Source organism: Collinsella aerofaciens (genome assembly GCF_040926265.1).
In the GTDB taxonomy this organism is placed as follows: domain Bacteria; phylum Actinomycetota; class Coriobacteriia; order Coriobacteriales; family Coriobacteriaceae; genus Collinsella; species Collinsella aerofaciens_BB.
Genome location: NZ_JBCOIL010000003.1, coordinates 57,672 through 115,342, shown reverse-complemented (window position 1 = coordinate 115,342; position 57,671 = coordinate 57,672). Strand labels below are relative to the sequence as shown.

The following is a 57,671-nucleotide window of genomic DNA, read 5'->3' as shown; positions in this document are numbered from 1 at the left end:
ATCCACGCCATGTCCAATACGCATAATGGAAACGCCGGCAACCTCGTCACCAGCAAGAATGGCACGCTGAATGGGAGCAGCGCCACGCCAACGCGGCAGCAGCGAAGCATGAACATTCACAATACCAAGCGGCGCAATATGCAGCACCTCATCGGGCAAAATGCAGCCATAAGCAGCCACACAGAAAATATCGGCATCCGCAGCCTTGAGCTGATCAATAACATCCGGCGTCATACGATTTGCCTCAACAACAGGCAGACCAAGCTCAAGCGCCTTGGCCTTAACAGGAGACGGCACCAACTTTTTGCCACGCCCACGAACAGCATCGGGACGAGTAATGACAAGCGCAATCTCATTCCCAGCCTCGACAAGCGAAACCAGCGAAGGCACAGCAAAATCAGGCGTACCCATAAACACAATACGCATAAAGAACGTCTCCCCTCAACCAAAGCCGAGACAGCTACAAATAACGGCGGAAAGCCAAGTACACGGCCCATCCGCAATAACAATTCAACAAGAACAAATATACCCAAAACCAAAGAAAGAGCCGCAATAAAAGCAGCTCTTCCAACAAAGCAATTATCAGCGAAGACGCCCTTCCCTGGCCCGACGGCACCCGGGCGAGACAAGCAGCGTCAACGTAGTCCCCGGGGCGCCCGCCTATATCGTCCCGCGCGCAGTTTCGCAGCGCAGCGAGAATGTTTGAGCACGGGATGATATAGGCGGGCGCCCCGGGGACGGACGAACCTACTCCGTCTCGCCCGGTCGAGCGCCGCGGGCTAGGGCGTCCTGGTACTCCTTGACTGCCTTGATGCGCTGCATCGGCTTGAGCCGCTCGAACATGGTGTTGCCGTGCAGGTGATCGATCTCGTGCTGCAGGCACACGCAGAACAGGTCGCCCGTGGCCTCATAGCGGATCAGGTTGGCGTCCAGGTCATACGCCTCGACGACGACATGGTCGGGACGCTCGATCTCGCAGCTAATGCCGGGGATGGACAGACAGCCCTCGCTAAACGGCACCAGATGGTCGCTCTGCTCAACAATGACAGGATTGATGAGCACGTACGGATCATAATCGTTCTTGTCGCTGTAGTCACAGTCGATGGTGACGAGCTGGATGAGCTCACCAATCTGCGGGGCAGCCAAGCCGCAGCCGCCGTTCTCGAACATCATCTTCTTCATCTTCTCGGCAAGTGCCTCGATCGCCGGGGTGATCTCCTCGATGACGGCGCACTCCTGACGCAGACGAGGGTCGGGCGACAGTACGATTCCGTTGGCTTCCATGGCCATCCTTTCGGGTTGTTACATCAAATCATAGGCGTCGACGTCAACGCTCACGCTCACGCCGCGCACGGAGCCCACCTCTTTGAGGCAGGCGTCGATATCATCAGAGACATGGTACCCCACGGGCGACTTCACAAGCAGGTGGAAGCGATAACGGTCCTTAGCTCTCTCGATTACACATGAAGCCGGGCCCAGCACCTGCGGCACCGCGCTGCCCGCCCGCAAAAAGTCGGGAGCGGCGGCATGCCAACAACGCTTGAGCAGCCTTGCGATGCGCCCAATGTAATCCTGCGCATCATCCGCGTTCGCCGACCACACCAAGATGTTGACCAGGCGCACAAACGGCGGATACAGGGCGTCGCGGCGCTGGTTCAGGTCATAGTCGGTAAAGATCGAACGGTCGTGCTCGGCAACGGCGCGAATGACCGGGTCCTCGGGCAGATAGGTCTGGATGATAACCTCGCCAGGGCGATCGCCGCGTCCGGCACGGCCCGCGACCTGCTCAAGCAAATCGTAGGCGCGCTCACCCGCTCTAAAATCGGGCAGCTTGAGGGCAAAGTCGGCATTGACCACGCCCACGAGCGTGACCTCGGGAAAGTCGAGGCCCTTGGCAATCATCTGGGTGCCCAACAGCACCGCGCAATCGGCGGCATCGAACTGCTCGAGCAGTTTTTTGTGCGCGTCCTTGCCGCGCGTAGAATCGGCGTCCATGCGAATGATGGCGACATCATCGGGCAGCATCTGGTGCAGCGCGTCCTCGATCTGCTGCGTGCCCAGCCCCATTTTTGCCAGGTAGCGGCTGCCGCACTTGGGACAACGACTCGTGGGCGCCGGATAGGGCTGCACGCGCCAGGACGATCCGCAGGTGTGGCACTGCAGCATGTGCGTGCGCTCGTGGTACGTGAGCGCGGTGGAGCAATGGTTGCATGTGGGCACGCAGCCGCACTCGCGGCACATAAGAAACGGCGCAAAGCCGCGACGATTGTGCAGCAACACAGCCTTCTCGCGGCGCTCGACTACGCGTTCCAAGCCTTCCATCAGCGGTTTAGAGAACATGGAGCGACTGCCATGTGCGAACTCGCGGCGCAGGTCGGCAATGCGGACCATGGGTAGCACGGCGTGTCCCGGGCGCTCGGGCATCTCGACGCGCGTCCAGGTGACACCGTTGTACGTGCCGCGGCGGCAGCGGTCGAGGGCCTCGGCAGAAGGCGTAGCCGAGCCCAGCACGAGTGGGCAGCGATAGCGGCGCGCCATCTCGGCCGCCACCTCGCGCGCATGGTAACGCGGACTGGAGCCCTGCTTGTAGCTAGTCTCGTGCTCCTCGTCGATGATGATGAGGCCCAAGTCGCTAAGCGGGCAAAAGAGTGCCGAACGCGCGCCGACGACAACGCGAGCGGCACCGCTGGCGACCATGTCCCACTGGTCCAGGCGCTCGCCGGCCGAAAGACGCGAATGGAAGACCGCGACTGTCTCGCCAAAGCGCGAACGGAAGCGGCCGACGGTTTGAGCCGTCAGTGATATCTCAGGCACGAGAACGCAGGCCGAACGGCCGGCCGCGAGCACGCGCTCGATGGCGGAGAGGTAGACCTCGGTTTTGCCGGAGCCGGTGACGCCGTCGACAAGGACCACGTCGCCGTGGGCGTCAAGGCGGGCGCGCTCAATCTGCGCGAGCGCCTGCTGCTGGCCGTCTGTAAGCGCGACCGGTGCCTTGCCGCTCGCCGAGGACAGCGTGGTCTGATCGTTGCAGCCACGCCAAGCGCGGCGCTCCTCCACCACCACGACGCCACGTTTTTCGAGCGCCTTGATAGTCGCCGACATACTGTTGTAGAGCAGGTTGAGGTCGCGCGTCGTGACCGGTCCGCACTGGAGCGCTTCGATGAGCTGACGCTGGCGAACGGCGGTCTTGGGCGGCGTATAGTCAAAGCCCTCGGGCGTAAGCATCACCCAGCGGTTTTGGATAGGCTTGACGGCGGGACGCTCGACCGTCCACGCCCCGTCATCGCCCTTAACAACACGCGGGCTGCCGCCCGGAGGCAAGAACAGACGCAAGCATTCGGAAAGCGTCGCGACATACTCGCGGCTCATCCAACGCGCAATGCGGGCGGCCTCGACGCCAAAGAGCGGTTTGCTGAGGATGGTCTCGATGGGCTTGACGCGCGAGGGGTCGAGGGCGTTGTTGCCTTGCAACTCGCCCAGCCCAGACGCAATGTCGACGATATAGCCCGCGGCCGCACGGTTGCCAAAATGAACTAGGACGGTGGAGCCGATCTGGGCCTCATTGGCAAGAGACTGCGGAATGCCGTAGGCAAACGGCTCGGACAGCGCACGGGTGGGAATGTCGAGGACCACGCTCGCGTAGGCGGCGATGGGCTCGGGTGCAGGCTCGGGCTTGGCCTGCTCGGCCGTGCGGACAGGCTTTACGGGCGCCTGCTCAGGTTCAGGCGAACCAAACAGTGACAGTTGCTCGGCCATGGTCTCTGTACCTCCCATCCCATACGTCTACAGAAACAAGAGCCCCGCTCGTGGTGAACGGGGCTCGGATACATGCGTTTACGCGACTGTTACAGCGCCATCGTGCGGGCGCGGTCGATGCGCGCCATGCAGTCGTCGCGGCCGACAAGCGCCATGGTCTCGCCCAGCGGAGGGCTCACCATGTTGCCGCAGACGGCGACGCGCACGGCCTGGAACACCACACGCTTCTTGAGGTCCATCTGCTCGGGCAGCGGCTCAAGCGCGGCGTCGATGGCCTCGGCCGTCCACTCGGTAACACCCTCGAGCGCGGCCTTGGCGGCATCCAGAATGGCACCCATGCCTTCCTTGGCCAGGCCTTTGTTGACGGACTTCTCGTCATACTCGAGCGTCTCGGCCGTGGCAAAGATGGGGGCGGCGACGGTCACGGCGTCGGCCGGCATCTTGGTGCGCGGCTTGACGATGGCAGCGAGCGCGTCGATCCAATCCTCGCCGTACTCGACGTTACCCTCGATGAGGCCTGCCTCGTGCAGCTCGGGGACCATGATCTCGTCGGCAAACTGGGCGTCAGACATGCCGTTGATATACTCGGCATTGACCCAGTCGAGCTTTTTGGGGTCGAAGGTCGCCGGGTTCTTGGAAATGCGGTCGAGCGAGAACTTGCTGGCCAGGACGTCACGCGGGATGATCGTGGTCTCGCCGTCGAGCGACCAGCCGAGCAGCGCCAGGTAGTTGACGAAGGCGTCGGGCAGGTAACCGGCATCGCGGTACTCCTCCACCGAGGTGGCACCGTGGCGCTTGGAGAGCTTCTTGCCGTCGGCGCCCAGGATCATGGAGATGTGGGCGAACGTGGGCACGGGCGCGCCGAGAGCCTCGTAGACCATGACCTGGCGCGGGGTGTTGGAAAGGTGGTCATCGCCGCGAATGACGTGGGTGATCTTCATCATGGCGTCGTCGACGACGGTCGCAAAGTTATACGTGGGCGTGCCGTCAGAGCGGAAGATGACAAAGTCGTCGAGCTCCTTGGCGTCGAAGGTCACCTCGCCGTGGACGGCGTCGTGGATGACGACGTCGCCGCGGTCCTCGGGCACCTTGATGCGCAAGACATAGGGCTCGCCGGCCTCGATGCGGCGACGGGCCTCCTCGGGATCAAGATTGCGGCAGCGACGCTGATAGCCCTGGAAGGGGTCCTTGCGCTCCTGCGCGGCCTTACGGTCGGCGTCGAGCTGCTCCTTGGTGCAGAAGCAGGGATAGGCCTTGCCCTCGTCCCAAAGCTTCTGGGCGGCCTGTTTGTACAGGTCCAGGCGCTCGGTCTGAGCATAGGGGCCAAAGTCGCCGCCCACCTCGGGACCCTCGTCCCAGTCAAGACCCAGCCAACGCATGGCGCGCAGGATGATCTGCGTGTTCTCGTCGGTGGAACGGGTGGGGTCGGTGTCGTCGATGCGCAGGATGAACGTGCCGCCGTTTGCGCGGGCAAAAGCCCAGTTATAGATAGCGGTGCGGGCGCCGCCGATGTGCAGCTTGCCCGTCGGTGAGGGTGCAAAGCGGACGCGAACGTCTGATGCCATGGAAATCTCCTCGATTGCAGGATGGATGTCTAACCGCATCAGTATAAAGCAACAATGCCCACCTCCGCACAAAGGGCATCGACCCACTCATTGGGGACAGAGCTAAATGACCAGTCGTTGGGGACGTTCTTAGTTTAAGGCTGCTCATTTATGTCTGTCCCCAATGAGTAGGTGCGGAAAGGGTGTGAATGTTTGATTTACGCGCTATGATGTGCCCTTGCATAGAGAGCCCGGCGGAATGGTAACGGTCGCCGGGACACGTTTTTGAAAGGACAATCATGTCAGAAGAACTTCGTTCCATCCCGCCCCAACACGGGTCCTTTGTATTTACGTCGGAGTCGGTGACCGAAGGTCATCCCGATAAGATCGCTGACCAGATCAGCGACGCCGTCCTCGACGCAATCCTCGCCAAAGAAATAGAGCTCCAGGAGCAGGGCTACATCGCCCCCAACGGCGTGCCCGCCAACGTGGAGAACGTCCGCTGCGCCTGCGAGACCCTCGTGACCACCGGCACCGTCATCGTCGCCGGTGAGATCCGCACCCAGGCCTACGTCGATGTACAGGAAATCGCCCGCGGCGTTATCCGCCGCATTGGCTACAACCGCGCCAAATTCGGTTTTGACTGCGACACCTGCGGCGTTATGAGCCTCATCCACGAGCAGTCGCCCGATATCGCCCAGGGCGTCGACGAGTCCTTCGAGACCCAGACCGGCGCTACCACCGACCCGATCGACCTAATCGGTGCCGGCGACCAGGGCATGATGTTCGGTTATGCCTCCAACGAGACCAAGACCCTCATGCCCATGCCACACTACCTGGCAAGCCGCCTGGCCGAGCGCCTGGCCGCCGTGCGCCACGACGGTACCCTGCCCTATCTGCGTCCCGACGGCAAGACCCAGGTCACCGTGCGCTACGAAGATGGTAAACCTGTGGAGGTCACGACCATCGTCATCTCCACGCAGCACGCCGCCGAGATCGAGGACATGGGCAAGATCAAGGCCGACCTTATCGAGCACGTCATCTCCCCGGTCATGGCCGCTGAGAACATGCCGTGGGATAACGCAGACATCTACGTGAACCCCACCGGTCGTTTTGTCGTGGGCGGCCCCATGGGCGACACGGGCCTCACCGGCCGCAAGATCATCGTCGACACCTACGGCGGCTACGGCCGTCACGGCGGCGGTGCCTTTAGCGGCAAGGACTGCACCAAGGTTGACCGCTCCGCCGCGTATGCCGCGCGCTGGGTCGCCAAGAACGTGGTCGCCGCCGGCCTTGCCGACCGCTGCGAAGTCGAACTTGCCTACGCCATCGGCGTTTCCAAGCCCCTCTCAATCATGGTCGACACCTTCGGTACCGCACATGTTGCCGAGGACAAGATCGTCGAGGCCGTAGAGAAGACCTTCGACCTGCGCCCGGGCGCAATCATCCGCGACCTAGATCTGCGTCGCCCCATCTACGAAAAGACGGCAGCCTACGGTCACTTTGGCCGAGAAGACGCCGACTTCACCTGGGAGAAGACCGACCGAGTCGAAGAACTCAAAGCAGCCTGCGGCCTGTAATTAAGAGCCGCTAAGGTCACAACACGCATGCGCTTTCAAAAGAAGCACCGCCCCCAAGCGGTGCTTCTTTTTTATTAATCCGGTGGTGAAGATGCTTCGATATGAGCCTACGCTGCGTCACCAGCTAATGAATTTTGCAGCACACGCGCCTCTACCATGTATCCTTAGTTCCGAGGGCTTTGGTATTTGGTCGGTCGCGAGTTCCGCACGAGCCGGAGGCCACTTAATGTGGCCTCCGTGCGAGCCAGGACTGTAGAGCAGGCGACCAAATACCAAAGTCCTCGGAACGACGGGATAGAACAGGAGCACCCATGGCAGGCAAGCCGCAAACACTAGCTACGACCTCGGCATTCGAGATCTTGGGCCCCGTCATGGTCGGCCCCAGCTCATCGCACACCGCCGGCGCCCTGCGCTGCGCCCAAGTTGCCGCCAGCCTGCTGGAAGGCCGCATCACCAAAGTCACCTTTGGCCTGTGGAACTCCTTCGCCCACACCTACCGCGGCCACGGCACAGACCGTGCGCTCGTCGCGGGCATCCTAGGCCTTGACACCGATGACGAGAACATCAAGCAAGCATTCGACCTCGCGCACGAGCAGGGCCTCGAATATCACTTTGACATCAAGGGCGACGACGCCTCCATCCACCCCAACACCGTCGACATCGACATGGTCGACGACACGGGCGCCACGGCACAGGTCCGCGGCGAGAGCCTGGGCGGCGGCAAGATGCGTATCAGCCGCATTAACGGCGTCGGCGTCGACATCTCGGGCATGTACTCCACGCTCTTCGTGGCACACAAAGACGTCCCCGGTGTACTCGCCGCGCTCACCAACCTGCTCGCCTACGCCCACGTGAACATCGCCTTCTGCCGCACCTACCGAACCGAAGTGGGCGGCCAGGCCTACTCCGTCTTTGAGACCGACGGCGCGCCCGACGACACCGTCGTCCCCATGCTGCGCAAGCTCGACAATGTCGATTACGCAACGTTTATCGAGCTCCCCGGTTCTGCCTCGTCGCTCTCCCCCGGCGTCTCGGCCAAGGAAATCTTCGACGACGGCGAGCAGCTGCTCGATGCGTGCGAGGAACTGGGGCTCAGCATCGCCGCCGTCATGGCCGTTCGCGAGGCGCGTCTGACCGGCGAGGCCCACGCCGTCGCCGCCATGCGCCGCGTGCTCGACGTCATGCGCGAGGAGACTACGGCCCCCATCGCCAATCCGCAGCGTTCGCTCGGCGGTCTTATCGGCGGCGAGGCCAAACTCGTCGATGCCACCAGCCGCAACGATTTGAGTGCAAGCCTGATGGGCGCCGTCCAGACCGACGCCGTTGCCCGCGCCATGGCCGTGCTCGAGCGCTCCGCTACCATGGGCGTGATTGTCGCCGCCCCCACGGCAGGCTCCGCGGGTGTTGTGCCCGGCTGCGTGCTGGCGCTCGCCGATCGCCTGCAGCTCGACGACGAGCAGGTCATGGACGCGCTCTACTGCGCAGCCGCCATCGGCCTCAACCTCACCACAAGCGCCTGCGTTGCCGGCGCCGAGGGCGGCTGCCAAGCCGAGGTGGGAAGCGCCGCTGCCATGGCAGCCGCCGCGCTGGTGCAGATGCTCGGCGGCACGCCCGAGCAGGCGCTCGACGCCAGTTCCATCGCGCTGAGTAACCTGCTGGGCCTCGTTTGTGACCCCGTCGGTGGCCTCGTGGAGGTGCCCTGCCAAAACCGCAACGCCATTGGCGTGGCAGCGGCCTTTAGCTCGGCACAACTCGCCCTCGCAGGCATTAAGAGCTTGGTGCCGTTTGACCAGATGGCACATGTCATGCTCTCGGTGGGCCACGCGTTGCCAGCCACGCTGCGCGAGACGGCAAAGGGCGGCATCGCGCAGGCTCCGGCCGCACTTTCGGCCTGTGCAAAATGCGGCGTGTGCGGATAGCGACAAAGAACGACTCAAAGGTGGGACAAATGTCCCACCTCTTTTGAATGCCACCGTTTCCGTACCACAAACAGCAGGGCAATCGCTATAATGCAAGCCCAGTAAAAACACGATGAACCGCAAGGCGAAAATCGAAGGATATGCATACGATGTCGCAAAACGATCGAACTCAACTGATTCCCGATCCGCAGCAGCCGAGCAGGCACGCCGGCGGCGTTCAGTCGCCGCGTCCTATCGCGCCGAGCCACGGTCAGCAGCGTGGTGCGGCAAACGCTTCTCAACGCCCGAACCAACAGCGACAGCAGCGTCAACAACGTCAGCAGCACCAGGCAAACGGCAATGCGCCCAAGCAGCCCCCCACGCACGCTCGAGGCGATCGCGGCCCCGCGCGCAAGTCCGCCGGCAACAATAAGTCGGGCAAAAAGACGACGCTCTTTGTCGTCCTGGGTCTAATCGTCATTGTCTATATCGTAGGCGTCGTAGCATTTTCGCAGGTAGCCTACCCCAACACCACCATCGCCGGCGTCGACGTCTCGTTCTCCAACGCTTCGTCTGCCGCCACCAAGGTCAACTCGGCATGGAAGCACTATAAGCTCACCGTGACAGGCGATGACTTTAACTGGACCTATCAGCCCGAGTCCGATGAGCCCATCGTCGACGGTGAAGCTGCCGCAAAAGAGATTATCAGCCACAACGAAGCCTTTGTATGGCCGGTCCGCCTTGTGGAATCCTTAAGCGGCAAGACCAAAACAACCGCTACCTCCAACGAAGTCGATCTTGATCAAGACGTCGACCTGTCCATGCTCTCCGACACCTTTGACCAAAAGAAGTTTGAGAAGGATCTGGGCGCCGCCATCGACGAGTTTAACGAGGGCCGTTCGGGCACGTTCGAGGCAAATAGCTCCTATGACGAGCAGGCCGGCAAGTTTACCGTCGAGAAGGCGCGCTCCAACGAAAAACTCAACCGCGAGCATGTCATTAAATATGCCGAGCTCGAGCTTGCCTCGCTGGCCGAGACCGTAGATCTTTCCAAGCTCGGCAACGATGCCTATGAGCCGCTCAATGGAACGCTGACCGATGATCAGATTCAGGCCGCATGCGATGCCGCCAACAACTTCCTGGGCGTCAACGTGACCCTCAAGCTCAACGGCGAGGATGCTGGCAAGGTTGATGGCAGCTCCGTATTGCAGTGGATCAGCTTTGCCGATCCGGCCAACCCAACGCTCGATACGACGCAGATCAGCAGCTGGGCAGCCGAGCTCGCTAACGGCTTTAATACCGTGGGCTCCACTCGCTGGTGGACGCGCGCCGATAGCAAGCAGTGCGCCGTCGAAGGCGGTGACTTTGGTTGGTCCATCGACAGCAGCTCGCTCGCCAAGCAGGTCGAGGACGCCATTAACAACAAGCAGACTGGCGAAATCGAGATCAAGTACTCCCAGAAGGCCGACACCTTTACCGCAAAGGGAGAGCCCGACTGGAAGGCGTATATCGACGTCGACTTGTCCGAACAGCACGCGCGCTACTATGACGAGAGCGGAAATATCGTTTGGGAGGCCAACTTTATCTCGGGCAAGCCGGGCGAGGACGCCACGCCCGAGGGCGTCTGGCAGATCAACAGCAACGACGGCGGCAGCACCCTGATCGGAGCCAAGGACCCCGAGACCGGCAAGCCCAAATACGAGAGTCCGGTGAGCTACTGGATGCCGTTTGAGGGCAACATGATCGGCTTCCATGATGCCACCTGGCAAAACGACAAGAGCTTCGATAACGCCGAGTCGTACAAATGGTGCGGCAGCCACGGCTGCATCAACCTGCGCCTGGCAGACGCCAAGGCACTTCACGACTGCATCAAAGTCGGCCTGTGTGTGGTTGTCCACTCGTAGTGCAACGCGCACATTCATACAACGTGGAACCGCTGCGACCAATCTAACAGTTCCGAAAGAAACCGTCTTATGCGCCCGCCTCAACCGGTGGGCGCATATACTTATCGAGGTACTTTCTATAAAGGAGACGCTATGCCGAATGTCCCCACGACCACCCCGGGCCCGGATGATACCGAGCACACGCTCGAAGATGTCACCGAAACGATTCCTCTGATTACAAACGTACATGCCGATAAGCAGAGCGGACGCGCGAACGATGCGACCGAGATTTCCGATGAAGAGGCATATGCCAAGCTCAAGGCAAAACGTGCCGAACGTCGACGCAAAAAGCTCATCCGACGCGGCATTGCGGCCGGCGTCGTGGCCGCCATTGTGCTCATCGCCGTTGTCGTGACCCTGGTTATCAATGCGCAGCCACAGGGCACTAGCGGGCCTGTGACCGACATGGTGACCGAGGGCACGTTTACCACAACGGTCGAGGCGAAAGGCCAGCTCAAACCAATTTCGTCCTCAGTGGTCTCCCCTTCTGTCGACGGCACGGTCGATTCGATCAACGTGCAGGCGGGCCAATCCGTCAACGAGGGCGACGTGCTTATGACCATTAAAAACGACGAGCTCGATCGCAACGTTGCCGAGGCACAGCGTGCAGTTGCTGCCGCTCAAGAAGACCTCGCTAATGCGAAGAAAGCCGCAGCTGCCGCTCAGGCCACCCCAACGACGGACGTCGATGGAGCTTCCGCAGCGGCTGGCGTCTCCGACGCATCAGCGGACACGAACGCCGTATCGGCCGCGCAGCGCAGCCTCGCTTCGGCCCAGGCAAACCTCGATCAGGCGAACGCCAAGGCCGCCAGCCGTACGGTCACGGCCCCGAGCTCGGGCAGCATCGTGGAGCTCAACGCCAAGGTGGGCGCCACGGTAACAGGCGGCATGATTATGGGCGAAAGTGATACGAGCGGTGGCAAGCAGTGCATGCAGATCGCCGACCTATCCAAGATGAAGGTGACCGTACAGGTGGGAGAAAAGGACATCGCCAAGATCGCCGTTGGGCAGAGCGCCAACGTCACGTATCCCGCGTTTCCCGATATCGTGAGCCAGGGCACCGTCACGGCTATCGCGTCGGTGGCAAACTCCGACGCCGCTAACGGTGGCGGCGGCAGCGTAACCTTTAACGTCGACATCCTCATCGAGGCGCCCGACGCGCGCCTGAAGCCGGGCATGACGGCCGAGGTCTCGGTGGTGACCGAGCAGCTCGACGACGTGGTGATGGTGCCGACGATGGCGCTCATGACCGAAGACGGCGAACACTATTACGTCAACGTGGCAACCGATGACGAGGGCAAACAGACCCGCCGCGTGAAAGTGACCGTCGTGACGCAAAACGACAACGAAGCCGTAGTCGGCAAGACACAGGTCAAGCGCGACGACCAGGGCAACGAGATCAACCCTAACGTGCCGATTACCAAGCTGCGCGATGGCGACACCCTCGTCATGGACACCGGAGCGGACGCAACGGCTGACGGCGGCTACAGCACGGATTCGGGCAGTATGTCTGCCGACGAGGGCATGTAATGCGTCCCGTTATCGACATCCGCAACGTGCACCGCATCTTTGAGAGCGAGGCAGGTTGCGCCCACATCCTGCACAACGTGAGCCTGGCGGTAAATCCCGGCGAATTCGTCGCTATCACTGGCCCCTCGGGTTCGGGCAAATCAACGCTCATGAACATCCTAGGCTGCCTGGATAAGCCAACGGCAGGCGACTACTACCTGCAAGGGGTCAACGTGGCCGAGCTCGATGATGACGAGCTCACCGAAGTCCGCGCCCTGAGCATTGGCTTTGTCTTTCAGAGCTTCAACCTGCTGCCGCGCCTGTCGGTTATCGAAAACGTCATGCTGCCGCTGGCCTACACCAATGTGCTCCGTAGCCAGCGCGAGATGCGCGCCGTGCACGCGCTGCAGGCCGTCACACTACCGGTCGACCACTGGGACCACCGCATATCCGAGCTCTCGGGCGGCCAGATGCAGCGTGTCGCCATCGCACGCGCCCTCGTCAATGACCCGCCCATCATTCTGGCCGACGAGCCGACGGGAAACCTGGACTCCGCTACCGGAGCGCTTGTGATGGAGACCTTCCATAAGCTCCAGAAGCGCGGCAAAACCATCGTGCTTATCACACACGACCCCGGCATCGCCGCCGAGGCCGACCGTGCCGTGACCATCCGCGACGGTCGCATTCACGACGGCGCGTATATTCCACATGCACCGCGGACCCTGCGCAGCGCCGTAGATAGCCTGCCCATGATTTCCGCCTCCGCCAACCCGCCGAAAGGAGAGATGGCATGAGCGCCCGCGATCTCATCCAGGAAGCCCTTCGCTCACTCGAGGCCAACAAGGGGCGCAGCCTGCTCACCATCCTGGGCATTGTCATCGGCATCGCCTCGGTTATCGCCATGACTTCGCTCATCGGCGGCATCCAAAACAGCCTGGTCAACAGCCTGGGCCTCAATGCGGCACGCATGGTGCAAATCTATTCGTCGCAAGAACTCACCGAGTCGGACATCGAGAAGCTTCAAAAACTGGTGCCGCAGATAGAGCAGATCGGCATTGTCGACAGCGCGTATACCGAGTACAAGACCGGCGATAAAAGCTATACCGTCATGGCACAGGGTGTCGATAGCGATATGCTCGACGCCGTGGGGGCCAGCAAGCTCGTTGCGGGGCGCACATATTCCCAGGCCGAGTCCCAATCAGGCTCGCGCGTGGCGCTCATCAGCCGCAACGGCGCCGATCAGCTTTACGGCAACGAACAGGATGCGCTGGGAAAAACCATCAAGGTGTCCAACGGCGAGGTGCAGATTGTCGGCGTGATTGATGGCGGCAGCGACTCCATGGGCTCGTTCACGCTGTATATGCCACGCGAAACCATCTCCGGGCTGTTTGGCGACGAGAATCCTTCATTCCCCAGCGTGACGGCACTTGCCGCCGAGGGCACGGACATGGATGAGCTTTGTAAGACCATCGAGTCCAAGGTGCGCGCGATGAAGGGCATCGAGGAGGAGGATGAGTACGACAGTGTATCGGCGACATCCATGAAAAGCGCCATCGATGCACTCAACTCCTTTATGGGCGCGTTCTCACTCATCATGGGCGCTGTCGCCAGCATCTCGCTGCTTGTCGGCGGTATCGGCATTATGAATATGATGCTCACCAACGTGACTGAGCGCATCCGCGAGATCGGTATTCGCCGTGCCCTGGGCGCCAGTCGTCGCGATATCACCGCGCAGTTTTTGGCCGAGTCCTCGGCGCTGTGCGTCACCGGCGGACTGCTGGGTGTCCTGATTGGCTATCTACTGGCCTGGGCTCTTGCGATGTTTGCCGCAGGATCAGGGGTTCTCGACGAGCTCGGTGCCAGCGGGCAAATCACACCGAGCTTTTCAATCGCCACGGCATTGCTGGCCTTCGCCGTCTCCGTCGGCATCGGCGTAATCTTTGGCTTCTACCCCGCTCGCCGCGCGGCAAAGCTCGACCCGGTGGAGTGCCTACGCTACCAGTAAGCCACCGCCAACAAGTTGCGGTGAATTAGGGACTGAATATGCTATCTAGCAGCAAAAACAGACACTATTTCACCGCAACTTATTGAAGGGCTGTTTTCGCCAGTTCCGGGCTTCGTCCTCGAGCTATTGGCGGATGACGGGCTTGTACGGGTCGAGCTTGCTCAAGGCGCTTCTCCTCGCGGGCGGGAGGGCACGCAGGCGCGGCGAGCGCCTAGCGCGCGAACTCCCGTAAGAGCGCGTCTTCCACTTCCCGAAGCGAAAGGCCCCCGCCTCCCTCGGCGGGACGGGCGACCACGATACAGCGCGCTCCCACGTCGCGCGCGGAGGCGATCTTCTCGGCCGTGCCACCTACGGTTCCCGAGTCCTTGGTCACAAGCCACTGGGCGCCCACCTGCCGAAGCATCGCCTCGTTGAGCTCGCGGGTGAAGGGCCCCTGCATGCCGATGACGTGCGACGGCGAAAACCCCGCGTCGATGCACTTCGTTATAGCACCGGGCAGCGGGAGAACACGCACGAAGAAGCGCTCCGCGAAATCGGCGACGCGCGTGTAGGGAGCAAGCTCCTTGCTCCCCGTCGTGAGAAGCGCGCGACCCGGGTTCTCGGAGAGAAAGCGCGCCGCGCAGGCGATCGACGCGACCGACACGACGCCTTTGGGTAGCGCCTCGACCGGGCGCGCAAGGCGCAGGCATCGTGCACCCACGGCGAGCGAAGCGGCCCGGATGTTGCCGCTTGCGAGCGTAGCGAAGGGATGCGTGGCGTCGACGACGATGCGCGCGCCGAAAAGCTCGCGCTCCATGTCGGCCTCGTCGAGCCTGCCCGCATGCACCTCGATGCCCGGAAGCTCGCCCAAAAGCTCGCCTCCGTACTCGGTTGCCGCGTAGGCACGGGCGGGGATGCCCGCCCCGCTCGCCCATTCGCACAGAAGGCGGCCCTCGGTGGTGCCGGCGAAGATGCGCAGCGCCGGCGCGGATGCGGGCGCCGTCACTTCGGGCCGCCTGGGCGCGTGATCTCGTAGAGCAGCGCGTTCATAATGGCGGCCGCCACGGTCGAGCCGCCCTTGCGACCCCTCGCGACGATGGCCGGCACGCGTCGCGCGAGTAGCTCCTCTTTCGCCTCGACCACGTTCACAAACCCAACCGGCACCCCAACGACGAGCGCGGGCGAGATCTTCCCCGCGTCCATGAGCTCGGCGAGGCGCAGAAGTGCTGTGGGAGCGTTGCCGACGGCCACGATGAGCGGACCCTCGATGCCGCAAGCTTTGTCCATGCTCGCAACGGCGCGAGTCGTGCCCGCGGCGCGCGCCGTTGCGGCGACATCCGGGTCGGCCATGTAGCACAAGGTCTTGCAGCCGAGCTTCGCGAGCGCGGGCTTGCTTATGCCTGCGAGCGCCATGTTCGTGTCGGTGAGCACCGTGGCCCCTGCGTGCAGTGCGTCGAGCGCACAGTGCGCGGCGTCATGGGTGAACACGAGGGAATCAGCGTACGAGAAGTCAGCAGTGGTGTGGATGACGCGCTTCACGACGGGCTCTTCGAGCGGCGGGAACGTGCGGCCGCCGAGCTCTTCGGTGATGATTTCAAAGCTGCGCCGCTCGATGTCGCCGGGCGCCATCTCCTTGGAATCCATCTAGTACTCCACTCCTTCCCTTGCACATATCCCCTGCTCGTAGGGGTGTTTCTCGCACCGCATCTCGGTTATGTAGTCGGCCTTCTCCACGATCTTGCGGGAAGGCGCGCGCCCGGTGAGCGCTACTTCGACGCCGCGCGCGGACATATCGAGCGCGCGGTCCACGAGCGCCTCGTCGACAAGCCCCTTCGAAAGCGCGTCGAGCGCCTCGTCGAGCACGAGCAGCCCCTCCTGCGCGCCCTCGAGCTCGGCGAGCGCGGAAGCGAGGTTCCCATCGTGCAACTCGCGCGTCGCGGCAAGTTCTTCCGACGTCATGGACCAGGTAAACTTGTCCGACGCCTTCCCCGCGAACACGGGCACGCCGAAATGCTCGGCGAGCAGGCGCGCCTCCCCGCTTTCGCCGTCTTTCAGGAACTGCACAACGACGACGCGGCGGCCTGCGGCGAGCATGCGAAGGGCGAGCCCCATCGCCGCCGTGGTCTTGCCTTTGCCGTCGCCATGATACACGTGGATCATACGCCCTCCTCGATAATGCGGTAGACATACTCCATGTCGAGCGCCCCGCGCACGGAGTCGGCCAGGCGGTCGAACTCGCGCGCACGGTGATCGGCCGCGGACACCGCGCCCTCAGCACCCACGACGCTCTCGGGCAGGCCGCGCATGCGCGCGAGCGAGCGCGCGAGGGCGAGTGCCACCCCCGGTTCGTCGAACAGGCCGTGGAGATAGGTTCCGAACACGTTTCCGCAGGCCGCGCCTTCTGGTTTGCCGCCAATCGTGCCCGCAGGGGCGCAGGAGACGGTCGTTTCGCCGTCGTGAATCTCGTACCCGCGCGCCGTCATGCCGTTCCACACCGAGAACGCGCCTTGGGCGCCCGTGATGCGCAGCTCCGACTGGGCGAGGCGCTTTTCCTCCTTGAACACCGTACTTGCAGGGATGAGCCCGAGCCCGCGCGCGGTGCCAGCGCCTTCCCTGCCGTGCGGGTCGGAAAGCTCGTCTCCCAAAAGCTGGTAGCCTCCGCATATGCCGAGCACCGGCGTGCCCGCGCCCGAAAGCGCGCGTACACAGGCTCCGATGCCGCTAGCCGCAAGCCAGCGCGCGTCGTCGACCGTGGACTTCGAGCCGGGAAGCACCACCAGGTCGGGTCGGCCCAGATCGGTCGCCGAGGAAACGTAGCGCACGCCCACGCCGGGCACGCGCGAAAGCGGGTCGAAGTCGGTGAAGTTCGACAGATGCGGAAGGCGCACGACGGCGACGTCGATGACGCCGCACGCCTCGCGGGCAGATAGGCGCGGAGCGAGCGAGTCCTCGTCGTCCAGGTCGAGCGTAAGATACGGCACGACCCCCACGACGGGAACCCCGCACATCTTCTCGAGCGGGGCCAAACCCGGGCGCAGGATTTCCACATCGCCGCGGAACTTGTTCACCACAAGCCCCCGCAAAAGCGCGCGGTCCTCGGGCGCAAGGAGCGCGACCGTGCCGTAGAGCTGGGCAAACACCCCGCCTGGGTCGATGTCGCCCGCGAGCAGCACGGGAGAGGACACGGCGCGTGCGAGCCCCATGTTGACGATGTCGTTTTCGGCAAGGTTGATTTCGACGGGGCTGCCGGCGCCCTCGATGACGATTACGTCGTTTTCCTCCGCAAGCGAATCGAACGCCTCCAAAATCTGCGGCATGAGCGCCTTCTTTCGCGCGAAGTAGTCCCTCGCAGCGAAGGCTCCCTGCGCCTTGCCGGCCACGATTAGCTGGCTTCGGTGGTCGCTTTCGGGCTTGAGCAGGATGGGGTTCATACGCACGTCGGGCGCGATGCCGCACGCCTCGGCCTGCATGATCTGGGCGCGCCCCATCTCGAGCCCATCGGCCGTGACACCGCTGTTGAGCGCCATGTTCTGGCTCTTGAAGGGAGCCACGCGCAGGCCGTCCTGCGAAAGCACACGGCACAGCCCCGCCGCAAGCAGGCTCTTCCCCGCGTTCGACATGGTGCCCTGGATCATGATGGGCTTCGCCCTACCCACGGGTATCGACCTCCTTCGCCGAACCTCGGCCATCCGCGCCCGCCATAGCGTCGCTGCAAGAAGCGCCGCCCCGTTCGTCGGGTTCGCCTTCGCCCGATGCGCCTTCCGCCCGAAGCGCGCGGCTGAACGCCATCGCAAGCCGGGCGTTCTCCTTGCGCGTGCGCACCGCGACGCGGCACCAGAAACGGGACAGTACCGAAAACGAGTCGCACGTGCGGACCAAAACCCCCTGTTTATACAGGCGCTCGGGGATGTCTTTCGCCGGCGTGCGGACTAAAAGGAAGTTCGCATCCGATGGCACGACGGAAAGCCCGAGCGAGGAGAGCTCGTGGGAAAGCCACGCTCGCTCGCCCGCCAATACATCGCGCGTGCGCGAGACGTATTCGACGTCTTCCAGGGCGGCGATGCCCGCGGCCTCGGCGACCGATGAGACGGGCCACGCCTGCCCCGCCCGGCGAATCCCCTCGATGAGTTGGGCGTTTCCGCTGATCAGATATCCCAACCGCAACCCAGCCATTCCGTAAAGCTTGGTGAACGCGGAGAGCACGGCCACATGGCGCGAACACGCGGCGCGTGCGGCCACGCTCCTTTCGCGGGCGTCGGGCGCAAATCCGAGGAAGCACTCGTCCACGACGAGCAGCGCGCCCACCTGCTCGCAGCGGCAAGCCGCGGCATCGATCACGCTGGGGTCGACGAGGCGCCCCGTCGGGTTGTTCGGATTGCAGAGGTACGCCACGTCTCCCGGCCCCTCAATCGCGCGGGCGAAGGAGGCGGGCACGTCGAAGTCGTCCGCTTCGGAGAGCGGGAACTCCTGCACGCATGCGCCGTAGTACGATGCCGCCTCCGCATATTCAGAGAACGTCGGCGCGCACACGACGATGCGTTTCGGGCGCACCGCCGCAGCGAGCCGCCAGATGATGTCGGACGCGCCCGCGCCGCAGACGATAGTATCTTCGGGAATGGCCCGGGCGCGCGCTAGGGCGCGAACGAGGGCGCGGCTTTCCCTATCGGGGTATGCGTCGATTCGAGAAAGCGCCTTGCAAGCTGCGGCGACAGCGCGCGGCGATGGGCCTGCCGGATTCACGTTCACCGAGAAGTCGATGAGGTCGGAGGCGCCCCCTTCGCAACCGATGCCGAGCGATTGCGCGCTGCCCCCATGCGTACGGGCGCGCAGGATTCCCCCGGTAGCCCGGAGCGCGGTGTGGTCTTTCCTCATGCCATCGCCCCCACGGCGAGCACGACCGCCGCGCGCGCGGCGCCGAAGACGACGAGCGCGCATACGGACGCGGCGAGCATGAGCCTTGTCGCCCGGGCGATGTCGCCCCACTCGATTTCGCGGGACGCGTCGCCTATCGTCGGTTTCTCAACGAGCTTGCCGAAATACACCGCGGGTCCTGCCAGGCGCAGCCCGAGCGCGCCCGCGCACGATGACTCGGTCTGCGCCGAGTTGGGGCTCGCATGGCGACGCCTGTCGCGGCGCCAGATGCGCGCCGCCCCGCGCGCGTCGAGCCCGACGATCGGGCACACGGCGATCATGAACAAGGCCGATAAGCGCGAGGGAATCCAGTTCACCGCATCATCGAGGCGCGCCGAGGCGCAGCCGAAGTCGATGTAGCGCTCGTTTTTGTAGCCCACCATGCTGTCGAGCGTGTTCACCGCCTTATACGCCATGCCCAAGGGCGCACCCCCGATCATAAGGTAGAAAAGCGGCGCGATGACGCCGTCGCTCGCGTTCTCCGCCACCGTTTCCACGGCGGCGCGCGCGACGCCGTGCTCGTCGAGAACAGACGCGTCGCGTCCCACGATGAGCCCGACGGCTTCACGCGCCGCGACAAGGCCGCCCTTCGAGAACGCGCGGGCCACGGCCAGGCTCTGGCGGCGCAGCTCGCATGCCGCGAGAATCTGATAGCTCGCCCATGCCTCGGCCAAGAAGCGCAAGCCGGGGTGAACAATGCCGCAAAGATGCAGGATTCCCCAGGTCAAAAGCCCACACGCAAACGGAAGCGTCACGGCGAGCACAAGCCCTGCGGCGCGCGTTCCCGCAAACGTCTGCGGGAGCGCGCGCCGCAGGCGGCCTTCGGCCCACGTGATCGCGCGCCCCATGGCGACGACGGGATGGGGAAGCCAACGCGGGTCGCCGAAGGCAAGGTCGGCCGCGAACCCGGCGGCGACGGCAAGAATCGTCATCACCGGGCATCGCCCCCCGAAGCGGGGCGAACGTCGCGAAGGCAGCGCCCATCCCAGGTGGCGGCCCATGCGCCGCCCGGCTCGGTATGCACGTCGAAGTATTCCATTTTCGGGACAGCTAGCTCGGAGAGCAGCGCTTTCACGGTACCCGCGTGAACGACGAAGACGGCGCGCCCACTCCCCTGGGCGCGCTCCGATTCGCACGCCTCCCGAAACGCCGCGAGGACGCGGCGGGTGAAATCGCTCTTGCCCTCGCCATGCGGGCAGCGCGTCTCGCACCAGGAGTCTACCCAGGCGCGGTAGCGCGCATCCTCTTTAAGCTCGGCGGCGTTTCGCCCCTCGAAGTCTCCGAAATCCATCTCGCGCAGACCGGGGCACGCCATAAGCTCCGCGTTCGGGAAGAGAATGCGCGCCGTCTGGTCGGTGCGGGCCATGCCGCTCGTGATAACACGGAACACGTCACGATCGCACGCGAGGTCGCGCAAAGCGCGCTCGCCCGCGCTCGACAGGGGCTCGTCGGTGCCCGCCCCGCTGTAGCGATGGTCTTCCGTGCCCGCCGTGGCACCATGGCGCACGAAGACGACTTCCAAAGGCGCGCCCGCGCCCTGCGTCCCCCGAGGCGCATCGGCAAGGTTTCCTTTGATGACCTGGGGAATCCCGCACGTCATGCGCACGACGACGTCGGCGCGCGCAGCGAGCGCGCATCCCAGACGCCCCGCGCGCTCGCGCCATTGGGCGTCTTCAGTACGCATGGGGACGACCCCCGAGCCGACCAAGGGCAGAATCACTGCGTCGAAGCCGATCAGCCGCTCGAGCGCCCGGTCAGCGTCGAGCGCGCGCACGAGTTCCTCAGCACGGTACGCGACGCGGCCGGCAAAAGCCGCGGGCACGCCGCCCTCCGCAAGCTGCGCCGCGTCGACGAAATCGTCCGCCGCGAACCCGAGCTTTTCGCGCACGAAGGTCCTCTTCCCCGAATGCGAGCCACCTACCACGAGAATCATAGGAGCATGCCCCCCGCCACCAGCATGGCAAGCATCGCGAGCTCGGCCCATTGCAGAAACCATCCGGCCAAATCACCCGTCACCCCGCCGAAGCGGGACAGGGCAACATGGCGGTACCACGCGAGCGCCAAAAGCCCCGCCACCGCCATAAGGGCGCCAACGGCCTGAGCGCACGCGACCATCCCTGCAGCCGAAGCCGCAGCGAAAGCGCAAAGCGGCACGACGATCGCCGCGCGCTTCTTTGCAGGCGAGAGCCCAGCGGCCATGCCGTCCGCCCGCGCGGCAGGCCAGCATTCTACGGCGAGCCCCGAAAGCGCGCGGGAGAACACGAGCGAGCACAGAAGCGCGAGGAACGCCCCCGCCGTAAGCGGCAGCGCGGTGAACAGGGAAAACTGCAGAATAAGGTACACGACAACACCAATGACCCCGAAGGCGCCCGCCCGCGGGTCGTGCATGATCTCGAGCTTTCGCTCGCGCGGGGCCCAACTTGCAAGCGCATCGGAGGTGTCACAGAGCCCGTCTAGGTGGATGCCTCCCGTCACCGCCACAGGCAGCGCCACGAGCACGGCCGCGACGATGGTCGCGGGCACGCCGAGCAGGTTCGCCACGTGCCCCCACGCCGTCATGAGGAAGCCTTCCGCAACGCCCACCAGGGGAAACGCGGCAAGCGCATGGGTTGACCCGAAATCGGTCCAGGCCGATTTCGGGACGGGGATGCGCGAGAACGTTCCGAACGCCGCGCCGATTGCCTCTGCTATCTTCACCTTGTAGGTCCTTCGCCTTTCATCCACACGGGAATCCCGCATACCACTTCGACTGCGCGGTCGGCCAGCACCGCCACGCCCGCGTTCACGCGCGCGAGCGCGCGCCTCCATGCCTCGGTCCCCTCATCGTAGCGCATCCCATCGGCGAACACGTCGACGGAGACCACCACCGTATACGCAGAGGCCTGAGCGAGCCGTTCAATGCCTCCGAGCACCTCGCGCGCCGCAGCGTCGGGGTCACGTGGGGACAAGCCGCCTTCCGCGAAGAGCTCGTTCGCAACCAGGTTGCCCACGTCCTCCAAAAGAAGCGTGCAGCCGCGCGGAAGCCCGGGCACTGCGGCGCCCACGTCACGCGTGCGCTCGAGGGTGGAAAACCCCTTGCCCTCGCGCAGCGCGCGATGGCGCGCGATGCGGCGGGCGCCCTCTTCCCCAAAGGGCTCCATCGTTGCCAGGTACACGCGGGGACCGTCGTGCCCGAGGCACAGGGACTCGGCGTAGGCGCTCTTGCCGCTCGCGGCGGCGCCGATGACGAGCGTCACCGCCATTTCCCGGCCTCGAAATGCTCGTAAGCAGCCATGCCAGTCGCTGTGAACGTCTTCCCATCCCGGTACACGCGCAGCGCCGAATCCAGAAGGGGCAGATACGCCATGGCGCCCGCGCCCTCGCCCAAGTGCATGCCTGCGTCGAGGGGTGCCTTTATGCCGAGCTCGCGAAGGAGCTCCTGGCTTGCGGGTTCGCTTGATGCGTGGGTGCCCACGAGGTAGCCCAAGGCGTTGGGGCACAGGCGCGCCGCGCACAGGGCTGCCGTGCAGGATATGACCCCGTCGAGGAGCGCCGGCGCCTTCGAGGCCGCGGCCCCCAGGTAGAAGCCGCACATCGCCGCGATGTCGAAACCGCCCACCTTCGAGAGCACGTCGATCGGGTCGGCGGGATCGGGCGAGTTCGCGTCGATAGCGCGCTCGACCACGTCGCGCTTGCGCGCGAGCGCGACGTCCGAGAGCCCCGCGCCGCGCCCGACGAGACTCCGCGCGTCCGCCTGGATGAGCACTGCGGCCACCGCCGCCGAGGTGGTCGTGTTGCCGATGCCCATCTCGCCCGCGGCGAGAAGGCGCACGCCGGCGCGGGCAAGCCCGCACGCGACGGCGATTCCGACCTCGATCGCGCGCACGGCCCCATCGCGAGACATAGCGGACCCGTGCGCGATGTTGCCGCTCCCCCGCCGCACGTTCGCGCGCACCATGCGCGCGTCTTCTATGCCCCGGGCCATACCCACGTCGATGGGCACGACCTCGGCACCCGCGAACGCCGCCATGCGACAGGCGCTCGTGGCCCCCTCGCACATGTTGCGCGCAACGGCTCGCGTCACGTCTTGCCCGCTTTGCGACACGCCTTCGGCAACAACCCCGTTGTCGGAGAAGAATACCGCGAGCGCACGAGGAAACTCGGCCACCTCGGCGCTCCCCTGAGCTGCGGCGATACGCGCGACGGCGTCTTCAAAGTCGCCCAATCCCCCCAAGGGGTGCGCGATGGAGTCCCACGCGGCGTACGCGGCGGCGCGGGCGCACTCGTCTGCGGGCGCGATCCGGGAGAGCGCGGCTTCGAGCACGGCGCCCGGCGCCGACGAGAACGCGCGCTCGACTTCCTCGCGGATGCAGGCAAGCGCGGTTTCGGTTGCTTCAGCCATGCCGTCTCCTCTCTGCGAACGACGCTGCGGCAGACGCGAACGCGCGCGCAACGTCGGGGTTCGCAGGATAGTACACATGCGGGAAGCCCGCAACCAGGGACGGGGTGGTCGTCATGCACGGCCAGCCCTTGTCGCGCCGGGGCTTCTGCGCCCAGAAGTCGCCGCCCGGGCAGGTGGACTGCCAGTAGTGGAACTCGTGCGCGCGGATGCGTGTGCCGCGCGGCCCGTAGAGCCCGTCGCGTTGGGAAGTGAGATCCACGTACCCGAAATGGAACAGCCTTCCCCCGTTCTCGCTTGCGCCCTCAAGGGCGCCCGCAACAGGCCAGCGCCGCCCCTCGCTATCGGCGATTTCGCGCTGCAGGTACAGAAACCCACCGCATTCGGCGACCGTCGGCATGCAGGATTCCACCGCACGCCGCACCGCCTCGCGCATCGGCGCGTTCTCGGAGAGCTGCCGCGCATGGAGCTCCGGGTAGCCGCCTCCCAGATAGAGGGCGCTTGTCCCCTGGGGCAACTCGCTATCACACAGGGGGCTGAAAAAGGCCAGCTCGCAACCCAGGTCCTCGAGCGCGCGCAGGTTCTCCTCGTAGTAGAACGAGAACGCCTCGTCACGCGCGACGGCGATGATGGGCCGCGCTCCCGCGATCGGCTCCAACCGGTAAGGTTCCTCGCGGATATCGGGTGCCGTCGCCGCTATTTCGAGCAAGCGGTCGACGTCGACGCTCTTTTCCACCAGCTCGGCCATCTTGTCGATGCGCGCGGAGAGCTGCTCGACCTCGTCGGCGGTCACAAGCCCCAGATGCCGGCTTTCGAGCGAGAACGCCTCGTCGGCGGGGATATTCCCCAAAACCGCGACGCCCGTGTGCTTCTCGATCGCAGGCGCCGCGTAGGCGCAGGCAGCGGCGCTCGTCTTGTTCAGCACGACGCCGCGCACGTTCGCACAAGGCAGGAACTCGGCGATGCCGCGGATTACGGCGGCGAGCGATAAAGACGCCCCGCGCCCGTTCACCACTAAAACGACCGGCGTTTCCGTGTCGCGCGCAACCTGGTAGCTGCTCGCATCGGCCACGCCGGGCGCCATGCCGTCGTAGAAGCCCATGACCCCCTCGAGCACCGCGACATCCGCGCCCGCAGCGCCGCGTGCGAGCAGGGCGCGCAGCGTCGGGGCGTCGGTGAAGAAGCCGTCTAAGTTGCCCGAGCGCGCACCCACGACGCGGCGATGAAAGAGCGGGTCAATGTAGTCGGGGCCGCATTTGAAGGCCGCGCATGCAAGGCCGCAGCGCGCGAGCGTGCGCAGGAGCGCGCACGTTACGACCGTCTTGCCGCTCCCGCTCGAGGGCGCAGCGACCATGAAGCGCGGGATGGTCGTGCTCACCGGGCGCCGCCTTCCCCACCTGCACCACGCGCGCTGACGAGGAACACGGGGTTTTGCGCCTTCATAAGATGGTGCGAGCCTACAGCCTCGGCGCGGGCGGCCGACACCTGGCACGCCTCGAACCCCTTAAAGCGCGAACCCGAGAGGAGCGCGCACGCCTCGGTGAGCGTCTCAACGGTGACGCATGGCACGCACAGGCGAACCTGCGAGTTCTTCTCGAGCGCCGCCTCCACGATGGAGGGAAGCTCGCCCGCGCTCCCGCCGACGAACACGGCGTCGGGGACGGGCAGTTTCGCGAGCGCTTCGGGGGCGACACCGGGGACCGCATGCACGTTGCCGCACCCGAATGCATCCGCGTTCTCTCGGATGAGCCGCACGCCGGCCGCGTTGCGCTCGACCGCCCATACCGACCCCGCTCGCGCGACGAGTGCAGCCTCGATCGACACGCTCCCCGTGCCGGCTCCGACGTCCCACACGGTGTCGGTAGCGGTAAGGCGCAGCTTCGCGAGCGCGACGGCACGTACCTCCTGCTTGGTCATGGGAACGTCGCCGCGGATGAAGAGCTCGTCGGGAATGCCCGAGGAAGCGTACGGCCAACGGGAGCTCGCGGCGCGGGATGCGCCCGCAGGCGACCCGGCGCCGCCTGCGAACTCGATAAGCATCACGTTCAAGTCGTCGAACGTCTGACCTGCGATTTCACTTGCGGTCGCGCAGGTGATGCGCTCGTCGGGGTACGACAGGCGCTCGGCCACCGTCACGCGCGCGTCCCCGAAGCCCGCCTGCACAAGCTCGCCCGAAAGCCGCGAGGGGTCTTCCCCACCCGACGTGGCGAGGAAGAGCTCACCTGCGCGCTCGGCCTCGGCCACGATGTCGCACGCCACGCCGTGAGCGCTCGCGAAGCGCCAATCCTGCCACGGACGCGCGAGGCGCGCGGCGAGATACGACGCTGAGCTTATGCCGGGAACGACGCGCACGTCCACCTGCGCGTCGCCGGAGAGCGCCTCCACCAGGCGGCGCGCGCCGCTGAACAGCCCCACATCGCCCGTCATCACGACCACGGCGCGCTGCCACGACGCCGCATCGGTGAGCGCGGCGACGATGTCCGCCGTCTTCACGAGCTCGCATCTCACCACGTCGGGCGGCACGTCGATGCCGACAAGCGCGCGATGAGCGCCGATGACCACGTCGGCGATGTCGATCGCGTCAAGCGCCGCGCGCGAGAGCAAGTCGGGGTTTCCGGGCCCCGCCCCGATGATCGTTACCTTTCGCATGGAATCTCCCGATACCCGCGCGGCGTGACCATACGGCCGCCTATGCGCTTCGTGTCCGCGTTGCCGACGAACACGGTGGTGAACATGTCGGCGTCGAACTCCCCCAGCTCGGAGAGCCTGCACATGCCCGACTGCTGCCCCTCGCGCCCGATGTTGCGTACCCAGCCGCAGAGCGTGTCGGGGGCCTTCCATTCGAGCATAATCTTCGCCGCGCGTGAGAGCCTGTCGGCGCGCTTTCTGCTGCGCGGGTTGTACAAACAGATGCAGAAGTCGGCGCTCGCCACGGCGGCGAGCCTGCGCTCGATGACCTCCCATGGCGTGAGCAGGTCGGAGAGCGACACGACCGCGAAGTCGTGGGCAAGCGGGGCGCCGAGCACCGCCGACCCGCTCTGAGCCGCGGTGGCCCCGGCAATAACTTCCACGTCTACATCGGGGTAGTCCTCCGCAAGCTCCAGCACGGGGCTCGCCATGCCGTACACGCCCGCGTCACCGCTGCACACGAGCGCCACGGCTTCTCCACTCTGCGCGCGCGAAAGCGCCAGGCGGCACCGTTCGACCTCGTGCATCATCGGCGTCGCGAGATGCGCCGCGTCGGGCACGGCGGCGAGCGCGAGCTCCACGTATTTCGTGTACCCCACAACGATGTCGGCCGCCTCGAGCGCGCACCGGGCCGCAATCGTCATGCCGTCGGGTCCGCCCGGGCCGATCCCCACCACGAAGAGCTTTCCCATCACCGCTCCTTAAACGAAAGTTCGATAGTTACCTTGGAAAACGCGACGGTCACGCCGCCGTGGGCGAGCTTCGGGAAGATAAGTTTGCCCCCGTCCGCGAGCGCCGCGCGCTCGCACACGTTGTCAACCCCCACCGTCGCGCGCACGAAATCAGATGGTGAAACGCTGCCTTCGACTTGCGACAACTCATCTGCGGAATACGTCGCAAGCGGAATATTGCGCGCGCGGCAGAAGGCGAGCAGACCCTCCTCGTGCGCCTTCACGTCGATCGTCGCCGCCTCGCGCACGGCCGAAGGCGAGATGCCCGCCAGCCCGCACGCGAGAAGAAACGCCTCCCCGATCGCTTCGGCGCACGTACCGCGACGGCACCCTATGCCCGCAACGATGCAGGGCACGACAAGGCGAAGCGGTTCGGGCGCAGGCGTCTGCGCCCGAACGCCCGCCGGCTTCCCCGTTTCACCGGCGGGCACGACCTCGCCCGGTGTCTCCGCCGCGCGAACGGACGCACCTGCATTCGCGCCAGCGAACGGCGACACGACGATATCGGCCCGAGCGCGGTCGGACGCAATGTCAACCCCCTCAGGCGGCTGTCCCGAAATCGGCATGTCGGAATAGAGCGCCACGCGCCCGCCCGAAAGCAGCCGCGCCGACACTCGCTTGATGGCCTCGGGATTCGAAACGGCGAGCCCCGCACAACGCGCCCACGTATCCACCGCCCACACGCCGCGGACGTCGGTCGCCGTAGTGATGACGGGGATGGCCCCTGCCACGCGTGCCACAGTTTGCGCAAGCTCGTTCGCACCGCCCAAATGCCCCGACAAAAGCGGGACGGCAAAGCGCCCCGCCTCGTCAATCACCACAACCCCGGGATCGGTTGCCTTCGAGGCGACATGCGGCGCGATCGCCCGCACGGCGATGCCCGCCGCGCCCACGAACAGAAGCGCGTCCGACGCTTCCCACGCGAGCGCCGTCCATGCGCGCAGGTCGGCCTTCCCCTCGCCGAATCCGCGCGAAACGGAAACGTCCCAGCCAGGGTCATCTTCACCTGTCTGCGCGCAATCGGAAAGCGCGCGTGCGGTGCGCTCCGCCAACGCATACCCCCTCTCAGTGAACGCTATGCAGGAAATCCTCATCTAGCGCACCACCATCGTTGAGAAGTAGCTGCCCCGATCGGGCACATCGTCGAGCAAGCGGTACATGCGCTCGCCCGGAAGCCCACAGTCCTCTACGAGCTCGGCACCGTCGAAGGTGCCCTCCTCGCGAAGGATGCGCTTCGTGTCCGTAAGCGAGCGGCGCGCCTTCATAGCCACCTTCGTCCCTGGCCAGCCGATTGCGCGGCCCACCCCATACAGCACGCCTTTACTCATACGTCGCCCCCAATTCCCCGATAACTGCATCGGCGCCCGACGTGCGGAAAAGCTCACGGCGCTCCGCGTCGAACACGACCGCGGCGATGTCGCATGCGCCCGCCGCGCGGCGGCGCAACCTGTCCTCGATTGCCGCAGCGAGCGAGGCGCGCGCAGCGTCCCCCACGCCGGCGGCCTCGATTACCTCGAGCGCCACCGTGGTCGTGACCGACGACATGATCTCGCGCACGGTCTTCGCGCCCGCGCCGGCCATGGCCGCGTGGGCGGCCAGAATCTCCGCGCGGCAGTCGGCGGTACGCGAATGGGTGTCCATGATGCCGCCCGCGACCTTCACCAACTTGCCGATGTGTCCCACAAGAAGGACATTGGTGAATCCCTCGCGAACGCAGCAATCAATCGCATCGCCCACAAAGTTGGAGATGAAGACCACCGGCGCACCGTTTAGGTGGAAATGCCCCGAGATGAACTGCCCGCCGTAGTTGCCGGGCGTGAGCACGACTCCGCGCCGCCCCATAGCCGCATGCTGCCGGATCTCGAGCTCGATGCTGTCGCGCAAGGCAGCGAGACTGCGAGGCTCGACGATGCCCGTCGTGCCCAGGATGGAGATGCCGCCCTCTATCCCCAGGTGCGGGTTGAAGGTCTTTTCGGCAAGGGAAACGCCCTCGGGTACCGAAATCGTCACAGCAATATTTCCAGAAAAGCCGTGCGCGGCGCAAACCTCGCGCACCGCCGAAGTGATCATCGCGCGCGGCGTCGCGTTGATGGCGGCCGCCCCCACCGGCTGCTCGAGCCCGGGCAACGTCACGCGCCCCACGCCCACGCCGCCATCGACGGAAACTTCCGATTCGCGCGCGGGCACGTCCTTGCTGCCCGCAGCACCCGTGCCCGACCCCGCATGTTCCACGTGCGCGTACACGAGTACGCCGTCAGTCACATCGGCATCGTCGCCTGCGTCCTTTCGAACGGCGCACTGGGCGCACCCCTCGCGGATGCATGCGTCGACCACGTCCGTCTCGACGGGCAGCCCGCCGGGGGTGACGATCGACACGAGGCCGACGGGCTTTCGTGACAAAAGCATCTCGCAGGCCGCCTTCGCCGCGAGCGCGGCGCAGCTCCCCGTGGTGTAGCCGCAGCGCAGGCGGGTCGTCCCGGTATATATGTAGTGCTCGAAGGCCACGCTAGCTGCTCGCCTTCCGATACCCCGTGGCAAACGAAGGGTCGTAAAGCTTGCTGCGCTCGTACGACTCTGCTTGCGCGCCGTTGTGCGAAAACCCGCCGCGAGCTCCGAGCACGCGGCCCACCACCACGAGCGCCGTGCGGTCGATGCCCTCTCGCGCGCCCGCATCGGCGAGCGTGCCCACTGTGCATCGCACCACGCGCTCCTCAGGCCAGGTCGCCTTGTACACGAGCGCGGCCGGCTCGTCGGAGCTGCGGCCCGCGGCCAAAAGCTCGGCGGAAAGCTCGGCGAGCATACCCGAGCTCAGGAAGATGACCATAGTCGAGCCACTTTCCGCCATGGTGCGCATGCCCTCGCCCGCGGGCATGGGGGTACGTCCGGAAAGCCGCGTGATCACGACCGACTGGCTGATTCCCGGCAGCGTGTATTCCTGGCGAAGCGCCGCCGCGGCACCGCAAAAGCTCGACACGCCGGGCACCACCTCGTAGTCCACGCCGCGCGCGTCGAGTGCGTCCATCTGCTCCTGGATGGCGCCGTACAGGCACGGGTCGCCCGTGTGCAGGCGCACCACCTCCTCGCCCCGCGCATCCGCCGCGCACATCACGTCGAGCACTTCCTCCAAGGTCATGTGCGCGCTGTCGTAGACGATGCAGGATTCCTTGCACTCAGCGAGCAGCTCGGGGTTCACAAGGCTTCCCGCCCAAACGACCACGTCGGCCGCGCGCAGAAGACGCGCCCCGCGCAGCGTGATAAGGTCGGCGGCGCCCGAACCTGCTCCAACGATATGAATCATCCGAGCCTTCCCTTCCCGTTTCTCATCGCAACCGTTTACGCCGCCATTCGCGCAGCGGGCAAAAAACGGCGCCTGTGGCGGCAATCGGCGCAAATACGCAGGCAGGAGGCGCAATGCCGCCCGCCCTGGCTTTGACACGTTCACAAGCGCCCACTATCATAGTAAAAGTTTCGGCAACGAGCATATGACAATCGGATAAAAGGAAATGACCGGCGCGGCGCCCGCACAGCCCGCGCTGGCTTGCGGAGGGAACCAGGTGGGAATCCTGGGCAAGGGACATTACTGTATAGGACGCGCGGGCGAACCGCCTCGCGCCCCAAGCCAGACTGCTTCGCCTTTTCCTCACGGCATCGCCGTGGCGTTAGCTCCTTGTGAACCCCGAGGGGTGCGCTTTTCTTTCGCTTGTGCCGACAAGCAACTGTCGCCGGGGGACCGGCAAACCGAGGAAAGGAAAAACCATGTCCGACCAGATGTCACGCCGCGGCTTCATGGGCGCCGCAGCAACCGGAGCCTTCGCGCTCGCCGGAGTCGCGCTCGCGGGCTGCTCCAACACCTCCGCGAGTTCCGAGAAATCGAGTGAAAAGGAGAAGGCCGTGAAGCCGGTCATCCTCGTCACGAGCTTCGGCACGAGCTACAACGACTCGCGCCACATCACCATCGGCGCCATCGAAGACGCTATCCGCGAGAAGTACTGGCAGGACTACGACATCCGCCGCGCCTTCACCGCGCAGATCATCATCGACAAGCTGAAGAAGCGCGACGGCATCACGATCGACAACATGACCGAAGCGCTCGACCGCTGCGTGGAAGACGGCGTGAAGGAAATCGTCGTGCAGCCGACGCATCTCATGGGTGGCCTGGAATACACCGACGTGAAAGACGAGCTCGACAAGTACGCCGACAAGTTCGACAAAATCTCGCTCGGCGACCCGCTGCTCACCTCCGACGACGACTACAAGAAGGTGGCCGCAGCCATTAAGGAGAACATGGCGTCCTTCGACGACGGCAAGACGGCGCTGTGCCTCATGGGTCACGGCACCGAAGCCGATTCCAACGCCGACTATGCCAAGATGCAGGAAGTGTTTAAGAACGAGGGCTTGACGCAGTTCTTCGTCGGCACCGTCGAGGCTGAACCGACCTGCGAGGATGTTATCGCCGCCGCGAGCGCCGCAGGCTACAAGAAGGCCGTGCTCGCGCCGTTCATGGTGGTCGCGGGCGACCACGCGAACAACGACATGGCAGACGAGACCGACCCCGACAGCTGGGCTGCGAAGTTCGTGGCCGCCGGCTTCGAAGTGACGTGCCTGCTCCAGGGTCTGGGACAGAACGTCGCGGTCGACGAAATCTACGTCTCGCACGTGGACGACGCCATCGCCAAGCTGTAAACTCGCCGCGCACGGGGGCGCCGGTCGCGTCTCCGTGCAACGGGCATGCGCCTTCCCCGACTGACGGCGCATGCCCGTTGCATTCGCATCCCGCCCGCCCACCGCACGGCGCGGGCGGTCGAAGCGATTGAAAGGAACCCCTCCATGTTGAAGAAAACCCTCGCCTTCGCCCTGTCGGCGGCGCTTTTCGCGTTCTCGCTCGCCGGCTGCGGCGGAAATTCAATCGACAGCGCAAAGGCAAGCGATGCCGATTCCCAGGAAAAAACTGAACAGGCGGCCGATGCGCCCGAGGGCGCAAGCGCTGCCCCCATCACCGCCGACAAGGTGGCCGACGGCACCTATCCGATCACCGTAGATTCCAGCTCGAACATGTTCAGGATTGTGGACGCCCAGCTCATCGTGGAAAACGGCTCCATGCACTGCGTGATGACGCTTTCCGGCACGGGCTACGGCAAGCTCTTCATGGGCACGGGCGACGAGGCTGCCGCCGCGAGCGAGGCCGACTTCATCCCCTATGTGGAAAACGCGGAAGGCAAGTACACCTACGACGTGCCCGTTGAAGCGCTCGACGAGGACACCGCCTGTGCCGCGTGGAGCATTAAAAGGGAGCGGTGGTACGACCGCACGCTCGTATTCGAATCCGCCGGCGTCGATCTGCGCGCCGACGCACTGAAGTAACGCCATGCGGTCGATTCTTCCCAAGGGGGAAAACAGGAAGCGCCACAGCATCGCGGCGCGCGCGATCGCCTGCGTTCTCGTCGCCCTGCTCGCGCTTCCCTTCGCGGGGTGCAGTGCGAGCCCGAACGCGACCGGTGGCACGACGGGCTCTCAGGAATACACTGTGAGCGTCTCGCTTTCCGGCGGGTCAGGGCGCGCAAGCATCGCCTCACCAACCACAATTGTGAAGGATGGCGACACCTACACCGCGACCATCACCTGGTCGAGTTCGAACTACGACAAGATGACCGTCGACGGCGTGGACTACGCGCCCGTAAACGACGGCGGCAACTCCACGTTCGAGATACCCGTCACGCTCGACGAGGACATCGCCGTGTCGGCCGAGACCGTCGCCATGTCGACGCCGCACACCATCGACTACACGATCCACTTCGACTCATCCACCATGAAGGAGAAATCGGGCGACGAAGCAAGCGGCGGCTCCCCTGCGGGAACGGCTTCAAGCGCCGCGGCCGACTTCCACAACGCCGATTTGGGCTGCGGCTGGAAGCCGACGGGGACGCTTCAGCTTGAATACGCCGAGCACTTCACTGTCGACGAGTTCGAAGGCGGCCTGCGGCTTATCTGCATTTCGAACGGGGAGCGCTTCCTCGTGGTGCCGCAGGATGCGAAGGTACCTGATGGGTTGAGCTCCGACATCGCGGTCATAAGGCGCCCCGCCGACAAGGTGTACCTCGTGTCGTCGGCGACGATGTGCCTGGTCGACGCGCTCGATGCGAACGACAATATCATCATGTCGGGCACGAAGGCCGACGATTGCTCGGTCGCGGGCTTCAAAAGCGCACTCGAAAGTGGGGCGATCGCCTACGGCGGCAAGTACAGCGCGCCCGACTACGAGCGAATATCGGCCTCGGGCTGCACGCTCGCCATCGAGAACACCATGATCAACCACGCACCCGATGTGAAGGAAAAGCTGCAGAAACTCGGGCTCGTCGTGCTCACCGAACAGTCGTCGAGCGAGCCCGAAGCACTCGGGCGCGTCGAGTGGATTAAGCTTTTCGGCGTCCTGTTCGACAAGGAAGACGAGGCCGCGCACCTGTTCAACGAGCAGAAGGCCCGCGTCGAGCAAACGTCGGAGCTCGCGTCGTCAGGTAAAACCGTGGCGTATTTCTACATTAACTCAAACGGGGCCGCCGTCACGCGGCGGGCGGGCGACTACGTGGCGCAGATGATCGAGCTTGCAGGCGGCAACTACGCGCTCGATGACGCGCAGACGGCGTCGACGTCAGGTTCGTCAGTAACGCTCGAAATGGAGCGCTTCTACGCGACGGCGAAGGATGCCGACATCATCGTCTACAACGGCACCATCGACGAATCGGTTGCCACCTTGAACGACTTCGTAGGCAAAAACGCGCTATTGTCGCAGTTCAAAGCCGTGAAGAACGGCAACGTCTGGGTCACAAGCGCCGACATGTACCAGCAGATGACTTCTACCGCCGACATTATCGACGAACTGCACGGGGCGTTCACCGGCGATGACGCGAGCGACTTCCATTATCTGAGGAAGCTCGGCTAGCACCATGAAAAGTCGACTTTCCATGACATACGACGAATCGGGGCGCGCCGCGCGGTGTCGCGTCGTGACGGCGCTGCTCGCTGTTGCCCTCATCGTGCTCGTCGGGGCCAACCTGTGCATCGGGAGCGTGCTCGTGCCCGCAGACCACATCCCCGGAATCCTTTCGGGCGGCGCGGCCAATTCCATGGAAAGTCAAGTCATCTGGGAGATTCGCCTGCCACGCGTGCTTTCAGCCGTGCTTCTCGGCGGGGCACTTTCGCTCTCCGGGTTCCTGCTACAGACGTTTTTCAACAACCCCATCGCCGACCCGTTCATCTTGGGCGTCTCCTCGGGCGCAAAGTTCGTCGTCGCGCTTACGATGATCGTGCTTCTGGGCGCGAACCAGGCCATGTCCTCGCCGGTCATGGTGGCCGCAGCGTTTCTGGGATCGCTTATCACCATCGGCTTCGTGCTCCTCATCGCACGGCGCATAAGTTCCATGGCCATGCTCATCGTGGCGGGCGTCATGGTGGGATACATCTGCTCGGCGGCGACGAACTTCCTCATCGCCTTCGCCGACGACCAGTCCATCGTGAACCTGCACAACTGGTCTTTGGGTAGCTTCTCGGGTTCGAGCTGGGACGACGTCGCGGTCATCGCGGTCGTGGTGATCACCGTGAGCGCATGCGTATTCGCGATATCGAAGCCCCTTTCCGCCTTCCAGCTGGGAGAAGCCTACGCAAAAAGCGTCGGCGTGAACGTCGCACGCTTCCGCGTGGTGCTCGTCCTTCTAGCAAGCATGCTCTCCGCCTGCGTGACCGCGTTCGCTGGTCCGGTGTCGTTCGTAGGCATCGCGGTTCCGCATCTCGTTAAGTCGGCGCTGAAGTCGTCGAAGCCCATCCGCGTGATTCCTGCGTGCTTCTTGGGAGGCGCCATCTTCTGCGCGGGCTGCGATTTGATCGCACGCACGCTGTTCTCCCCCGTCGAGCTTTCCATCAGCGCCGTCACCGCCATCTTCGGCGCGCCGGTGGTTATCGCACTCATGTTGAAGAAGCGGGTGAGGTAGATGGGGAAATTCGTGCCGCAGCCCAAAACGCTCGGAGGGGAGTCGAACCTCGAAACCCCGGTCGAAACGCAGGCTGACGGAGCGCCGCTTTTCCGCATAAGCGACCTGTCGGCGGGTTACGACAAGAAGGTCGTAGTCGAAGGCGTCGATCTGGAGGTTCGCGCGGGCGACGTCGTGGCGCTCATCGGGCCGAACGGCTCGGGCAAGTCGACCATCTTGAAAACAATCACACGCCATCTGGCACCGCATGCCGGCACGGTCGAGCTCGACGGGCGAGAGATTTCCCGATGGAAGACGGCGGAGTTCGCAAGGAACCTTGCCGTTATGCTGACAGATCGCCCCCGGACCGAGCTCCTCACCTGCCGCGATATCGTAGAGGCGGGAAGGCATCCCTACACCGGGCGAATGGGCACACTCACGCCCGATGACCATAATCGGGTCGACGAGGCCATGAAAACCGCACATGTGGAAGGGCTCGCCGAGCGCGACTTCATGCAGATAAGCGACGGGCAACGCCAGCGCGTCATGCTCGCACGCGCCATCGCGCAGGATCCGCGTGTGCTCGTGCTCGATGAGCCCACGTCGTATCTCGATATCCGCTACCAGATCGACCTGCTGCGAATACTTCGCCACCTTGCGAAATCGCGGAATGTTGCTGTCATCATGTCCATCCACGAAATCGAGCTCGCGCAGAAAAGCGCCGACAAGGTGATTTGCGTGAAGGACGGCCGGGTCTTCCGCGCCGGCGCACCCGAGGACATATTCACGCGCGAGACGATTGGCGAGCTCTACGGCCTTCAACATGGCACCTTCAACGAGCGCTTAGGCAGCGTGGAAATTGGGCGCCCACACGGCGATGCGCACACGTTCGTCATCGCCGGCGCAGGTACGGGGTCAGCTGTGTTTCGCCAGCTCATCCGGCAGGGCAAGGCGTTCTACGCGGGCATTCTGCACGAAGGGGACATCGACTGCGAGCTCGCGCGCGACCTGGCGACGGAATGCGTGGCCGAGCGCGCCTTCGAGCCGATCGGGGATAAAACCATAGCCCGCGCCAAAGAGCTCCTCGTCCACTGCGCGCGCCTTATCGTGTGCCCCGCCGCCTTCGGCACCATAAACGCCCGCAACGCAGAGCTCGTCGAGTACGCACGCTCGCATGGTATCGAGGTCATGCGAGCGTGCGAAGGCGCATCGGAGGATTCCCAATTGGAGTGGGAAGGATAAACTGGACTTTTTTAAGGATCCTCAGGCTACAGCTCCTACGCCGGCGAGGTCTCCAAGGCGCCGGAGAACCTCGTGAACAGGAATTTCCACGCCGACGAGCCCAACTAGGCCTAATCCAAGCGAGATTCCAGACTCGAAAGGCCGTTGAGCGTGAGGTCGTTGGCAACCTCCGAGACGCGCTCGATAGGAACCGAGCCATCAGACAATGCCCATGTGCGATAGATACCGATAATACCCGACAGCAAAAACGCCAGATAGTAGTCGAACATCTCGTCCTTGAGACCTTGAGGCAGCAGATCGCGCTCGGCAATCTCGTGCTCGAGCGGCGCACGAAGACGAGCCATAAAATCATCGAGCGGAATGTTCTCGATAAGTTGACGATTAAGCACCAAGTTGTTGCACAGTGCCTCGTTAACGGTTTTAAAGAAGGTCGCCGCCGCGCCAAGAGCGCGCTCGTTGGTGTCGCCGTCCATTGAAGCAAGCGTTTTCTCGACCGAGTCGACAATCATCTCCACCACATCGACGGCAATGGCATCGAGCAGGCCGTCAACCGTACCAAAGTGAACGTAAAAGGTCTTGCGGTCGACATTGGCCTCGCGCGCAATAGCACTCACCGTAATGTCTGCCAGCGGCTTTTCCATGAGCAGGCGCTCGAAAGCCGAAAGGATGGCATTACGGCTGCGAACGATGCGACGATCAAGACGCGGTTTGCTGGTTGCCATGGGCGTGTCCCTTCGATATGCGAGCATTCATCAACAGATGAGAGATAATCTACGTAAGAGGATTATCCCCCATACAGCACAAATATGCCTCGCATCATGAAGAACGCACGACTGCCCTACTGCGACTTAGGGTGCTTCTTCTTATTGAGTGCCGACGGAGATACGCGAATACCGTCTCCTGTCTGACGCACATAGGCCTTATGAGCCGGCTTTGCGGTCCCAGAAGCCTTCTGAGCGTGCTTCTTGGGATCAACGGTAACAGCATTCGTGGGGTGCGGCTTAGTGGGCGCAGAGGGCGTCTGAGGCGTGCGGCCGAGCTTGCGCATCACGCGATCCCAGCGCGCATGGATGCTCTCGTTGTGGGCGCTCTTGAGTCCCAGCAGGGGCGCAGCCAAAATGGTAGGCGCAATAAACGTAATGAGACGCCACAGCAGATAGCCGGCGGTCGAAGCCGAACCGAAGAAATGACCCAAGAACAATGCAAAGCCGCCCTCAGCGCCACCAGTTCCACCGGGCAAGGGAACCGCAGAGCTTAACAGCTGGACAAAGGCGCTCGCGGCCATGACCGAGAAAAAGTCGACCTCGTGGTGGCCAAAGGCAAGCATCAGGAAATACGGAACCAGATAGAAAAACGCGAGCTGCAGCATAGTGATAAACACGGTGAGCAGCATGGAAGAAAAATGTCCGGCCGAAAGCTTAAACTTCTCGGAGAAGGAGTAGATCTCGCCATCGACAAACGTGCGCCAACCCTCAATCTTAGTGGCCGAGACACCAATGCGCTCGAGCCAATTGATGATGCAATGGGCGACGCGCGTGACGGTCTTAGGCATGAGCGCGACGGCGAAGATGCCAAGCAAGATGCAGCAGTGCCCACCAAAGCTAAAGACGCACAGCAGCGTCATGTCGCCATAGCGCTCGGCAAAAAACGGCATGCGAGCAAGCAGTAGGATAGCGCCCCAGGCAACGAGTCCAAACTGGTACACGATAAAGCGCGTGAACTGCGTGGCTCCGGCCTCGCCGACATTTTGGCCCGCTTTGGTCAGGCGGTAGATCTGAGCAGGAGTCGAGCCCATCATCATAGGTGTGAGGTTGCCAAAGAAGATGCCACTCGCCTCGACCGAGATCAGGTCGCGAATGCCAACGGGTGAATTGGGGTCGAGCCAGACAGCGATCGCATAGGCCACAATGCCAAAGAACAGATACATGAACATGCAAAGACACGCGACAACGAGCCATGACGCCTGGACGCTCGACATAGCGGCCCAGAACTGCCCCATCTGCCCGGTTACCACCAGATAGACGATATAACCCACCAGCACGACGCCGATAAAGATGGCACCGCGGCGTGCGCTCTTATTGTCATCTCCGCCCGAGGCCTCAACCTCGACCTGGGGCTTAGACGTATGCTGAGAGGACTCCGTCATGAGACTCCTTCTAACAGTCAAAATATCTTGGATATTGTACCCGCAAGGACCATAGACAGAACGCAAAGCTCTGGTTCAAACGGGAATTGCAGACGGTTGTTTAAAATAAAAAACCCGGCCTTCCATGGGAAGTCCGGGTATCAGATGCGTGGTAGCCCGTACCAGATTCGAACTGGTGATCTCCGCCTTGAGAGGGCGGCGTCCTAAACCGCTAGACGAACGGGCCACATGACATCTGCACTGCCGTGCTGCGAGGAAATATATTACGGGACAAAAAACGTCAGCGCAAGAAGAAATTCCAAATTGCCGAAAAATTGTCGGCAGGTTATGAAACACGCAGGTAAACTGGGTAGCTAATTCAAGTTGAGATGGACCAAAAGAGCTTCGCGATCGTTGGGAATGTTGTCTTCGATCACGGCGTCGAGGGCGGCGTTGAGTAGCTGGCCTAGCTCGGGTCCCGGTTTAACGCCGGCACGGATCAAGTCGCCGCCGTTGATGGGGAGCATCTTGAGCGTATAGGGCTCCCCCGCCTTCAGCAGCTCGTGCGCCAGCGCGCGCATCTCCTCGATCGTCTCGACGTAATAGAAGCAAGACGGCGCCTTGCCCAGCGTATCGGCACGTTTAAGGTCCATGAGCTCGTCAATCAAACGCGGAGTGTCGAAACCCTCGCCCGAAAGCAAGCGCATCATATTGAGCAAACAGGAACGCTCGGGGCGCAGCGGCTTGTCATGGTATTTGATGAGCAGGCACACGTCGCGCACCAAGTCGTGCGAGAGCGCCAGGCGATCCATAATGACGCGCGCCTTCTTGGCGCCGAGCTCTGGATGACCGTAGAAGTGTCCGCTGCCGGCGTGATCGACCGTGAAGCACTCGGGCTTGGACACATCGTGCAAAAACGCCGCCCACATAAGGCTCGACGAGGGCGCGACGCCGTCACACAGCGCGAGCTCCCCCGCCACCGTCAGCACACGGGCGATATGCTCGTAGACGTTAAACGCATGATAGACACTGCGTTGATCAAACCCGCGACCCGCTGCCAACTCGGGCACGGCGGCGCAGATGAGCTCGGGATAGCGGAGCATCGCGTCTCCCCCATGACCGGTTGAAAGAATGCCCTCGAGCTCAATACCCACACGCTCACGCGCCACGGCATCGAGCAGCGGCGCGCACTCGGCAAGCGCGCGCTTAGTCTCGGGCTCAATCAAAAAGTCCAGGCGGCAGGCAAAGCGCACCGCACGCAACATGCGCAGGGCGTCCTCGTTAAAGCGACGCCTGGGATCGCCGACAGCGCGAATCAGCTTGCGCTCCAAGTCACCCTGGCCATCGTAGCGGTCGACAAGCCCGCGCTCGGGATGCCAGGCCATAGCGTTGACGGTAAAGTCGCGGCGCGCCAGATCGTCCTCGAGCGAGGCGGCACGCTCCACACTCTGGGGATGGCGACCATCGGTGTAAAAGCCATCCAGACGGTACGTGGTGACCTCGATACGCTCGCCATCGGAAATAGCCGTGATTCCGCCAAATTTAATGCCCGACTCAACCACGGCAATATCAGCCGCCTCGAGCGCCGCCTTGGACTCCTGCCACAGGCCGCTGCAACACATGTCCACATCGTGGCTGGGGCGCCCCATCAGGGCATCACGTACCCAACCGCCTACGTACCAAGCCTCAAGACCAGCCGCCTCAAGCGCGCGTAGGACACGGATGGAGGCATCGGTCGGCTGCGTACCGTTGAGCGAAACATTGCACATGCCTATGGCCTCCTGCGACTATCAAATTGGCTATCGATTGCATCTGCAAGAAGTCTAGCAAGAAACAGCCTCTACTGCACACGCAAGTCCGATAAACAAAAACGCATCCGTCTTGGTTTAAGACGGATGCGAATTAATCGAACTATTCAGGCGAGGTGCCGAAACTAGCAGACCTGGCGAACTTCGATGTTCTTCTTGTATTCGTCCACCTTGGCAAAGTCGCCCAGACCCGGGCACTCGACCACGTTGGCGCCGGTAGCCATCGAAAGGCGCAGAGCGTCCTCGACGCGCTCGGGGGCGTCGTGCCACACGGACAGGAAGGCAGCGAGCGAGGAATCGCCGGCGCACACCGTCGACAGCAGCTTGACCTCAAAGGTGCGGTTGGCAAACCAGATGTGCTCGCCGTTGGAAAAGTACGCACCGGCGCCACCAAGGGTCAGCAGCACGTTCTTGGCGCCCTTGGTATGAAGCTCGGCCATAGCGCCCTTGACGGACTCATCGTCGCCACCGCTCACCTTAATGCCAAAGATGTCGAGCAGCTCATCGTCATTGGGCTTGATCAGCAGTGGCTCCAGAGCAATGAGGTCTGCCAGCTGATGGCTCGAGATGTCGAGGACGAACTCGGCCCCCTTGGCCTTGACACGGCGCAGGACCTCGGCCAAGAAGCCCTCGGAAGTGTTGGGAGGCAGCGAGCCGCTGATGACCAGGCAGGTCATGTCATCGAGCGAATCGATGAGCTCAAACATCTCCTGCTCGTTAGCCTCGTTGATGGCGGCACCGGCGTTGACCATGTTGTACTCGGTGTCGGGGCCGGCATTGAGGAACACGTTGACGCGCGTGATGCCGTCGGTCCACACGGGCTTGACGGGCACGCCCAGGGCCTCGGCGCCCTTAACGATAAACTCACCCGAGAAGCCGGCGAAGAAACCCAAGATCGTGGTGTCGACACCGTAGTGGTCAAGCGTAAACGAGACGTTGAGGCCCTTGCCGTTGGGCGTGTAGACGGCATTGCGGGTACGCGTGACGGTGTTGGCGTCAAGGCCGTCGCAGGCGATGTTGTAATCAATGGCAGGATTTGCAGTGAGCGTGTAAATCATGAATGTTCCTTTCACGAAGCAACGTGTTGATGAAAGTATATTCCACCCATCGGTAAAAGGCTAGGACAACTCGGCGAACGGTGTGGAAGCGATGAAGTACGGCAGAACATCTCTCCCCCATGACGGAACAAAAAAGGCGCCCCGGCCGAAACCGGGGCGCCGCATGTGCACGAATATGTCGCGTTTCGATTACTGACGATCGAGCTTGCGGACAGCAACGCGCTTGCTGTACTCGTCGACGTGACCAAAGTCGCCAATGCCGACGGACTCGGCAACGTTGGCGCCGGTGGCCATAGCGAGCTTCATGGCCTCCTCGACGTTGTCGCGATCCCTGTACCACTTGTGCAGGAACGCAGCGAGGGTGCAGTCGCCGGCGCAGACGGAAGAGACCAGCTTGATGTTGAACTCACGCTTGGCGTACCAGATGTCCTCGCCGTTGGAGAAGTAAGCGTCGCCGCGGCTACCACGGGTGAGCAGCACGTTCTGAACGCCAGCGTCGTGAGCCATCTTCATGGCGACACGAACCTCGTCGTCGGTGTCGACCGGCACGCCGAAGATGGCCTTCATCTCGTGATGGTTCGGCTTGATGAGCAGCGGCTTCTTGTGAGCGAGCTCCTTGAGCTTGTCGGAGGACAGGTCCAGGACGACATCAGCGCCACGAGCCTGAGCGTGCTCCATGACCTGAGCCAGGAAGTCGGGCGTAGCTTTGGGAGGCACGGAACCGGAGACGATCAGGCACTCAAGATCGCCCGCGGTGTCCAGGATGTTGTAGAGCTCCTTCTGGTGCTCCGGCGTAATCGGGGCGCCGGGGTTCAGGATGCCGTACTCGTGCTGGCCATCGTTGACGTAGGTGTTGATACGCGTGATGCCGTCGGTCCAGACCGGGCGGCACAGGCAACCCAGGTTCATGACCTCCTCGACGATAAACTTGCCCGTGAATCCGGCGAAGAAGCCGAGCGCGACGGTGTCGACGCCCATCTTCTTAAAGGCGAAGGACACATCGAGGCCCTTGCCGTTAGCCGTGTAGCTGGCCGAGCCGGTGCGGACGTTCTCGTCGGGCTCGAGCGGGGAGCTCGAAACCGTCATGTCGACAGCCGGGTTAGCGGTTAGCGTGTAGAACATTTACAGTACCCCCTGTATATGTGAGGGCCGCGTGGCCGGCCCATTCCAACCACGCGGTTACCTCTGATACCAAATTAGCGAGCTGCGGACTCGAGCAGTGCCTTGACCTCGGCGGCGGTGTTGCAGGCGAGCGCCTTCTCGGCGAGCTCGTCGCACTCGGCCTTGGTCCACTGGCTGATGGTCTTGCGGGCGCGCAGGATCGACGGAGCGCTCATCGAGAACTCCTCCAGGCCCCAGCTGATCAGCAGCGGCTCAAGCAGCGGATCGGCAGCGGCCTCGCCGCACATACCGACCATGATGCCGGCCTTCACGCCGCTCTCAATGATGTTCTTGAGCGAGCGGAGCACGGCGGGATAGTACACCTGGTACAGGTTGGAGATGGTGTCGTTGCCACGGTCGGCGCACATGGTGTAGCCGATCAGGTCGTTGGTGCCGATGGAGAAGAAGTCGGCGACCTTGGCCAGGCGGTCAGCGAGGAGAGAGGCGGCAGGCGTCTCAACCATGATGCCGACCTCGATGTTCTCGTTGAACTTGCGACCCTCTTCGGTCAGCTCGGCCTTGCACTGCTCGACGAGCTCCTTGACAGCCACGACCTCCTCGACGCAGGTGACGAGCGGGATCATGATCTTGACGTCACCGAAGGCGCTGGCGCGCAGCAGAGCGCGAAGCTGGACCTTGTACTGGTCGGGATTGGCCAGGCAGTAACGCACGGCGCGGAAGCCCATGAAGGGGTTGTCTTCCTTGACCATGTGCAGGTACGGGATCTCCTTGTCGCCGCCCACATCAAGCGTACGAATGATGACCGGAGCGCCCTTGAGCGCGCTGGCGACCTTGCGGTAGGCGTTGAACTGCTCCTCCTCGGAAGGAAGCTCAGCAGAGTCCATGAACAGGAACTCGGAGCGGAACAGACCAATGGCCTCGGCGTCGTGATCGAGCGCGTTGGGCACGTCATCGGGGTTACCGATGTTGCAGGCGATGATCTTCTTGATGCCATCGGCAGTAACGGACGGCTTGCCGCGGAAGGCCTCGAGGGCCGCCTTCTCGGCAGCGAAGGCCTCGGCCTTGGCGGTGTAGGCGGCGAGCGTCTCCTCATTGGGATCGGCCTCGACGATACCCTTGCCACCGTCGACGACAACGGTCATGCCGTTGCGCAGCGCGGTGCAGCTGTTGGAAACCGAAAGGACAGCCGGGATCTCGAGGGCGCGCGCGATGATCGCGGAGTGCGACGTGCGGCCACCGGTCTCGGTGACGATACCGGCAACGTGGGCCTTATCGATCGTGGCGGTCATGGACGGCGTAAGGTCGTGCACGACAACGACGGTGTTCTCGGGCAGGACGGAGAGGTCGACGACCTCCTTGCCCAGCAGCTCGGCCAGAATACCGGTGCGGATGTCGGCGATGTCGGCCGCGCGCAGACGGAACATCTCGTCGTCCATGGACAGGAACATGTTCTCGAACATGGTCGAGGTGTCCATGAGCGCCTGCTCGGCGCAGGTGCCGCCGTCAATGGCGGCGTTGATGGCGTCGGTCATGCCCGGGTCCTGAGCCAGGACAATGTGTCCGCTCATGATCTCGGCCTCGGCCTCGCCCACCGTCTCCTTCATGTGGTCGGCCTGAGCCTGGGTCTTCTCGCAGAAGACCGAAAGAGCGGACTGATAGCGCTCCTTCTCTGCTGCCGAATCAGCAACCTCATGCGGCTCAAACGTCAAGTCGGGATCGACGGCGACCATGACGGTGCCGATACCGATGCCCTCGGAAGCGTTGACTCCCTGATACATTCCCATTCCTCTCTCCGTGTCATGTGATAAAGCGTTTTGCCATATCCATGACAAAAGAGCGCAGCTACCTTAAAACAGGTCACTGCGCTCCCAAATATGAACTTAGTTGTTCAACATGCGACCCGTTTGAGTTCTACTCGCCAAGACCGCTCTTGATGAGCTCGATGGCAGCAGCCAGAGCCTCGGCCTCGTCAGCGCCGTCGCACTTGACCTCGACCTCGGTGCCGCAGGGGATACCAGCAGCCATGAGGGCCATCGGGGACTTGCCGTTGACCTCCTTCTCGGGGGTGACGACCGTCACGTCGCAGGCGTACTTGCCCATGGTGGAGGCGAAGAGGCCAGCAGGACGCATGTGAAGACCCTGAGGATTAACGAGGGTAGCCTTCTCAGAAACCATAATTGACTCCTTTTTTGTGTTTAACCCCTGTCGACCATGCGACAGGAGCCATATTCACGACGTTGTTTATATTAACTCACATCAAACTGTTTTTCATTATGTTTCGCACGAATTATTGGACGGATGTGTTTGTCGTCCGCTTGCTCGCCCACAGGGGCCCGTGCGCGGCCTGTGAGATTTCCTGCTCTACAGTCCTGCTCGCACGAAGAGCACATTAAGTGCTCTTCGGCTCGAGCGGAACTCGCAATAAATCTCACAGGCCGCGCACGGGCCCCTGTGGGCGAGCAAGCTGCGGAAACACGGTCGGTCCAGAGTAATGTCGGCTGAAAGGCATTCTGGCTGATGGGATAACCGATGCGTTCTCTGATTCGAAAAAGGCGGAGGCCCTGGAGAGGGACTCCGCCTTATATACAGGGGGCGATGTTATTCGCGGGCTGGGGGATTAGACCAGGCGGGCGTTGATCGTCTTGGCGATCTCGGCGGCGTCGGTGGAACCCTTGACGGTGGCACGGAAGTCCTCGTCCATGAGCGCCTCGGCGACCTTGGACAGGATCTTGAGGTGCGTGGTGCCAGCCTGGGCACCCGGGATGAGCAGGGCGATAGCCACGTTAACGGGAGCGCCGTCCATGGTGTCCCAACCGGTCACGCCGGACTCGTCCTTAACGACGATGACGGCAGCCTCGGTAATGGCGTCGGACTTGGCATGCGGGATGGCGAAGCCCTCCATCATGCCCGTGGTGCCCTCGGCCTCGCGAGCCAGGAAGGCGTTCATCACGGCGTCGGCGTCGCTGGCGATACCTGCCTTGACGGCCTGGTTGGAAACGAAGCTCAGAGCCTCGTCACGAGAAGCGAAGTCCTCGGCGGCAAAGACATTCTCGACCTTCACGAAGTCGGCAGCCTCGGCCTTGGGGGCCTCGACGGCAGCGGCCTTGGGGGCCTCAACGGGCTTGGCTACAGGAGCGGCCTTCTGATTCTTCTCGAAGTCGTACTTCTTGAAGGCCACGAACAGGATGCCACCGACCACAGCGCCGATGAGGATCGCGAGGACCCACAGCGGACCGTTCTCGACAACAGGCAGGACCAGGAAGCCGCCGTGAGGCGCCGGATCGTGAACGTTGAAGAAGATGGTCAAGATGGAAGCGATGGAAGAACCGAGCATCATGATGGGCATGACGGGCCAGATGTTCTTGGTCATGAACGGAATGGCGCCCTCGGTGATGTGGGTGCAACCAAGGATGAGGTTGACGATACCGGCGTCATGATCCTCCTGGCTGAAGTACTTCTTGCCGACAACGACGGCGAAGGTGGTGATCAGCGGCGGAACGATGCAAGCGGCGGAAACGGCAGCCATGAAGTTGGTGCCGAAGTTGTAGGTCTCGGTGCCGACGCCAGCTTCGAGAGCGGTACCGAGCAGGAAGGTGCCAGTAGCGTAAGCAGCCTTGTTGACCGGGCCGCCCATATCAAAGGCGCACATGCAGCCGATGGCCAGGCCAAGGATCACCGGACCGGAGTTACCGAGGCTCTGCAGGAAATCCATCATGCCCTGGTTAATGGCAGCCATGGGGCCGGAAATACCGAGCATGACCAGGCCGACGATGGCGGTAGAGCACAGCGGATACAGGAAGATTGCCTTCAGGCCATTAAGGCTCGCGGGAATTTTAGAGAAAGCCTTCTCGAGCAGCAGGATGACATAGCCAGCGAGGAAGCCGCCGACGATGCCGCCCAGGAAGCCGAAGCCCACACCCGAGCCTCCAGCGTCGATCATGCCGGTATCGGCGTTGATGGGAAGACCCTGGATGGCAATCATACCGGCAACAAAGCCGGGGACGAGCGCCGGGCGCTTGCCGATGGACTCGGCGATGTAAGCGGAGAGCACCGGAACCATGAGGTTCATGGCGATACCGCCGATAATCTTGAGCATCGCGGCAAAGCTGTTGTAGTCGGCAGCCGTCGAATCAAAGGACGTGATGCCCCACAGGAACGAAATGGCGGTCAGAACACCACCGGCAACGACGAAGACCAGCATGTGGCTGACGCCGTTCATGAGGTGCTTGTAGATGACGTGACCGATGGACTCCTTCTCCTCGACCTCGTCCTCGACATCGGCGGCAGCGCCAACCGTGTCGTCGCCCTTGGCGGCGAGCGCGCGGTCGATCAGCTTTCCGGCGGCCTCGACGGACAGGGCCTTGGAAACACCGACGGAAACCATGGGCTTGCCGGCGAAACGCTCAGCCTGGACATCCTTATCGGCTGCGACGACGACGGCCTTGGCACCAGCGATCTCACTCTTGGTGAGCTCGTTCTCGACACCGACCTGGCCATGTGTCTCGACCTTAATGGTCAGACCACGCTCGGCAGCAGCCTTCTCCAGCGCCTCCTTCGCCATGAAGGTGTGCGCAATGCCGGTCGGGCAACCGGTCGCGGCGATGATGTCAAACTTAGCCATGTGTCCCTCCTTCTTGAGTACAGCGCCCGCGGGCGCTCCCCTACACGCGCTTCGATGCGCGTTTTTCCACAACTGAAAGATACCAACCTACCGTCCGCGTGAGAAGAGCTAAGGTGCAAATCTCCGGTGAAAGGTTCTTTCATAACCGTAAACGGTAAGTGAAAGTTTACCATCAACACTTGAAACGGCAAGGTGTATCTTGTAATTGAAAATGCCCGTATACTATGGCATGGCGTAGTAAATTAGATTTTCATGCCAACCAGGAGCCATCCATGACCGATAGTAGCAAGAGCGCACTTTCCCTCATTAGCACCCATCAGGGATACAGCGAGTCCGAGCAGCGCATTGTCGACTATATATTGGAGCACCAGTCCGAGGCGCCACGCCTCACGGCCGCTCAGCTCTCGCGCGCCGCCGCCACGTCCGAGGCGACCGTTTCGCGCTTCTGCCGCAAGCTTGGCTTTGGTAGCTTCCGCAGCTTTCAGTTTTCGTTGGCGAGGGATTTGGAAAGCCAGCGTAACGAGGGCCTGACTGACGAGGTCTCGCTCGACAATATGGAGCAGAGCCTAAAAAATATCCTCGCCGCCAAGGTGAGTGAGCTTAATGCGACCATCGACGGCATAGATCACGACGCGTTGGCCGCAGTTGTACACGCGCTTAAGAATGCCGGCGTTATTGAGTTCGCCGCCGTGGGCAATACGAACGCGGTCGCGCTCGATGCGACGTTTAAGTTTTCGCAGCTGGGCCTGCGCTGCATGGCGAGCACCATTAGCGAGACATCAATCGGCTTTGCGCTCACGTTACGCCCGGGTGACGTCATCGTGCTAATCTCAAACTCTGGCAAATCGCGCCGACTGAATCGCATGGCAAAAGCGGCTCACAACTGCGGCGCAACCGTAGTCGTCATCAGCAGCGACAGTAAATCCCCGCTCGCGCGCTTGGCAGACTACACTTTTAACACCGTCAACCACGAAGCGCTGCTGACAACGGGCGACTTTGCGTTCTCTAAGATCAGCGCCACGATGATCATCGAAGTCATCTACAACTTCCTGCTGCCCGAGATTGAAGACGCTCGCGAGCATATCAGCTACTACGAGGAGCTCATCCAGCCGGATAAGGTCGTTGAGTAAAACGCGTAGTGGGACAAAAATTTCAGTCCATTTTGTCCCACCAACACCGCTGATACGACCTAACCTCGAGCTTCTTCGAGCATCTGCTTCGCGTGGGCCAAGCTTGCCTCGGACTGATCGCCGCTCAACATGCGGGCGATCTCGGCGGTACGCGCTTCACCGGTTACCTCGTCCAAATGCGTCTGGGGAACATCGCCCGGTTCCTTGCTGACGACATAATGCTTGTCAGCCATGACGGCGACCTGCGCCAAGTGGGTTACGACAATCACCTGATGCGTAGCGGCGAGATCTGCCAGCACGCCCGCGAGCGCACGCGCCGTGGAGCCACCGACGCCAGCATCGACCTCGTCAAACACCAGCGTATCGACACCGTCCGCGTTACCGAGGACAACCTTGCTTGCCAGCATGACGCGGCTGAGCTCGCCGCCCGACGCAATGCGGCGCAGGGGACGTGGAGTCAAACCGGCACCGCTGCGGTATAGCAGCTCGTAGCTCGAAGGACCAACGGGCGTCCACTCAGCACGGGGAAGATCGCGCGACTCCCAGACGAGCTCGGCGCCGCCCATCTCCAGGCGAGCCATCTGGCGGCCAACCTCGTAACAGAAGCGCGGGGCCGCCGTATTGCGGGCGCGCTTAAGTGCCTTGGCAGCGGCAAACAACTCGCGCTCAGCGCTCCCGAGTGCCTCACGCGCCTTTTTGATCTGTTCATCGCCATCATCGACCAGGGACAGCAGCTCTTGCGAGCGATCGCGCATGGCAAAAACATCGTCCATGGTGGGGCCCCACTGACGCAACAGGCCCTTGAGGTCGGAATACCGCTCACGCATGCGAGCGAGCTCGCGCGGGTCGAAGGCGACGCCATCGCGATAGGCACGAAGCTCGTTCGCGCAATCCTCAAGTGAGATACAGGCATCCGAAAGCGCATCGGCAATGTCGCCCAGTTTGCGATCGACGGTAGCCATTCGGGAAAGTTCTGCCACGGCGCTGTTCACGGCGTCGAGCGCTCCCCCTTCGGAGGCAAGCGATGCATGGGCATCGTTAGCTGTGGCAACCAGTACCTCGGCATGTTCGGAGCGCGGCAGCAGTTCCTCGAGTTCCTCATACTCGCCCGGTTTGGGGTCGACCTCGCCGATGCGCTCGAGCGCAAAGCGCGCTTCCTCGACGCGACTCCCCCGCGCACGTGAGGCCTCCTCGACGCGACGGACCTCCTTGGCAGCCGCGCGCGAGGCTTTAAAGCAAGCACGGTAGTGCTCGAGCGCCTCGAGCGCAGAGCGTCCCGCCCAGGCATCGACCATCGCAACGTGATGCGCCGGATCGAGCAAGCGCTGGTGCTCGTGCTGGCCGCACAGATCCATCATCACGCCGACGCGCTCCGAAAGCTCGCGCACACTGGCAATGCGACCGTCAATCTTCACGCGGCTGCGGCCCTCGGCAGAAAGGCTGCGCTGTACGGTGAACCCCTCCGTGTCGTGCGGCCCGTCGAAGAGTCGCGCCTCGACGCTCGCCAGTGCCTCGCCCTCGCGCACCGTCGACGAATCCGCACGCTCGCCCAAAATTAGCTTGAGGGCCGAGAGCAGCGCGGTCTTGCCGGCGCCAGTCTCGCCAGTCAGGACAGTCAGGCCGGCACTCGGCACCAGCGTCGCCTCGCGAATGAGTGCAATGTTATAAACCTGCAGCTCATCGATCATGACGGACTCCGTAGAATACGCGGCTCACCGAGTTATAGAAGCTCTCGGGGCCGTAATCCAGCAGCAACACATCTCCGGGCCCGCGGCGCACCGCCACGCTCTCAACGGTGCCATCGCAGGTAATAAACTGTCCATCGATAGCGATCGCCGGAACGCTCGGGCGATCATCGGACATAAAGATTTCGACGACATCACTCGGCGAGGTCAAAAAGGCACGAGCCTGAATGGTGTGCGGCGCAATGGGTACGCAGACCATGCCCGTATAGTCGGGGCTCACGATGGGGCCACCGGCACTGAGCGCGTAACCCGTAGAACCAGTCGCCGTGGACACGACCACGCCGTCGCCACGCAGACGGTCGATATGATGGCCGGACACCGTGATGTCGAACTCGACCATATCGGACAGCGGACCGCGGGTAAGCGCCATGTCGTTGAGGGCGAAGGTGCGCACGACATCCTTCGTACCGTCTTCGCGCACGGACACGATATCCGCGGCGATGGTGGCGCGACGGCTCACGTGCAGCTCACCGGACAGGGCGTCGCTCACGACCTGCAGGATGTCGCGCTCCTCGGGGCTCGCAGCAGTTAGAAAGCCCAGGTGACCATAGGAAAGACCGAGGATAGGAATCTCACGATGGTTGAGGATGCGGGCAGCGCGCAGCAACGTACCGTCGCCGCCGAGCGTAATGACCAGATCGGAGCCGTCAATATCAGGCGTGCTCTGAATCTTGGATCGCTGGTCGGCAGCCCATGCGACCTCATAGCCCTGGCGAGTCAGCCAAAGCTCGAGCATCAGGCCGCTCTCGACCGCCTCTTGCTTGTAGTAATTGGGAACCAGAAAGACCTTCATAGCGTTGCAGCTTTCTCGCTCATAACCGATACCTGGGATTGCAGCTCGTCTTGCGAGCGATCGCCGGGGTCAAATCTCGTGCCGTACAGGAAAAACTCAACGTTGCCCTTGGCACCATGAATGGGCGACACGCACACATCGACCGGGAACAGGCCCTTGGCAGCAAAGAGTTCAACCGCCGCCACGAGTGTATCGCGGCGCACGGCGGGATCGGTCACAATGCCGCCCTCGCCCACCAGCGCCGCCGGAGCCTCAAACTGCGGCTTTACGAGCGTGCAGAATGCACCCGTAGGCGCCAGGCACGCCAGTACCGCATCGATAATGTTCGCGATGCTGGTAAACGAGACATCACACACAGCCAGGTCGATAGTGCCGGCATAGCCAAGCTCAGGCAGCTGCGTCACGTTTGTGCGCTCATGCAGCGTCACGCGATCGTCCTGGCGCAACGACCAATCGAACTGGGCGCGACCCACGTCCACCGAGACAACGGTCGCAGCTCCGCGCTTGAGCAGACAATCGGTAAAGCCGCCGGTAGAGCAGCCCACATCCAGACAGGCAAGGCCCGTCGGATTGATGCCAAACGCATCAAGCGCGCCTTCGAGCTTAAGACCGCCGCGGCCAACATAGGGAATGCGCCCCTTCACATGCAGCGGCAGCCCCGGGATCACCTTAAGGCCCGGCGAAGTCAAGCGCTCACCGCCACTCGAGACCAAGCCGGCCATAAGAGTGCGAAGGGCATCCGCGCGATCGGCGCAGATGCCCTGTGAAATCAGTTCGTCATCAAGACGCACGCGTTTCATGAATGCCATCAACCATTCGTATCCGGAGATGCGGCCTAGCTATCCTGGGATTCGTTTGCCGCATCCTCATCGTATTCCTGCTCGAGCTTGTCGGCCTCACGCGGCGTCAACTCAAACTTGTCGACCATATCGACCGCGCGGGAGCCCAGCTCAATCGCTTCGTCAAACAAATCGAGCGAACGCTCCAAGGAGGTATCCTTGGAGCGAACGGTAGCGATGATCTGATCCAGACGGTCCGAAATCTCATCAAAGTTACGGACAGAACCCTCTGGCATGGCTACTCCTCGACGGAGTCGGCCTCGACGGCCTCAGCAGCGTCCGCATCCTCGGCCAACACACCAGCCTCAGCCTGGGCAACCGCAACCTTAGCGGCAGCCTCGGCAGCCTGTGCCTCCTCGCGAGCGCGATCCTCGGCCAGCAGCTCCTGGTATAGGTCCTCGCCCGGCAGCTCCTCGCTGCGAGCGATCTTGCCCAGCACGCCGTTGACGAACGACGCGGACTGGTCGGTGCCATAGGCCTTGGCAAGCTCGACGGCCTCGTTGATCACGATGGCGTCCGAGACCTCCTCGTCGGTGAGGAAACGCATCTCGTAAACGGCGATACGCAGCAGATTGCGGTCGGCACCGGGCATGCGCATAAGATCCCAGTTCTTGGCAACGGAGCGCAGAGCGCAGTCGATGCGGTCGATATGCTCGTAGGCACCGCGGCACAGCTCCAGCGCATAGGGGTCGAGGGGACCCTTCGAGATCAGGAAATCACCCTCGAGGACGCGCTCGAGCGGGCTGTCCGTGGCCTCGGCCTGGAACAGCAGCTGCAGCGCCTGACTGCGGGCAAGCGTACGCCCGCGATAAACCTTAAGGCTCAAAGGTTACTCCTTGGGGAAAACGAGGCCGTCGATGCAAACGTCAACACGCTCAACCTCAACGCCAACCTGGGCATCGATGGCAGCGACCACGGCAGCGCGAACGGCCTCGGCGAGTTTCTTGAACGGATAGCCAAAGAACACCACGACACGCACGGTGAGTGCGAGCTTGTCGCCAACGACCTCGGCCTCGACAGCCGGCTCGGAAGCCGGGGCCTTGGACGAGAGCATCATGGAGACAAGATTAGTGGCAAGGTCCTTGACGCCAACGGAGGCGATGCCCTCGACATCGGACACGGCGCGCGAGACGATGGCGGTCAGAACATCGGGCGAAATGCCGATGCCGTCAATCTTGATTTCTTGGGGCATGAGTCCTCCTAGAAGAGTTGGTTGCTAGACGCGGGAGACGAACTTGCCGTCGCGGGTGTCAACCTTGATGACCTCGCCCTCGTTGAGGTACATGGGGACCTGGATGACAGCGCCGGTGTCGATCGTGGCCGGCTTGGTGGAACCCTGGACGGTATCGCCCTTAAAGCCCGGGTCGGTCTGGACGATGGTGGTCTCGATGAACATCGGCGGGGTCACGCCCATGAGCTCATCGTCGGCGAAGAGCAGCTGGCAGATGTCGTTCTCGCGCAGCCACTTGGAGTTCTCGCCCACCATGTCCTCGGGAACGGGAACCTGCTCATAGGACTCGTTGTCCATGAAGATGTAGTCGGTGCCATCGTTGTAGAGGTACTGGAACTCACGGGTGGTGAGCATGACGCTCTCGAACTTGGTGCCGGCGTTGCAGGTGTTCTCGACGACGCGGCCGCTCTTGATGTCGCGGGTCTTGTAGCGCACAAACGCGCCGCCCTTGCCCGGCTTGACATGCTGGAACTCGACGATGGTGTAGACCTTGTCCTTGATGCGGAGACCGAGGCCGTTCTTGAAGTCGGCGGTAGAAATGGTAGGCATAGCGACCTTTCTTGTTATGGGAAGAACGCACAAGCGTCCAAATTACATACGATAGAAATTATACACTTGCAGACCGCGCCTGCGGCGAGCGCATAAAAAGAGAACGCGGGGCGCCCGAATTGCTCCGGACGCCCCGCCCAAAAATCTATCGAAATGGGCTAGCAGTCGATGACGTGCAGGTCGTGCGGGGTCTTGGTGAAGGGCTCGTAGCCGTTCTCGGTGACCACGCCGTAGTCCTCCAGGCGCACGCCGCCCACGCCGGGCAGGTAGACGCCAGGCTCCATGGTGACAACCGAGCCGATCTCGATGGTGTTCTTGCTGCGGTTGAAGTTGGGCAGCTCGTGGATGTCGATACCGACGCCGTGGCCCAGACCATGGTTGTAGTAATCGCCATAGCCGGCATCGCCGATGATCTTCTTGGAAAGCTTGAAAATGTCGTTGCCCTCGACGCCCGGATGGATGGCGGCGACGCACTCCTCGTGCGTACGGCGCACGAGCGCGTACAGGTCAAGCTGCTCCTGCGTGGGCCCGCCCATCACGACAGTGCGTGTCATGTCGGAGCGATAATCGCAGTAGCCCGCGCCGTAATCCATGAGGACAAAGTCGCCCTTCTCGATCACGCGGTCGCTCGGGACGGCATGCGGGTTGGCGGTGTTGGAGCCGCTCGCCACGATGGAGCCGAAGGCAAGGCTGTCAGCACCGTTGGCGAACATAAAGTTCTCGAGCTCGTTGCGTACCTGCTTCTCGGTCATACCGGGCTTAATAAAGCCGAGCATGTGCTGGAAGGCGGCATCGGTGATCGACTGCGCATGGCGCATGAGTTCAATCTCCTCGGCGTCCTTGATGGCGCGCATCTTGCGGATGTCGTCGTGCATCAGCGGCAGCATACAGGCGACGGAGCGGTCCTCCAGGCCGCGCTGAATACCCTGGTAGAAATTAATCTGCATATCGTCCTCGACAGCGCAGACGCGGCATTTGTTGGCCGCGATCTTGCCGGCGACCCAACCGGGGATGGTGCCCTCATCCATGTCGTAGACCCAGGGGCTGCCGGCAGGCGTGTTCTCCTCAAAGCTGTTGAGGTAGCGCGAGTCGGTATGGAACAGGCACTGGTCAGCCGTAATAAACGCCGCGTGCGGGAACTCGAAGGTGTAGTCGAAGACGCCCTTCACGCCCGTGAGCCAACGAAGATTGGCCTCGTCGCGTACCACGATAGCGTCGTAGCCACGCTCGACCATCAGGGCACGGACGCGCTCGATACGACCGGCAGGACCGGCAGCAAACTCAGACATGCAGATTCCTTTCTTGTTGTCTCTATATAGACGGGACGGGTCTCAACCGAACGACGGAATCGCATGCGATCCGCAACCGATTGGAAACCCGCCCCTCAACATGATACGAAAGACGATGGAAGTCAATAAATCTTAGAGAAGTTCTTTACGAGAAGCCAAGTAGGCGTGAGCATGGCGCTCAAGAACCTCGTCCTCAACGTTCGTTAGGCGAATGGCGCCGAGTGCTGCGGGCAGCGGCAGCATGCTGCGGTTTGAGCGCGCGAACTGCTGCCTACGGAACTCCTCGATATATGCGACAGGCTCCAGATCGAAGGCAAGTTCCTCGATACCAAAGTCCTCCAGGCAGTCATCGACCTCAAAGACGTAATCGATATCAAAGTCGCAGGCATCATGTGCTAGGCGCGCCTCAAAGCGCATGCCCTCGGATAACAGCTGATAGGCAGGGACCTGCGAAGCGGCATCGCCCAAGCAGGCGCGCAGGGTACGCTCCCCCGTCTTGCCAAAATCGAGCGCATGGCGAGCGCTCGGGTTCGTGGCCATCAGTACGTCCTTGCGGGCAGTCTGAGACCATTGAACGGCATTAACGAGCGCGACCTCCTCGCCCGCGAGAATCTCGGGGACGGTCTCAGTAAACTGATTCCAGCGGGACTTGCTGCTCGAAAGCATGGTGCCAACAAGTACCACATAGCCGAGCTTAAGGTCCTCGGGGTCCGCCTCGCGAACAAGGTCGAGGTCACACACGACCAAGCCCGGTTCGGGACGGAAGGCGATAGCGGGAAGCGCATTCGCCGACGAGGCGACGAGCGGCTTCATGGTCGTCGCGACCGTGAGCATGGCGTCGAACGTCGTCGGCAACAGCGCGCACTCGGTTCGGCCGCACCACTGGTTTGCGCACCAGCTAACAACCGAGCAGGTTGCGGCATCGCCAACGGCGACAACCAGATCGTCGCAGGTAATGCCGTTGGCAGACAGGGCGCCAAAGATCGCATCGGCATCGGCCAGCGTGGCACCAGCAGGCGAAAGCTCAAGGACGAGCAGCGACACGGCAAAACCGGCGTCGACCAGCGCATGCTCGACAACCTCACCAAAACGCTCGGATGTGGCGTCGTTCCAAACCACCATAGCGCGCTTAGGCTTGCCAACGGCCGAGGCAAACATGCGCGACAGCTCATCGAACGCGCCCAATCCGACACGGACATCGACGCTGCGGTTTTGGAAATTGATCAGTTGACGGCGAATCATAGCAGCCCACGCTCCAAAAGCATCTCGGCACAAAGGTAGGAAACGTCCTCGAAGGACTTGTTGCGAATATCAAGGGTAAGGTCGGCAGCCTGGCGATACAGCGGACGGCGATGCTCAAACAGGCGCGCGGCATGCTCAGGCGAGCGGAAATCGGGGCGCGTGTCGGACCGACGAATCTGGCGAATCGAATCCTCAAAGTCGCCCTCGAGGTACACGCACGTACCCATTTCGTGCATCAGCTCAATATTCACCGGCGTCTCGACAATGCCACCCCCGCACGATACTAGCAGGCTGCGCTCACTTTGAAGCGAACGGAGTGCCGAGGTCTCGAGCTCGCGAAAACGATCCTCGCCCTCGGTCTCAAAAATCTCGGTTACCGACTTGCCGCAACGGCGGACGACCAGGCGGTCGGTATCGATAAAACGCCTCTTGAACATGGTGCCGACGTTGCGCGCGAGCGTCGATTTGCCCGCGCCCAAAAAGCCGATAAAGAAGATATGGTCGCAGCCGTGTTTGGTGTGCTGGGACATAGCGAGACCTAATCCTCGCAGGGAAGGTCGCGCAGGGCCCGGCGCTCAAAGATACGGAAGATCAGCGTATACCACAGGTCCTGCGTCGCCTGCGGCTTAACCAAGATGGTATCGACGCCGGCGAAGTTGCCGCTCCACACGTCAGTGTAGAGCTGATCACCGATCAGCACCGCCTCGTCGGCCGTGGCGCCGAGGCGCTTAAGACCCGCCTTGAGGGCAAACGGCGCCGGCTTCATGGCGTGGCTGATGGCCTCGAGTCCCAGCTCGCGTGCAGAGCTCATGACCTGGTCGCGATGCCAGTTATTGGACACCATGCACAGCTTAAAGCCTTTGGCGCGGGCGGCATCGAGCCACGCGGAAACCGCGGCGGGAACCTGCTCGGTGTCGCGCGGCACCAAGGTGTTATCGCGATCGAGCAGAATGGCGCGTTTGCCGTCGGCCCACAGGGTATCAAGGTCGATGCGATCGACCGAGGCAACGTAACGTTTGGGGCTAAAAATCCTCATGCTAATTCCAAGACTGTTGATGCTCTTCGTAGGTTTGCGAGAAGTACTCCTCGTCCTGCGTAATGTAGAAATACAGGTCATCGGAGTCGGTCGGCTCAAGCGTGGCCTTGAGTGCCTCGAGCGACGGAGAGCAGATGGGCGTGGGTGGCAGACCCTCGTGCTTATAGGTGTTATACGGACTATCGCTCTGCAGGTCGTCGGCGGTAACCTCGCCACCGGTGACATACATCATGGTCGCATCGCTGTTGAGATAGCGCAGACCGTCGAGTTTGCCGGCAAGGCGGTTGTAGAAGACCGAGGCCACGTGCGCACGTTGATCGGCGTTGAGGCCCTCGCGCTCAACGATAGAGGCCAAGTTGACGATGTCGTAGTCGGACATCTCCACGCCGTAGCGCTCCTTAATCTTGGCTTCGCAGTTCGCAAAGTCAAGCGACTTGTACTCGGTCTTAAACTGATCGAGCATAGCGCGAATCACGCCATCGGCCGTCGGCGAATCACCCAACGAATAGGTCTTGGGGAACAAGAAACCCTCGAGCGAATCGTTGGCGGCGCCCTTAAGGAAGCTATAGTCGTCCACGTAGTTGGAGGCCTTGGCCTGGTTGAGGAAGTCTTCCTTAGAGATGCTGTCGTAGGCCTGGGCCACACGGTCGGCGACCTGATCGACCGTCAGGCCCTCAGGGATAGTCAGCGTATTGGAGCCCGCGTTGGGGCCTTCCATGAGCTGCTGAACAACCTTGGTCGCATCCATGAGTGTGGTGAACGAATAATCACCAGGCTTGAGCGACATATCGGCGTTGAGCTTTTTCACCGCCGCATAGTAATCCTTGGGATTTTCTACGATATGGTTCTCGGAGAGAATCGAAGCGATGCTGTCACCCGAGGCACCATCGGGAATCGTGATAGTAACCTGCTGGCCTGCAACGACTTTCGCACCCTCACCGCCAAAGAAGCCCTTGAC

The 57,671-nt window shown here is 62.8% G+C and carries 53 protein-coding genes and 1 tRNA gene (2 of these 54 cut by a window edge); 12 read left to right on the top strand and 42 right to left on the bottom strand.

What is annotated here, in order from left to right; translation table 11 throughout:
• The 4 genes from fmt to gltX all read right to left on the bottom strand — a co-directional run.
• Positions 1-426 carry the 5' end (the start) of a methionyl-tRNA formyltransferase gene (gene fmt, locus AB5767_RS01665; protein ID WP_368132033.1) on the bottom strand. The gene continues 495 nt to the left of window position 1, outside the view, so the window shows 426 of its 921 coding nt (coding positions 1-426); its start codon is at positions 424-426; its stop codon lies beyond the left edge, outside the window.
• A 321-nt stretch (positions 427-747) separates the two neighbouring features.
• The gene (gene def / locus AB5767_RS01660; RefSeq protein WP_089571827.1) at positions 748-1,284 is read right to left on the bottom strand and encodes a peptide deformylase; all 537 of its coding nucleotides are present in this window, start codon (positions 1,282-1,284) and stop codon (positions 748-750) included.
• 18 nt (positions 1,285-1,302) lie between these two features.
• Positions 1,303-3,756, bottom strand: coding sequence for a replication restart helicase PriA (priA, locus tag AB5767_RS01655; RefSeq protein ID WP_368132034.1), 2,454 nt, complete (start codon positions 3,754-3,756; stop codon positions 1,303-1,305).
• 89 nt (positions 3,757-3,845) lie between these two features.
• Positions 3,846-5,321 (bottom strand): glutamate--tRNA ligase, encoded by a 1,476-nt coding sequence (gene gltX, locus AB5767_RS01650; RefSeq protein WP_368132035.1) that lies wholly within the window; start codon positions 5,319-5,321, stop codon positions 3,846-3,848.
• A gap of 278 nt (positions 5,322-5,599) precedes the next feature.
• On the opposite strand from gltX, the gene metK reads away from it, so the two are divergent.
• The 6 genes from metK to AB5767_RS01620 all read left to right on the top strand — a co-directional run bounded on the left by metK (position 5,600) and on the right by AB5767_RS01620 (position 14,235).
• Complete coding sequence (gene metK / locus AB5767_RS01645) at positions 5,600-6,880, top strand: methionine adenosyltransferase (RefSeq protein ID WP_368132036.1); 1,281 nt, start codon at positions 5,600-5,602, stop codon at positions 6,878-6,880.
• Between the two features lie 311 nt (positions 6,881-7,191).
• On the top strand, positions 7,192-8,799 hold the full coding sequence (sdaAA, locus tag AB5767_RS01640) for an L-serine ammonia-lyase, iron-sulfur-dependent, subunit alpha (RefSeq protein WP_368132037.1): 1,608 nt from the start codon (positions 7,192-7,194) through the stop codon (positions 8,797-8,799).
• Between the two features lie 149 nt (positions 8,800-8,948).
• Positions 8,949-10,682: a L,D-transpeptidase gene (locus AB5767_RS01635; protein ID WP_368132038.1), complete on the top strand. Its 1,734-nt coding sequence runs from the start codon at positions 8,949-8,951 to the stop codon at positions 10,680-10,682.
• Positions 10,683-10,814: 132 nt separating this feature from the next.
• The gene (locus AB5767_RS01630; protein WP_368132039.1) at positions 10,815-12,251 is read left to right on the top strand and encodes an efflux RND transporter periplasmic adaptor subunit; all 1,437 of its coding nucleotides are present in this window, start codon (positions 10,815-10,817) and stop codon (positions 12,249-12,251) included.
• Positions 12,251-13,024 carry an ABC transporter ATP-binding protein gene (locus AB5767_RS01625; RefSeq protein ID WP_368132040.1) on the top strand — a complete coding sequence of 258 codons (774 nt, stop codon included), beginning with the start codon at positions 12,251-12,253 and terminating at the stop codon, positions 13,022-13,024. Before AB5767_RS01630 ends, AB5767_RS01625 begins: the two co-directional genes overlap by 1 nt.
• Entirely contained in the window at positions 13,021-14,235 is a 1,215-nt protein-coding gene (locus AB5767_RS01620) for an ABC transporter permease (protein WP_368132041.1), read from the top strand. The genes AB5767_RS01625 and AB5767_RS01620 overlap by 4 nt, the downstream gene beginning before the upstream one ends.
• Before the next feature lie 211 nt (positions 14,236-14,446).
• On the opposite strand, the gene cobK is transcribed toward AB5767_RS01620, so the two are convergent.
• Genes cobK through cobM form a run of 17 tightly spaced genes read right to left on the bottom strand, consistent with a single transcriptional unit; the run spans position 14,447 to position 30,220 of the window.
• Entirely contained in the window at positions 14,447-15,220 is a 774-nt protein-coding gene (gene cobK / locus AB5767_RS01615) for a precorrin-6A reductase (RefSeq protein WP_368132042.1), read from the bottom strand.
• Complete coding sequence (locus AB5767_RS01610) at positions 15,217-15,858, bottom strand: precorrin-8X methylmutase (protein ID WP_368132043.1); 642 nt, start codon at positions 15,856-15,858, stop codon at positions 15,217-15,219. Before AB5767_RS01610 ends, cobK begins: the two co-directional genes overlap by 4 nt.
• Positions 15,859-16,374, bottom strand: a complete 516-nt coding sequence (locus AB5767_RS01605; protein ID WP_035138235.1) for a cob(I)yrinic acid a,c-diamide adenosyltransferase — start codon at positions 16,372-16,374, stop codon at positions 15,859-15,861. It lies immediately after the preceding gene.
• On the bottom strand, positions 16,371-17,870 hold the full coding sequence (locus tag AB5767_RS01600; protein ID WP_368132044.1) for a cobyric acid synthase: 1,500 nt from the start codon (positions 17,868-17,870) through the stop codon (positions 16,371-16,373). The genes AB5767_RS01605 and AB5767_RS01600 overlap by 4 nt, the downstream gene beginning before the upstream one ends.
• The gene (locus tag AB5767_RS01595) at positions 17,863-19,086 is read right to left on the bottom strand and encodes a pyridoxal phosphate-dependent aminotransferase (RefSeq protein ID WP_368132045.1); all 1,224 of its coding nucleotides are present in this window, start codon (positions 19,084-19,086) and stop codon (positions 17,863-17,865) included. The genes AB5767_RS01600 and AB5767_RS01595 overlap by 8 nt, the downstream gene beginning before the upstream one ends.
• Positions 19,083-20,057, bottom strand: coding sequence for an adenosylcobinamide-phosphate synthase CbiB (cbiB, locus tag AB5767_RS01590; RefSeq protein WP_368132059.1), 975 nt, complete (start codon positions 20,055-20,057; stop codon positions 19,083-19,085). The genes AB5767_RS01595 and cbiB overlap by 4 nt, the downstream gene beginning before the upstream one ends.
• The gene (locus AB5767_RS01585; RefSeq protein ID WP_368132046.1) at positions 20,057-21,013 is read right to left on the bottom strand and encodes a histidine phosphatase family protein; all 957 of its coding nucleotides are present in this window, start codon (positions 21,011-21,013) and stop codon (positions 20,057-20,059) included. The genes cbiB and AB5767_RS01585 overlap by 1 nt, the downstream gene beginning before the upstream one ends.
• 41 nt (positions 21,014-21,054) lie before the next feature.
• Entirely contained in the window at positions 21,055-21,864 is an 810-nt protein-coding gene (gene cobS / locus AB5767_RS01580) for an adenosylcobinamide-GDP ribazoletransferase (protein ID WP_368153300.1), read from the bottom strand.
• Positions 21,819-22,367: a bifunctional adenosylcobinamide kinase/adenosylcobinamide-phosphate guanylyltransferase gene (locus AB5767_RS01575; protein ID WP_368132048.1), complete on the bottom strand. Its 549-nt coding sequence runs from the start codon at positions 22,365-22,367 to the stop codon at positions 21,819-21,821. Before AB5767_RS01575 ends, cobS begins: the two co-directional genes overlap by 46 nt.
• Positions 22,358-23,506 (bottom strand): nicotinate-nucleotide--dimethylbenzimidazole phosphoribosyltransferase, encoded by a 1,149-nt coding sequence (locus AB5767_RS01570; RefSeq protein WP_368132049.1) that lies wholly within the window; start codon positions 23,504-23,506, stop codon positions 22,358-22,360. Before AB5767_RS01570 ends, AB5767_RS01575 begins: the two co-directional genes overlap by 10 nt.
• Positions 23,499-24,881, bottom strand: a complete 1,383-nt coding sequence (locus AB5767_RS01565; RefSeq protein ID WP_368132050.1) for a cobyrinic acid a,c-diamide synthase CobB — start codon at positions 24,879-24,881, stop codon at positions 23,499-23,501. Before AB5767_RS01565 ends, AB5767_RS01570 begins: the two co-directional genes overlap by 8 nt.
• Positions 24,878-26,152: a precorrin-6y C5,15-methyltransferase (decarboxylating) subunit CbiE gene (gene cbiE, locus AB5767_RS01560; protein WP_368132051.1), complete on the bottom strand. Its 1,275-nt coding sequence runs from the start codon at positions 26,150-26,152 to the stop codon at positions 24,878-24,880. Before cbiE ends, AB5767_RS01565 begins: the two co-directional genes overlap by 4 nt.
• A complete protein-coding gene (gene cobJ / locus AB5767_RS01555) occupies positions 26,140-26,883 on the bottom strand; it encodes a precorrin-3B C(17)-methyltransferase (RefSeq protein ID WP_368132052.1) in 744 nt (247 codons plus the stop codon). The genes cbiE and cobJ overlap by 13 nt, the downstream gene beginning before the upstream one ends.
• Entirely contained in the window at positions 26,883-27,974 is a 1,092-nt protein-coding gene (locus tag AB5767_RS01550) for a cobalt-precorrin 5A hydrolase (RefSeq protein WP_368132053.1), read from the bottom strand. Before AB5767_RS01550 ends, cobJ begins: the two co-directional genes overlap by 1 nt.
• Before the next feature lie 42 nt (positions 27,975-28,016).
• Positions 28,017-28,250, bottom strand: a complete 234-nt coding sequence (locus AB5767_RS01545) for an SAM-dependent methyltransferase (RefSeq protein ID WP_368132054.1) — start codon at positions 28,248-28,250, stop codon at positions 28,017-28,019.
• Positions 28,243-29,427: a cobalt-precorrin-5B (C(1))-methyltransferase CbiD gene (gene cbiD / locus AB5767_RS01540; protein WP_368132060.1), complete on the bottom strand. Its 1,185-nt coding sequence runs from the start codon at positions 29,425-29,427 to the stop codon at positions 28,243-28,245. Before cbiD ends, AB5767_RS01545 begins: the two co-directional genes overlap by 8 nt.
• Position 29,428: 1 nt before the next feature.
• A complete protein-coding gene (cobM, locus tag AB5767_RS01535) occupies positions 29,429-30,220 on the bottom strand; it encodes a precorrin-4 C(11)-methyltransferase (RefSeq protein WP_161161413.1) in 792 nt (263 codons plus the stop codon).
• Between the two features lie 458 nt (positions 30,221-30,678).
• On the opposite strand from cobM, the gene AB5767_RS01530 reads away from it, so the two are divergent.
• From AB5767_RS01530 to AB5767_RS01510, 5 genes are all read left to right on the top strand, one after another.
• The gene (locus AB5767_RS01530) at positions 30,679-31,605 is read left to right on the top strand and encodes a sirohydrochlorin cobaltochelatase (RefSeq protein ID WP_368132055.1); all 927 of its coding nucleotides are present in this window, start codon (positions 30,679-30,681) and stop codon (positions 31,603-31,605) included.
• A 144-nt stretch (positions 31,606-31,749) separates the two neighbouring features.
• Positions 31,750-32,283 (top strand): hypothetical protein, encoded by a 534-nt coding sequence (locus AB5767_RS01525; RefSeq protein WP_022094565.1) that lies wholly within the window; start codon positions 31,750-31,752, stop codon positions 32,281-32,283.
• A 4-nt stretch (positions 32,284-32,287) separates the two neighbouring features.
• Positions 32,288-33,859: an ABC transporter substrate-binding protein gene (locus AB5767_RS01520; RefSeq protein WP_368132056.1), complete on the top strand. Its 1,572-nt coding sequence runs from the start codon at positions 32,288-32,290 to the stop codon at positions 33,857-33,859.
• Between the two features lie 4 nt (positions 33,860-33,863).
• Positions 33,864-34,904, top strand: a complete 1,041-nt coding sequence (locus AB5767_RS01515) for a FecCD family ABC transporter permease (RefSeq protein ID WP_368132057.1) — start codon at positions 33,864-33,866, stop codon at positions 34,902-34,904.
• A 12-nt stretch (positions 34,905-34,916) separates the two neighbouring features.
• On the top strand, positions 34,917-36,125 hold the full coding sequence (locus AB5767_RS01510; RefSeq protein WP_368132058.1) for an ABC transporter ATP-binding protein: 1,209 nt from the start codon (positions 34,917-34,919) through the stop codon (positions 36,123-36,125).
• 110 nt (positions 36,126-36,235) lie between these two features.
• On the opposite strand, the gene AB5767_RS01505 is transcribed toward AB5767_RS01510, so the two are convergent.
• The 9 genes from AB5767_RS01505 to AB5767_RS01465 form a co-directional block, all read right to left on the bottom strand.
• Entirely contained in the window at positions 36,236-36,847 is a 612-nt protein-coding gene (locus AB5767_RS01505) for a TetR/AcrR family transcriptional regulator (RefSeq protein ID WP_157757975.1), read from the bottom strand.
• Between the two features lie 116 nt (positions 36,848-36,963).
• Positions 36,964-38,271 (bottom strand): lysylphosphatidylglycerol synthase transmembrane domain-containing protein, encoded by a 1,308-nt coding sequence (locus AB5767_RS01500; protein WP_006233965.1) that lies wholly within the window; start codon positions 38,269-38,271, stop codon positions 36,964-36,966.
• Between the two features lie 149 nt (positions 38,272-38,420).
• Positions 38,421-38,497 (bottom strand) — tRNA-Glu (locus AB5767_RS01495).
• A gap of 127 nt (positions 38,498-38,624) precedes the next feature.
• The gene (locus AB5767_RS01490) at positions 38,625-40,019 is read right to left on the bottom strand and encodes a CCA tRNA nucleotidyltransferase (protein WP_368132443.1); all 1,395 of its coding nucleotides are present in this window, start codon (positions 40,017-40,019) and stop codon (positions 38,625-38,627) included.
• Between the two features lie 164 nt (positions 40,020-40,183).
• A complete protein-coding gene (locus AB5767_RS01485; protein ID WP_368132444.1) occupies positions 40,184-41,116 on the bottom strand; it encodes a 1-phosphofructokinase family hexose kinase in 933 nt (310 codons plus the stop codon).
• 189 nt (positions 41,117-41,305) lie between these two features.
• A complete protein-coding gene (locus AB5767_RS01480) occupies positions 41,306-42,238 on the bottom strand; it encodes a 1-phosphofructokinase family hexose kinase (protein ID WP_196025308.1) in 933 nt (310 codons plus the stop codon).
• Positions 42,239-42,312: 74 nt separating this feature from the next.
• Positions 42,313-44,016, bottom strand: a complete 1,704-nt coding sequence (gene ptsP / locus AB5767_RS01475) for a phosphoenolpyruvate--protein phosphotransferase (protein ID WP_368132445.1) — start codon at positions 44,014-44,016, stop codon at positions 42,313-42,315.
• 133 nt (positions 44,017-44,149) lie between these two features.
• A complete protein-coding gene (locus AB5767_RS01470) occupies positions 44,150-44,413 on the bottom strand; it encodes an HPr family phosphocarrier protein (protein ID WP_022094575.1) in 264 nt (87 codons plus the stop codon).
• A gap of 442 nt (positions 44,414-44,855) precedes the next feature.
• Positions 44,856-46,859, bottom strand: coding sequence for a fructose-specific PTS transporter subunit EIIC (locus AB5767_RS01465; protein WP_368132446.1), 2,004 nt, complete (start codon positions 46,857-46,859; stop codon positions 44,856-44,858).
• Positions 46,860-47,131: 272 nt separating this feature from the next.
• On the opposite strand from AB5767_RS01465, the gene AB5767_RS01460 reads away from it, so the two are divergent.
• Positions 47,132-47,989, top strand: coding sequence for a MurR/RpiR family transcriptional regulator (locus tag AB5767_RS01460; RefSeq protein ID WP_368132447.1), 858 nt, complete (start codon positions 47,132-47,134; stop codon positions 47,987-47,989).
• Between the two features lie 59 nt (positions 47,990-48,048).
• On the opposite strand, the gene AB5767_RS01455 is transcribed toward AB5767_RS01460, so the two are convergent.
• The 12 genes from AB5767_RS01455 to mltG form a co-directional block, all read right to left on the bottom strand.
• Positions 48,049-49,677: a DNA repair protein RecN gene (locus AB5767_RS01455; protein ID WP_368132448.1), complete on the bottom strand. Its 1,629-nt coding sequence runs from the start codon at positions 49,675-49,677 to the stop codon at positions 48,049-48,051.
• Positions 49,667-50,527 (bottom strand): NAD(+)/NADH kinase, encoded by an 861-nt coding sequence (locus AB5767_RS01450; RefSeq protein ID WP_035138200.1) that lies wholly within the window; start codon positions 50,525-50,527, stop codon positions 49,667-49,669. Before AB5767_RS01450 ends, AB5767_RS01455 begins: the two co-directional genes overlap by 11 nt.
• Entirely contained in the window at positions 50,524-51,327 is an 804-nt protein-coding gene (locus AB5767_RS01445) for a TlyA family RNA methyltransferase (RefSeq protein WP_148331517.1), read from the bottom strand. The genes AB5767_RS01450 and AB5767_RS01445 overlap by 4 nt, the downstream gene beginning before the upstream one ends.
• A 35-nt stretch (positions 51,328-51,362) precedes the next feature.
• The gene (locus tag AB5767_RS01440; protein WP_006233978.1) at positions 51,363-51,602 is read right to left on the bottom strand and encodes an exodeoxyribonuclease VII small subunit; all 240 of its coding nucleotides are present in this window, start codon (positions 51,600-51,602) and stop codon (positions 51,363-51,365) included.
• Positions 51,603-51,604: 2 nt separating this feature from the next.
• Positions 51,605-52,192 (bottom strand): transcription antitermination factor NusB, encoded by a 588-nt coding sequence (gene nusB, locus AB5767_RS01435; RefSeq protein ID WP_195503162.1) that lies wholly within the window; start codon positions 52,190-52,192, stop codon positions 51,605-51,607.
• A gap of 3 nt (positions 52,193-52,195) precedes the next feature.
• On the bottom strand, positions 52,196-52,558 hold the full coding sequence (locus AB5767_RS01430) for an Asp23/Gls24 family envelope stress response protein (protein WP_006233982.1): 363 nt from the start codon (positions 52,556-52,558) through the stop codon (positions 52,196-52,198).
• Positions 52,559-52,582: 24 nt separating this feature from the next.
• Positions 52,583-53,146 carry an elongation factor P gene (efp, locus tag AB5767_RS01425; RefSeq protein WP_006233983.1) on the bottom strand — a complete coding sequence of 188 codons (564 nt, stop codon included), beginning with the start codon at positions 53,144-53,146 and terminating at the stop codon, positions 52,583-52,585.
• Positions 53,147-53,304: 158 nt separating this feature from the next.
• Entirely contained in the window at positions 53,305-54,435 is a 1,131-nt protein-coding gene (locus AB5767_RS01420; protein ID WP_368132581.1) for a M24 family metallopeptidase, read from the bottom strand.
• Between the two features lie 132 nt (positions 54,436-54,567).
• Complete coding sequence (locus AB5767_RS01415; protein WP_196033857.1) at positions 54,568-55,677, bottom strand: hypothetical protein; 1,110 nt, start codon at positions 55,675-55,677, stop codon at positions 54,568-54,570.
• Positions 55,674-56,207, bottom strand: a complete 534-nt coding sequence (locus AB5767_RS01410; RefSeq protein ID WP_006233986.1) for a shikimate kinase — start codon at positions 56,205-56,207, stop codon at positions 55,674-55,676. The genes AB5767_RS01415 and AB5767_RS01410 overlap by 4 nt, the downstream gene beginning before the upstream one ends.
• An 8-nt stretch (positions 56,208-56,215) precedes the next feature.
• The gene (locus AB5767_RS01405; protein ID WP_368132827.1) at positions 56,216-56,713 is read right to left on the bottom strand and encodes a YqeG family HAD IIIA-type phosphatase; all 498 of its coding nucleotides are present in this window, start codon (positions 56,711-56,713) and stop codon (positions 56,216-56,218) included.
• Between the two features lies 1 nt (position 56,714).
• Positions 56,715-57,671, bottom strand: partial view of an endolytic transglycosylase MltG gene (mltG, locus tag AB5767_RS01400; RefSeq protein ID WP_368132313.1) — the 3' portion only. 477 nt of this gene lie beyond the right edge of the window; the window shows 957 of its 1,434 coding nt (coding positions 478-1,434); the start codon falls outside the window, past its right edge — the gene reads right to left on this strand; its stop codon occupies positions 56,715-56,717.

Coding starts and splice junctions, on each gene's coding strand:
- def (WP_089571827.1), bottom strand. CDS start 1,284: ATGGAAGCCAACGGAATCGTACTGTCGCCCGACCCTCGTCTGCGTCAG.
- priA (WP_368132034.1), bottom strand. CDS start 3,756: ATGGCCGAGCAACTGTCACTGTTTGGTTCGCCTGAACCTGAGCAGGCG.
- gltX (WP_368132035.1), bottom strand. CDS start 5,321: ATGGCATCAGACGTTCGCGTCCGCTTTGCACCCTCACCGACGGGCAAG.
- metK (WP_368132036.1), top strand. CDS start 5,600: ATGTCAGAAGAACTTCGTTCCATCCCGCCCCAACACGGGTCCTTTGTA.
- sdaAA (WP_368132037.1), top strand. CDS start 7,192: ATGGCAGGCAAGCCGCAAACACTAGCTACGACCTCGGCATTCGAGATC.
- AB5767_RS01635 (WP_368132038.1), top strand. CDS start 8,949: ATGTCGCAAAACGATCGAACTCAACTGATTCCCGATCCGCAGCAGCCG.
- AB5767_RS01630 (WP_368132039.1), top strand. CDS start 10,815: ATGCCGAATGTCCCCACGACCACCCCGGGCCCGGATGATACCGAGCAC.
- AB5767_RS01625 (WP_368132040.1), top strand. CDS start 12,251: ATGCGTCCCGTTATCGACATCCGCAACGTGCACCGCATCTTTGAGAGC.
- AB5767_RS01620 (WP_368132041.1), top strand. CDS start 13,021: ATGAGCGCCCGCGATCTCATCCAGGAAGCCCTTCGCTCACTCGAGGCC.
- AB5767_RS01610 (WP_368132043.1), bottom strand. CDS start 15,858: ATGGATTCCAAGGAGATGGCGCCCGGCGACATCGAGCGGCGCAGCTTT.
- AB5767_RS01605 (WP_035138235.1), bottom strand. CDS start 16,374: ATGATCCACGTGTATCATGGCGACGGCAAAGGCAAGACCACGGCGGCG.
- AB5767_RS01595 (WP_368132045.1), bottom strand. CDS start 19,086: ATGAGGAAAGACCACACCGCGCTCCGGGCTACCGGGGGAATCCTGCGC.
- cbiB (WP_368132059.1), bottom strand. CDS start 20,057: ATGACGATTCTTGCCGTCGCCGCCGGGTTCGCGGCCGACCTTGCCTTC.
- cobS (WP_368153300.1), bottom strand. CDS start 21,864: ATGCGGGATTCCCGTGTGGATGAAAGGCGAAGGACCTACAAGGTGAAG.
- AB5767_RS01575 (WP_368132048.1), bottom strand. CDS start 22,367: ATGGCGGTGACGCTCGTCATCGGCGCCGCCGCGAGCGGCAAGAGCGCC.
- AB5767_RS01570 (WP_368132049.1), bottom strand. CDS start 23,506: ATGGCTGAAGCAACCGAAACCGCGCTTGCCTGCATCCGCGAGGAAGTC.
- cbiE (WP_368132051.1), bottom strand. CDS start 26,152: ATGCGAAAGGTAACGATCATCGGGGCGGGGCCCGGAAACCCCGACTTG.
- cobJ (WP_368132052.1), bottom strand. CDS start 26,883: ATGGGAAAGCTCTTCGTGGTGGGGATCGGCCCGGGCGGACCCGACGGC.
- AB5767_RS01545 (WP_368132054.1), bottom strand. CDS start 28,250: ATGAGTAAAGGCGTGCTGTATGGGGTGGGCCGCGCAATCGGCTGGCCA.
- cobM (WP_161161413.1), bottom strand. CDS start 30,220: ATGATTCATATCGTTGGAGCAGGTTCGGGCGCCGCCGACCTTATCACG.
- AB5767_RS01530 (WP_368132055.1), top strand. CDS start 30,679: ATGTCCGACCAGATGTCACGCCGCGGCTTCATGGGCGCCGCAGCAACC.
- AB5767_RS01525 (WP_022094565.1), top strand. CDS start 31,750: ATGTTGAAGAAAACCCTCGCCTTCGCCCTGTCGGCGGCGCTTTTCGCG.
- AB5767_RS01520 (WP_368132056.1), top strand. CDS start 32,288: ATGCGGTCGATTCTTCCCAAGGGGGAAAACAGGAAGCGCCACAGCATC.
- AB5767_RS01515 (WP_368132057.1), top strand. CDS start 33,864: ATGAAAAGTCGACTTTCCATGACATACGACGAATCGGGGCGCGCCGCG.
- AB5767_RS01505 (WP_157757975.1), bottom strand. CDS start 36,847: ATGGCAACCAGCAAACCGCGTCTTGATCGTCGCATCGTTCGCAGCCGT.
- AB5767_RS01500 (WP_006233965.1), bottom strand. CDS start 38,271: ATGACGGAGTCCTCTCAGCATACGTCTAAGCCCCAGGTCGAGGTTGAG.
- AB5767_RS01490 (WP_368132443.1), bottom strand. CDS start 40,019: ATGTGCAATGTTTCGCTCAACGGTACGCAGCCGACCGATGCCTCCATC.
- AB5767_RS01485 (WP_368132444.1), bottom strand. CDS start 41,116: ATGATTTACACGCTCACTGCAAATCCTGCCATTGATTACAACATCGCC.
- AB5767_RS01480 (WP_196025308.1), bottom strand. CDS start 42,238: ATGTTCTACACGCTAACCGCTAACCCGGCTGTCGACATGACGGTTTCG.
- ptsP (WP_368132445.1), bottom strand. CDS start 44,016: ATGTATCAGGGAGTCAACGCTTCCGAGGGCATCGGTATCGGCACCGTC.
- AB5767_RS01470 (WP_022094575.1), bottom strand. CDS start 44,413: ATGGTTTCTGAGAAGGCTACCCTCGTTAATCCTCAGGGTCTTCACATG.
- AB5767_RS01465 (WP_368132446.1), bottom strand. CDS start 46,859: ATGGCTAAGTTTGACATCATCGCCGCGACCGGTTGCCCGACCGGCATT.
- AB5767_RS01460 (WP_368132447.1), top strand. CDS start 47,132: ATGACCGATAGTAGCAAGAGCGCACTTTCCCTCATTAGCACCCATCAG.
- AB5767_RS01455 (WP_368132448.1), bottom strand. CDS start 49,677: ATGATCGATGAGCTGCAGGTTTATAACATTGCACTCATTCGCGAGGCG.
- AB5767_RS01450 (WP_035138200.1), bottom strand. CDS start 50,527: ATGAAGGTCTTTCTGGTTCCCAATTACTACAAGCAAGAGGCGGTCGAG.
- AB5767_RS01445 (WP_148331517.1), bottom strand. CDS start 51,327: ATGAAACGCGTGCGTCTTGATGACGAACTGATTTCACAGGGCATCTGC.
- AB5767_RS01440 (WP_006233978.1), bottom strand. CDS start 51,602: ATGCCAGAGGGTTCTGTCCGTAACTTTGATGAGATTTCGGACCGTCTG.
- AB5767_RS01430 (WP_006233982.1), bottom strand. CDS start 52,558: ATGCCCCAAGAAATCAAGATTGACGGCATCGGCATTTCGCCCGATGTT.
- efp (WP_006233983.1), bottom strand. CDS start 53,146: ATGCCTACCATTTCTACCGCCGACTTCAAGAACGGCCTCGGTCTCCGC.
- AB5767_RS01420 (WP_368132581.1), bottom strand. CDS start 54,435: ATGTCTGAGTTTGCTGCCGGTCCTGCCGGTCGTATCGAGCGCGTCCGT.
- AB5767_RS01415 (WP_196033857.1), bottom strand. CDS start 55,677: ATGATTCGCCGTCAACTGATCAATTTCCAAAACCGCAGCGTCGATGTC.
- AB5767_RS01410 (WP_006233986.1), bottom strand. CDS start 56,207: ATGTCCCAGCACACCAAACACGGCTGCGACCATATCTTCTTTATCGGC.
- AB5767_RS01405 (WP_368132827.1), bottom strand. CDS start 56,713: ATGAGGATTTTTAGCCCCAAACGTTACGTTGCCTCGGTCGATCGCATC.